This is a genomic window from Aromatoleum diolicum (assembly GCF_012910955.1).
GTDB classification, from domain to species: Bacteria; Pseudomonadota; Gammaproteobacteria; order Burkholderiales; family Rhodocyclaceae; genus Aromatoleum; species Aromatoleum diolicum.
Window position 1 is genome coordinate 1 of the sequence record NZ_WTVQ01000007.1, and the last position, 57,111, is coordinate 57,111.

Sequence of the window (57,111 nt, forward strand, 5' to 3'; positions counted from 1 at the left end):
GTGATGCCCCATGCGCGACCCCGCCGCCCGCCCGCCTGCCCCTGAAACCCGCGACCGCATCCTGGATGCGGCCGAAGCCTTGTTTGTCGAGCATGGCTTCGAGGCGACCTCGATGCGCATGATCACGGGCCGCGCGGAGGCGAATATCGCGGCGGTGAACTACCACTTCGGCACCAAGGACGCGCTGATCCAGGAAGTGTTCCGGCGCCGGCTTACCGAGTTGAACCGGCAGCGATTGGCCACGCTGGATCGCCTGGAAGTCGAAGCCGGCGGTGCACCGCTGAAGCCGAGCCGCATCGTCGAGGCCTTCTTTGGCACGGCGCTCGAGATGGCGGCGGATACCGAGCATGGCGGGCACACTTTCATGCGATTGCTCGGTCGAACTTATACCGAGCCAAGCGGCTTCGTGCGCCAGTTCCTCGCCGAGGAATACGCCGAGGCCGTGGAGCGCTTCCTTGCGGCGCTGTACCGCGCGCTGCCTGAGGTGCCGCGCGAGGAAATCCTGTGGCGCTTCCATTTCATGATGGGGGCGATGTCCTACGCGATTGCCGGTACCGACGCGCTGCAGTTGTTCGCCGGAAAGTTCGATGACGCGGTGCCGGAACGCCTGATGCCGCGCCTGATGTCCTTCCTGCTCGGCGGGTTGCGTGCGCCCTTGCCGGGCAACGGTGCCGATTCCGCCAACGGCGAGAGCGGCGTACCGGTGGCAATGGGAAAAGACCTGCAGCGCGTGCAGAAGCGGAAATAGTTTGAACACGACATTCGGCCCGGCCGACGACCGCGACGCAGAGCGTGGCGCAGCCGGTGTGTGGGCCTGATACAGATGATCGAGGAGACGACAATGATCTGGTGGTTTATCGCTTTGCTCCCTCCCTTGGCAATCGCGCTCGCCTACGGGCGAGCGCCCTTTTTTGCCTGGGCCGGGACGGGACTGGTGTGGCTGGCGGCGTTCGCCTGGCTGGCGGGTTGGTCGCCGGCCGTTGCGAATACGGTGCTCGTGGCGTATGCGGCGCTGGCGGGGCTGTTCCTGATGCGGCCGCTGCGCCGTGCACTGGTGACCGCGCCGGTGTTTCGCGCCTTCCGGGGGGCGCTTCCGTCGATGTCGCAGACCGAGAAGGATGCGCTCGAAGCCGGTACGGTATGGTGGGAGGGCGAGTTGTTCGGCGGCAAGCCGGACTGGTCGAAGCTGCTGAGTTATCCGTGGCCGACCCTGACCGCCGAGGAGCGCGCCTTTCTCGACCATGAAACCAGCGAGCTGTGCCGCCTGACGGATGACTGGAAGTCGACGCAGCGCCAGGATCTGTCGCCGGAAGTCTGGCAGTACATCAAGGACCGGGGCTTCCTCGGCATGATCATCCCGAAGGAGTATGGCGGGAAGGGCTTTTCCGCCTACGCACATTCGCAGGTCGTCACCAAGCTGTCGACGCGCTCGTCGGCGCCGGCGATTACCGTGATGGTGCCGAACTCGCTCGGGCCGGCCGAGTTGCTGCTGCATTACGGCACGCCGGAACAGAAGTCCCATTACCTGCCGCGGCTCGCGAAGGGCTTGGAGATCCCGGCTTTCGCGCTGACCAGTCCGTGGGCGGGCTCGGATGCGGCCTCGATTCCGGACGCGGGCGTCGTGTGCAAAGGGACCTGGCAGGGGCGCGAGGTGCTGGGCATGCGCGTGTCCTTCGACAAGCGCTACATCACGCTCGCGCCGGTGTGCACGGTGTTCGGGCTGGCGTTCCGCCTGTACGACCCGGACGGGCTGCTCGGCGCGAATCCGGACCTGGGCATCACCTGCGCACTGGTGCCGCACGATCATCCGGGTGTTGATATCGGCCGCCGCCATTTCCCGCTCAACGGCATCTGGATGAACGGGCCGGTGCGCGGGCGCGACGTGTTCATGCCGCTCGATTTCATCATCGGCGGGCCGGAAATGGCCGGGCAGGGCTGGCGCATGCTGATGCAGTGCCTCGCGGCGGGGCGCTCGATCTCGCTGCCGGGCTCGAACACCGGCATGCAGAAGATGATCGCGCGTGCGGTCGGTGCGTATGCGCGGGTGCGCTACCAGTTCAAGACCGCCATCGGCCGCTTCGAGGGCGTCGAGGAGGCACTGACGCGCATCGGCGCGAACACCTATCTGAGCGATGCGGCGCGGGTGATGACGGCCGGCGCGATCGACCTCGGCGAGAAGCCCTCGGTGGTGTCGGCGATCGTCAAGTACCACGTCACCGAGCGCGCGCGCCAGACGGTCAACGACGGCATGGACGTCGTCGGCGGCAAGGGCATCTGCCTCGGGCCGCAGAACATGCTCGGGCGCGCCTACCAGCAGATTCCGGTGGGCATCACCGTCGAGGGCGCGAACATCCTGACGCGCAGCCTGATCCTGTTCGGCCAGGGGGCGATCCGTTGTCATCCCTATGTGCTCGACGAGATGCACGCGGCGCAGGACAAGGATCTCGCGGCGTTCGACAAGGCTTTCTGGGGTCACATCGGCTACACCGTGTCGAACGCCGTGCGCGCGCTGGTGATGGGCATCACCGGCTCGCACTTCGTGACTATCCCGGACAACGTTGCGCCGGAAACGCGACGCTATTACCAGCAGCTGACGCGCTTTTCGACGGCGTTCGCCTTTCTTGCCGACATCTCGATGGGCACGATGGGCGGCGCGCTGAAGCGCAAGGAAAAGCTCTCGGCGCGCCTCGGCGACATCCTGTCGCTGATGTATCTGGCGTCGGCGACACTGCGCCGCTACGAGGCCGAAGGCCGCCAGGCGGCCGATGCGCCGCTGATGCACTGGGCGATCTGGGACTGCATGTTCAAGGCGCAGAACGCCTTCGAGGGCGTGATCGCGAACTTCCCGAACAAGCTGTTCGCGACCCTGCTGCGCCGCATCGTGGTGTTCCCGCTGGGGCGGCCCTACGTTGTGCCGTCGGACCAGCTCGGCCATGAAGTCGCAAGGCTGCTGATCGAGCCGTCAGCGACGCGTGACCGGCTGACCTCAGACGTGTATCTGCCGGACGACGTCGAGGAGCCCGCCGGGGCGCTGGAGGCGGCGCTGCTGGCGACCATCGCGGCCGAGCCGATCGAGGCGAAAGTGAAGCAGGCGCAGAAGCAGGGGCGTTTCGATCCGGGGCTGCTGGTCGGCGGCGGTGTCGATGCACTGTGGCAGCGCGCTTTTGAGGCCGGCGTCATCAGCGCCGAGGAATTCGCGGTGCTCGCGCGTCGTGGCGAGCTGCGCGACAAAGTCATCCGCGTCGACGACTTCCCCTACGACTTCGGCCTGCGCGAGGCACTCGCGGATGTCGACACGAACGATTCGCGCCCGCTGCGTGCGGTGGCTTGACGGGATCCGAGGAGCGCACAGGGCATGAGTGGCAGCATCTACATCATCGACGGCGCACGTACGCCCTTCCTGAAAGCGAAGAACGCGCCGGGGCCGTTCGCGGCGTCGGACCTCGCGACCGCAGCGGGCGCGGCGCTGCTGATGCGTCAGCGTTTTGCGCCGGACCAGCTGGATGAAGTCATCCTCGGTTGCGCCAGTCCGTCGCCGGACGAGGTCAATATCGGCCGCGTCGTCGCCCTGCGCATGGGCTGCGGGCACAAGGTGCCGGGCTGGACCGTGATGCGCAACTGCGCGTCGGGCATGCAGGCGCTCGATTCCGCGATCGCGAACATCCAGGCGGGGAGGTCGGACCTGGTGATGGCCGGCGGCGTCGATGCGCTGTCGCGTGCGCCGCTGCTGTTTTCCGATGCAATGGTGCGCTGGCTGTCGGGCTGGTACGCGGCGAAAACCGCCGGGCAAAAGTTCGCCGCGATCCGCCAGTTCCGGCCGACTTATCTCGCGCCGGTGATCGGCATCATGAAGGGGCTGACCGATCCGATTGTCGGCCAGCTGATGGGCCAGACGGCGGAAAATCTCGCGCATCGCTTCGATATCTCGCGCACGGACATGGACGCGTTCGCGGTGCAGAGCCACCGACGCGTGCTTGCGGCGCAGGAGCGCGGCCATTTCGACGAGATCGTGCCGCTGATCGATCGCGACGGTACGGTGTACAAGGACGACGACGGCGTGCGCCGCGATTCGTCGATCGAGAATCTGGCGAAGCTCAAGCCTTTCTTCGACCGCAAGTATGGTCGCGTGACGGCGGGCAACAGCTCGCAGATCACCGACGGCGCCGCCTGGCTGATCCTCGCCTCCGAGACCGCCGTCGCGCGCCATGGCCTGACGCCGCTCGGGCGCATCGTCGACAGCCAGTGGGCGGGGCTGGATCCGGCGCAGATGGGGCTGGGGCCGGTGCATGCGGCGACGCCGATCTTGCAACGCCACGGGCTGGGCGTGAACGACCTCGATGCGTGGGAGATCAACGAAGCCTTCGCGGCGCAGGTGATCGCCTGCCTGCGCGCGTGGGATGACGCCGATTACTGCCGCGACGAACTGGGACTGGGCGGCGCGCTCGGGCGCCTCGACGAAGCGCGTCTGAACATCGACGGCGGTGCGATCGCGCAGGGCCATCCGGTCGGGGCGAGCGGTGCGCGCATCGTGCTGCATCTGCTGAACGTGTTGCGCCGGGGCGGGCTCAAACGCGGTATCGCCAGCATCTGCATCGGCGGCGGCCAGGGCGGTGCGATGCTGGTGGAGGCGCTGCCATGAGCATCAATTACAGGCACCTCAGCCTGGTGCGCAAGCATGATCCGGACGGCATCGCGTGGCTGTATCTGGACCGCGCGCAGTCGACGACCAACACCCTGTCGCGCGATATGCTCGATGAGCTGGCGGGGGTGTTTGCGGCGCTCGAAGCGAATCCGCCGAAAGGGCTGGTCATCGCGTCGGCGAAGCCGGCCGGTTTCATTGCCGGCGCCGACATCGAGGAATTCACGCGCATCGACTCGCCGCAGGCGGCGCGCGATCTGGTCGAACGTGGCTGGGAGCTGTTCAACTGGCTCGCGCGGCTGAAATTCCCGACGCTGGCGCTGATTCGCGGCCATTGCATGGGCGGCGGGCTGGAGCTGGCGCTGGCGTGCCGCTACCGCATCGTCGTCGACGAGCCGGGCACGAAGCTCGCGCTGCCGGAAGTGATGCTGGGCATTGTTCCGGCGTGGGGCGGCATGATGCGCCTGCCGGCGCTGATCGGCCCGGCCGCAGCGCTGGATCTGATGCTCACCGGCAAGAGCGTCGACGCACGCCGTGCGAAGGCGTTGGGGCTTGCCGACGAGTGCGTGCCGCCGCGCGTCATGGAGAACGCCGCGCGCATGTTGGTCGGCTCCGGCCAGCGTCCGCGTGCGCTGCCCTTGATGCAGAAGCTGCTGAACGGGCCGCTGAAGGCAGTCGTCGCCGCCAGCGCCCGCAAGCAGGTGGCGGCGAAGGCGCGGCGCGAGCACTATCCTGCGCCCTACGCGATCCTCGAGATCTGGCAGAAGTTCGGCGGCAATGCGCTGGCGGTGCCGGCCGGGCACCCGGCCTCGCTGGAGGCGATCTTCCGCTCGCCGACGGCGAAGAACCTGGTGCGCGTGTTCTTCCTGCAGGAGCGGCTGAAAGGCTTCGGCAAAGGTGATGGCAAAAGCGGCGATTTCGCGCCGCGTCACGTACATGTCGTCGGCGCCGGGGTGATGGGCGGCGACATCGCGGCGCTGTGCGCATTGTCGGGCATGACGGTGACGCTGCAGGACCAGTCGGTCGAGCGCATCGCGCCGGCGATCGCACGGGCGGCGAAACTGTTCGAACGCAAGCTGAAGCACGATGCGCGGCAGGTGCGCTTCGCGCTCGACCGCCTGATCCCCGACCCGCAGGGGCATGGTGTGGCCGGCGCGGATCTGATCATCGAGGCAATCTTCGAGAACCTCGACGCCAAGCGGACCTTGTTCGCGGATCTGGAGCGCCGCGCAAGACCGGATGCCGTACTGGCGACGAACACCTCGAGCCTGCGCATCGAGGATATCGCCGGCGCCCTCGCCGAGCCGCGCAGGCTGGTCGGCATCCACTTTTTCAACCCGGTGGCGCTGATGCCGCTGGTGGAAGTGGTGCGCGGCGAGGTTTCGGACGCCGAGGCGCTGCGCCGTGCCGCGGCCTTCGTGCGGCGCATCGACAAGCTGCCGCTACCGGTGAAAAGTGCGCCGGGCTTCCTCGTCAATGCGGTGCTCGGTCCTTACATGCTCGAAGCCTTGCGTTGCGTCGATGAGGGCATTGCGCCGGAAACGGTGGATGCGGCGCTGGTCGCGTTCGGCATGCCGATGGGGCCGGTCGAACTGGTCGACACCGTCGGGCTCGACATCGCCGTCGCGGCAGGCAAGGCGCTCGCCGGCAGCGCTGCCCAGCCGCCGAAACGCTTGATGGAACTCGTTGCCGCGGGGCATCTTGGTCGCAAGACCGGACAGGGTTATTACCGCTGGGCCGACGGCAAGGCGCAGAAGGCTGCGGCGGCGGCTGTGCCGGCGGGGCTCGCGGATCGCATCGTCGCGCCGCTGCTGGCCGCGACGCGCCGCTGTGTCGAGCAGGGCGTAGTCGCCGATGCCGATCTCGCGGATGCTGGTGTGATATTCGGGACTGGTTTCGCGCCCTTCACGGGCGGGCCACTCAGTTATTCCCCTGATTCGGGTAAAACAATGACTGACGAGCTGTCGCGTCCGTCCGATGGTGCTATGGTTAATGCTGGATGAGCAAAATGAGGAACTGCCGATGAGCGATGCTTCCGAAGCGCCGGCGCAGCTGCCGGAACACAAGCAGCCCGCCCTGCGGGTCATGCCGATGCCCGGCGACCTTAACCCTTTCGGGGATGTATTCGGCGGCTGGATCATGGCGATGGTCGACATTGCCGGCGCGATTCCGGCGCATCGCCGCGCGCGCTGCCGCGTTGCGACGGTCGCGGTGAATTCCTTCGTCTTCAAGCAGCCGGTTTCGGTTGGCGACCTTGTAAGTTTTTATGCCGAAGTAGTGTCGGTCGGCCGCACTTCGATCACTGTGGACGTCGAGGTGTTCGCCGAGCGCGATCCCGAGAATCCCGTGGTCGTGAAAGTCACCGAGGCGACGCTGACTTACGTTGCGCTCGACGACAAGGGACGTAAACGGCCGGTTCCGGCCGCGTGAGGCGTATCTGAAGTAGTTCGCGGGTTCTTCGCGATGCCGGAGAGTTCGCGCAAATCCTGGCAAGCCGTGGTGGCGCTCCGGAGATGCTGCGCCCGGATTGCACAGACAATTCAAGAGGAGACGATGTACATGAAGAAAACGACGATTGCCCGCCTGCTTCCCGCGGCCCTGCTCGCATTGGGCGCCGGGACCGCGTCGGCCGCGGGCTTCCAGTTGCTCGAGCAGAACGCCAGCGGCATCGGCAATGCCTACGCCGGTTCGGCCGCGGTGGCGGAAAACGCCAGCACCATCTTTTTCAACCCTGCCGGCATGACGCAGCTGCAGGCGCGGGAGTTCTCGGTCGGGGTCTCCGCGGTACGGCCGAGTTTCGAGTTCAAGAACAAGGGCAGCGTCATCCTCAATGCCCCCCGGATCGCGACCACCGGCGGGGACGGCGACGACGCCGGCTCGTGGGCGGCGCTGCCGAACGGCTATCTGTCGTGGGCGCTGAACAAGGATTTGTATGTCGGTGTCGGCCTCGGCGCGCCCTTCGGCCTGATCACCGAGTATGACGATGACTGGGTCGGTCGCGCGCAATCGATCAAATTCGATCTGAAGACCTACAACATCAACCCGTCGATCGCGTATCGCGTGAATGACAAGCTCTCGATCGGCGCGGGTGTCAGCTGGCAGCGGCTCGAAGCCGAATACGAGCGGGTCGCCACGGTTCTGCCGACCGGGATCTCGCCGGTGCCGGGGTTGAGTTCCACGTTCGCGACGCTGGACGCCGATTCGGACGCGTGGGGCTGGAACGTTGGTGCATTGTTCACGCTGTCGCCGGCGATGAAGGTCGGCGTGTCCTACCGCTCGACGGTCGACCACACGCTCGAGGGCGATCTGAAAGTCGAAGGCCCGGCCGCGGGACTCGCGCCGACCCTGCAGTCGGTCAAGGCCGAGGCGGATGTCGAGTTGCCCGACACCTTCATCGTTAGCGTGACGCAAAAGCTCAACGACCGCTGGGAGATGCTCGGCGACCTGTCGTGGACGGGCTGGAGCAGCGTCGATCAGGTGCATATCGTGAGAACGTCCGGTCTCGCGGCGGGAACCGTCGCGCAGACGCTCGAGGCTGACTTCAAGGACACCTGGCGCGTCGCGCTCGGCGCGAACTACCAGCTGAACGATGCGTGGAAGCTCAAGTTCGGCATCGCCTGGGACCAGACGCCGGTGAAGGACAAGGAGCGTCGCCTCGTCGCGCTGCCGGATAACGACCGCACCTGGCTGAGCGTCGGCGGCCAGTGGAAACTCAGCAAGACCAACACCGTCGATCTCGGTGCCGCCTGGCTGTATATCCCGAAGACCAAGATCGACAACGACCAGAGCACGCTCGGCCGCGGCCGCGTGACCGGCGAGTACGATTCCAGCGTGTGGATCCTGGGCGCTCAGTACTCGATGGCGTTCTGACCGTCGCATCGCGCGTCGGGCGGCGGTGCGCATGCCGCCGCCCTTCTTTCCAGCAAACGCCGGCCTGATCCGCTAAAACGATAACGGGAGAGCGCCCGGGGTGGTGCTTGCTTCGGGTAAATGACAAATGGGTAATCCGGAAACCGGAGAAATGGCATGAGCAATTTCATCATCCGCAAGGTCGCGGTGCTCGGTGCGGGCGTGATGGGCGCGCAGATCGCTGCCCACTGCGCCAACGCCGACGTGCCGGTGCTGCTGTTCGATCTGCCGGCGAAGGAGGGCAAGCCGAACGCGATCATCGACAAGGCGCTCGCCGGGCTGAAAAAACTCGATCCGGCGCCGCTCGCGGCGAAGGACCGCGCGGGCTATATCGACGCGGCCAACTACGCCAGCGATCTCGACAAACTGCGCGACTGCGATCTGATCATCGAGGCGATCGCCGAGAAGATGGAGTGGAAGCTGGACCTGTATGCGAAGGTCGCGCCCTTCATCCGCGCCGATGCGGTGTTCGCGTCGAACACCTCGGGGCTGTCGATCAACCGCCTCGCCGAAGGCATGCCGGAACAGCTTCGCGGGCGCTTCTGCGGCATCCATTTCTTCAATCCGCCGCGCTACATGTCGCTGGTCGAACTGATCGCGACGCGTGACACCGAGCCGGCAATGCTCGACCAGCTGGAGAGCTGGCTGACGACGCGGCTGGGCAAGTCGATCGTGCGCGCAAAGGACACGCCGAACTTCGTTGCGAACCGTGTCGGCGTATTCTCGATCCTTGCGGTGATGCATCACACCGCACGTCTGGGCATGGGCTTCGACGAAGTCGATGGGCTGACCGGCCCGTTGATCGGCCGCCCCAAGAGCGCGACCTACCGCACCGCCGACGTCGTCGGTCTCGACACGCTGGCGCACGTGATCGGTACGATGCAGGCGACGCTGCCCGACGATTCGTGGCACGCGTACTTCAAGTCGCCCGACTGGTTGCAGGCGCTGATCGCGAAGGGTGCGTTGGGGCAGAAGACGCGCGCCGGCATCTACCGCAAGGAAGGCAAGCAGATCCAGGTACTGGACCTGAAGGCCCAGGACTACCGGCTGAGCGCGGGCGACGTGGTGTCGGAAGTCGAAAGCATTCTGAAGACGAAGGACCCGGTCGAGCGTTTCGCGCTGCTCGCCGCGAGCGAACTGCCCGAGGCGCAATTCCTGTGGTCGATCTTCCGCGACGTGTTCCATTACTGTGCGGTGCATCTGGGCGACATCGCCGACAACGCGCGCGACGTCGATCTGGCGATGCGCTGGGGCTTCGGCTGGGCGCAGGGGCCGTTCGAGACCTGGCAGGCGGCGGGCTGGGCGGACATCGCGAAGCTGATCAAGCTGGACATCGACCACGGCCGTGCGATGGCCAACGTGCCGCTGCCGGCGTGGGTCTTCGAGCGCGAGGGTGTGCATGAGGTGGCAGGTTCGTACTCCGCGACCGACACGGCGCTGAAGCCACGCTCGACGCTGGCGGTGTATCAGCGCCAGCTGTACCCGGAGCAGGTGCTGGGCGAATCCGCACCGGAGCGTGGCGAGACGCTATGGGAGAACGCGGGCGTGCGCCTGTGGACGCGCCCCGATCAGGATGCGCGCATCGGCATCCTGTCGTTCAAGTCGAAGCAGCACGCAATCGGCGGCGAGGTGGTGGACGGCTTGCTCGAAGCGCTCGCGCGTGCCGAGACGGACCTCGACGGCGTGGTGCTGTGGCATCCGGCGCCGTTCGCAGTCGGCGCGAACCTGCAGCAGGTGGCGGAGGCGTGCAAGGCCGGTCAGTTCGACATGCTCGAGCGCGGCGTCGCGACGTTCCAGCAGGCATCGATGCGCCTGAAGCACGCGCAGGTGCCGGTGGTCGCGGCCGTGCAGGGCCTGGCGCTGGGTGGCGGTTGCGAGTTTGCGATGCACTCGGCGCACCGTGTGCTGGCGCTGGAAAGCTACGTCGGCCTCGTCGAAGCGGGTGTCGGCCTGATTCCCGCCGGTGGCGGCAGCAAGGAGTTCGCGCTTCAGGCGCACATGCTGGCGCAGAAGACCGCCGGGGGCGACGTGTTCCCGTACATCCAGCAAAGCTTCCAGACGATCGCGATGGCGAACGTGTCGAAGAGCGCGCTGGAGGCGGTGCAGCTGGGTTTCGCGAAACCGACCGACGACGTGCTGTTCCATCCGCAGGAGTTGCTGTACGTGGCGATCCGCCGTGCGCGCGCACTGGCGGAAGCCGGCTATCGGCCGCCGCTGGTGCAGCGCGCGGTGACGGTCGCGGGGCGCAACGGCATCGCAACCTGCGAGCTGATGCTGGTGAACATGGCCGAAGGCGGCTTCATCTCGCCCTACGACTACAAGGTGGCGAAGGCCGCGGCGACAGCGCTGTGTGGCGGCGAGGTCGAGACGAATTCGCGGGTCAGCGAGCAGTGGATTCTCGACGTCGAGCGGGCGCAGTTCGTCGAACTGCTGAAGCAGGAGAAGACGCAGCAGCGCATCGCCCACACGCTGGAAACCGGCAAGCCGCTCAGGAACTGAGCGTTGCAACGAATCGGGGAATGGATATGAGCAGACAGATTCAGGAAGCCTACATCGTCGCCGCGACGCGCACGCCGGTCGCCAAGAGGAACGGGATGTTCCGCAGCGTGCGTCCGGACGACATGCTCGCGCACGTGCTGTCGGCGCTGGTGGGGAAGGTGCCGGGCCTGGACCAGGGGGAAATCGGCGATGTGATCGTCGGCTGCGCGATGCCCGAGGCCGAACAGGGCATGAACGTCGCGCGCATCGGCCTGCTGCTGGCAGGCCTGCCCGACACGGTGCCGGGGATCACGATCAACCGTTTCTGCTCGTCGGGGCTGCAGGCGGTTGCCGACGCGGCGGCGCGCATCCGGCTCGGCGAGGCGGACGTGATGATCGCCGCCGGTACCGAGTCGATGAGCGCGATGCCACAGATCATGGGCAATAAGGTGAGCCTCAATCCGGCGATTTTCGCCAAGCAGGAAAACGTCGGCATCGCCTTCGGTATGGGACTGACCGCCGAGAAGGTCGCGCAGCAGTGGAAGGTGAGCCGCGAGGACCAGGACGCATTCGCGCTGCAATCGAACCAGCGCGCCTGCGCGGCGATCGCAGCGGGGCATTTTCGTGACGAGATCAGCGCCTACACGGTGCGGGCGCATGTACCGGGCGAAGGTGGCGCGGTGCGCGTGGTCGAGCGCGTCGCCGACACCGACGAGGGGCCGCGCGCGGATGCGTCGCTCGAATCGCTGGGCAAGCTGAAGCCGGTGTTCGCGGCGCGCGGCTCGGTGACGGCGGGCAACAGTTCGCAGATGTCGGATGGCGCTGGCGCGGTGCTGCTGATGAGCGAGGCGGCGGTGAAACGCCACGGCGTGACGCCGATCGCGCGTTTCGTCAGCTACTCCGTCGCGGGCGTGCCACCGCAGGTCATGGGGATCGGGCCGGTGGAGGCGATTCCGCGGGCGCTGAAGGCGGGCGGCGTGGCCACGGCGGATGTCGGCTGGATCGAACTCAACGAGGCGTTCGCGGCGCAGGCGCTGGCGGTGATGCGGCAACTGGCGCTGGATCCGGCCAAGGTCAATCCGCTGGGCGGGGCGATCGCACTGGGCCATCCGCTCGGGGCCACCGGGGCGATCCGCGCGGCGACCTTGATGAGCGCGATGCAGCGCGAGCCGAAACTGCGCTACGGCATGATTTCGATGTGCATTGGCACCGGGATGGGGGCGGCGGGGGTGTTCGAGCGGGTGTGAGGCATGCGCCCGAAAATTCTCGACCGCATCCCGCCGCGTTTCCGCGCCGCGCTGCTGCGCATCGGCTTTAATCTGTATCCGTCCTACCGCGCGACCGGCGGGCGGGTGATTCACGTTTCGCGTGACCTCAGGACGATCCGCGTGATGCTGCGGCATTCCTGGCGCACCGTGAATCCGGCCGGCGCACTGTTCGGCGGGGCGCTGTACGCGGCTGCCGACCCGATGTTTGCGATGCTGCTGGCGTTGCAGCTGGGCGACGACGTGGTGGTGTGGGACAAATCCGGGCAGATCCGCTATCGGCGCCCGGGGCGCAGCCATCTCTTCGCGGATTTCCACGTCACGGACGAAGACGTCGAGGCGGTGCGCCGCGCGCTGCGGGAAGGTGGCGAAACCGAGCGCACGTTCTGCGTCGAGCTGAAGGATCGCCACGGCGAGACGCACGTCGAACTCGAGAAGACCGTCTACATCGCGACCAAGGCATACTACAAGGCCAAGATCGAACGCCGCGACGCTGCGCCCGGGAACGCAGCGCGCTAAACATCTCAGGGGATCCCCACTCATGGCCAATACCGTATTGCTCGAAGTCACCAACCGTGTCGCCACCCTCACGCTGAACCGTCCGGCGCAGCTCAATGCGCTGTCGATGGAGATGATGGAGGATCTGCTCGTCGCAGTGCGCAAACTGCGCGACCTGAAGGACGTCGACATCGTGGTGATCACTGGTGCAGGCGATCATTTCATGGCCGGGGGCGACCTGAAGGACTTCGCGACGCAGTTCCATCTGGGGCCGGAGGCGCGCAAGGTAACCTTCCGTGCGATCGTCGAAAAGCACGTCAATCCGGCCGTCGAGATATTGCAGTCGCTGCAACAGCCGGTGATCGCGAAGGTGCGCGGCGCGTGCGCCGGCTTCGGCATGTCGCTGATGCTGGGTTGTGACCTGGCGCTTTGCGCGGATAACGCGAAATTCACGACGGCATACTCGTCGATCGGCCTGCCGGCCGACGGCGGCATGAGCTACTTCCTGCCGCGCGTCGTCGGTAGCCGCAAGGCGATGGAGCTGCTGTTGCTGGCCGAGCGCTTCGACGCGGCCGAGGCGCTACGCCTGTGTCTCGTCAATCGTGTCGTTGCGGCCGCCGATCTCGACACCGAAACCGCCACGCTTGTGAGCCGTTTGCAGAACGGGCCGCGTCATGCCTACGGGGAGGTCAAGCGGCTGCTCGCGAGTTCGTCGGACGCCAGGATCGAATCGCAACTGCAGAGCGAGGCCGAGGCTTTTGCACGTTGTAGCGCGACCGGCGACTTTGTCGAAGGGATTACCGCTTTCCTCGAGAAGCGCAAGCCGGGTTTCCGCGGCGCGTAAGGCGCCGGCGGTGCATCCGCGCTCGGCATTTCTGGCCGCGCTGCTCAGCGCGGCTCGGCCGCCGGTGGTGGCGCCTCCGGCAGCGGGATGAATTCGGTTTCGCCGGGCACCGGCGCGAAGCGCCCCGTGCGCCAGTCCTCCTTCGCCTGCTCGATGCGTTCGCGCGAGCTGGCGACGAAGTTCCACCACACGAAGCGGGGCCCGTCGAGCGGTTCGCCGCCGAGCAGCATCAGACGTGTCTGCGCCGTCGCCGTCAACATTACCTCGGCACCGCGGCGGAAGACGATCAACTGGCCGGCAGGAAAGATCTCGCCGTCGATATTGACCGCGCCCTCGACGATGTACGCGGCACGCTCTTCATGTTCCGATGGCATCGACAGTTGCCGCTGTGGCCCGAGCGTGACATCGGCGTAGAACAGCGGTGAGCGGGTCGCGACCGGCGAGCACTCGCCATAGAGTTCGCCGGCGATCACGCGAACGGCGACGCCGGGTTCCGCGACAACCGGCAGTTCGGTGTCGCCGTGATGCACGAAAGCGGGCGCGGTTTCCTCGTCGCGTATCGGCAGCCCGACCCAGGCCTGCAGGCCGGACAGTTTGGGCCCCGACGGACGCAACTCGGGCGGTGTGCGTTCCGAATGGACGATGCCGCGCCCGGCGGTCATCCAGTTGAGTTCGCCGGCGCGGATCGGCTGCACGCTGCCGAGGCTGTCGCGGTGCAGGATCTCGCCGTCGAACAGGTAGGTGACCGTGGCGAGCCCGATGTGCGGATGCGGCCGGACGTCGAGGCCGGTGCCGGCGGCGAGCTGCACCGGACCCATCTGGTCGAGGAATACGAAGGGGCCGACCATGCGCCGCTGCGCCGACGGCAGGGCGCGCAGCACCTTGAAGCCGCCGCCCAGATCGCTGCTGCGCGGGATGACGACCGTTTCCACCTTGGCTGCTGGCGTCGTGTCATTGCTCATGAGTGCTCCTCTAGGGCGATGGAAATTGGATGTCCCGGTCCTTCGCGATTAGAGCAGCTTGCACGCCTCGTCGAAGTCGAGCCGCGGACTGCGCGGGAAAAGCTTCGCCGGGTCGCCGTAGCCGAGGTTGCACAGGAAGTTCGTCTTCACGTGGCTGTCGGGGAAGTATTCGAGGCAGAACTCGTCGCCCTCCGATTTGCGGCCGGCGGGGAAGAATTCGTGGTCGACTTTCGCCTGGTCGAAGCCCGACATCGGCCCGCAGTCGAGGCCGACGGCGCGCGCAGCGAGCATGAAATACGCGCCCTGCAGCGAGCTGTTGCGCCGCGCGGTGACCTCGGCGAGTTCCGGCGTGTCGGCGAACCAGGAACGCGCGTCGGCATGCGGAAACAGCTTCGGCAGCAGCTCGTAGAACTTGCCGTCGTAACCGATGACCGCGGTCACCGGGGCGTGCAGGGTCTTGTCGACGTTGCCCGGCGCCAGCGCCGGAATCAGCCGGTTCTTCGCCTCGGGCGTACGCAGGAACAGGATGCGCGCGGGGCAGCAGTTGGCGCTCGTCGGCCCCCATTTCATCAGTTCGTAGAGCTCGCGCAGGGTGGCGTCGTTGACCGGGGCGTCTAGCCAGGCGTTGTGCGTGCGCGCATTGCGGAACAGCAGGTCGCGTCCTTCTTCGTTAAGTACTGCGCTCATCGTTTTCTCCTTCGGGATTCGCCGCAGGGCGTGACGTGAGGATGTCGTACGGCGTGCATTCATCGTAGACCGCGCAACGGCGGATGAATACCGCGGACGACGGCGATGTATCCGTTCGTCACCCATTTGCAATTGCACACGGCGCCGATCCCGGTGCGGCATATTTGTATCAAATGCCGGTAATTCGGCATATCCATCGAAAGTCGGGATTCGGTGAATTATTTGCTTACCCGGATCGAATCCTTGATTTGTGCAATTTGGGCCTCTAAATATGAGGAATGCCGTTCATCGGCATTGGAGGTAGCCATGTTTCGGAGATATTTTGCATCCGTTTTGTTAGCGGTTATTTCAAATCTTGCAATTGCAGATGACGTGTTCAATATTTCGGCGACCGTCGGATCATTGACAAATTCGGCGGGTTTAACGACTGCCAGCGATACATTCGATTCGCTCACGCAAAGCGAACTGAATGCGTTAATTCCGACCTACACCGGGACGGAAATCGCCAGCGTCGATATCGATTTCCGTGGCTTGGCGCTCACCGTGGCTTACCCCATAACCGGGGCGCCCGATCTCGTTCTGAATATTCCGAGTCTAGGCATTTCGAGGACCTTCGTCGGCAGCACGCGGGAGGAAAGCCGACGGCTGCTGCGCGATTTCTTCAAGGACGGAAGTATGCTGGGGCGCATCATGCGGGAACTGGCGCAGGTGTCACCGGTGGATCCGATGGCCGGCAACCCGAATAGCCTGCAGGCACGCATGATCACGGGTGCTTTCGAGCGCAATTTCCGTCGCCAGGTGAGCCGGATCAAGGGCGAGCGCGACACGCGCAGCGCGCTGCGGAACGAACCGCTGCGCTTCGCCGCGAATCAGCAGCGCGACACGATGACGGATGGTGTGGCAGCGAGCGCACGGCGTTCGTCGAGTGTGGACGTGGGGGCGACCGTGAGCGCTTTCCGGCAGGAGGGGCTGGGCACCGCGAGCGTCGATGTGCCTTTAGGCTATGCCTTTCCGCCGGATCCGGGGCGTCCGTTCTCGCTCAACGCGGATCTTCAGGTGAGCGACACCGAAGGGGCTGCGAGCTATGGCGCGGACATAGGTGCGGCGTATCGTTTCGACCTCAATGAGCGCTGGTTCCTGGCGCCGTCCGCCAACTTGGGTATTGTCGCATCCGAGGACCTCGGTTCACTGGGAACGGTCGCGTCCGCCGCGCTGACCAGTGCCTATCTGCTCTACGACGGCGGCTATTCGTTGTGGATGGGCAATGCGATCAATTATTCGCGAACGCTGCACACCTCGATTGCCGGATATTCATTCGATTCGAAAATAGAGAATGTCGTATTCGTCAACGGCCTGTTGCTGTCGACGCCGCTCCCTGCGCTCGGGGCGAATTATTCGATCGAATATTCGCTGACCGATATCCGTTATACCGGGACCGAGCTTTATAATAATTATTATGACGAAATCGGCGTCGCGCTTGGTCGCGGCTGGAATTCGGGCGGCGTCGAAAATAATCTCAGAGTCGGGTTGAGTTACCTGACGTCGGAGAATTCGCGCGGCTTCACCCTGACTTTGGCCTATTCCTTCTGAAAATCGCGGGGTTTTGAATTTAGTACCGCCTTGGCGGCAGGCGCTGCGGCAGCAATATCAGCCGCTGTATCGTGCGAAGCTTCTGGCGGAATTCGGTGGCCATGCGTTCCTTTTCGAAGCGCGGGGGCTCACCCCCGCGCAGCGTATAGACATCATTTTCCTTGACCAGCACCGGGGTCCAGAGGCCGGATTTCGACGATAGGCGCACGCGTCCTTCGGTGACGCCGACGGCCGCGTCTTGGTCCTTTTCCAGCTTGACCCAGAATTCCGTGCCTTCGACGCCGGCCGTGACAAATTGGGTCTCGACGCTGAACAGGCCCTTGGCACGCACGATCAGCTCGCCGAAATAGGCGAAGATCGAACCGACCCTGACGCGGCTGCGGGGCAGGACGAAGACTTCGTGGCCTTCGGGAAAACGGATGATGGCGGTGGCGTTCGCGCCCGAGTCGAGTTCGTCTCCGGTTTCGAGGGCCATCGGCAATTGTGCGGCGATGACCCGTCCCTTGCGTGTGACGGTGAGGTTGCGCGGGATGTCTTCGGCGCGCATGTCGTGGTACCCGCCCTCGGGGCCGGAATCGGCCGTGACGACACCCGTCAGCAGCGGGCCGGTCTGGGCACAGCCGCCGGCGAGTGCGCTCAGCGCGACGATTGCGAAGCAGCGTGACAAACCACCGCTGATGCCGGATGGGACTGTTCGGGGGATCGTCATGCGGGTTCCTCGGCGGTGGCGGATATTGCACGCTCAGGCGGACGACTGCCCGGCGACATGAGCGCGGGAGTCGCGCGTTTCCAATAGACGCATCCGGCGCGCAATCTTGACCAGAGCGACGTACGCGATGAAGAAGGCGCTGATGTGGTAGGGCTGATTGAGCAGGATGTCGGCCTCGACATACAGCAGAAGGGAGGCCGCGAAGTAGAGCAGGGGCACTCCGACAAGGTAGACCCATCGCAGCGGGCGCGATTTCAGCACACCGGCCAGCCGCGCCGTGACGCCGAGTCCGCCCATGGCGATCATGATCAGGAATTGGTCGAATGGGTCGAGCGGATGGATGCGGGTGCCGTGCAGGATGGTGTTCAGCGTGTCTGCATGCACTTCGTAGCCGCCGCGCTCTTCGGTGGTGAGGCCGCGCAGCACCGCGATGCGGTCGTCACGCGCTTCGGACCCGACCAGCACGATGCGGTCCTTGAAGGCGTCCGGCGGGATCGCCGCGGGGTTCTGCACGAGTTCCTCGTAGCGGTGGCGACGGCGCGCGAGCTGATCGGGTGGGCGGAAATCGACGATCAGCTGTGCGACGGCGTCGCCCTTCTCAAGGATGGGGCAGGCCTTCTGGCCGCTCGTCAGGACTTCGTCGAGGGAGTACGCGATGCGCTTGAGGCCTGCCGGCGTGCGCAGCAGGATCGTGCCCGATCGCGTGTCGATTTCCTCGACGACCGAGTTCGGCTCCGCGGCCAGCAGGCCCAGCGCGATCACGTCCTGCTTGCCGCGGACCGCAAGCGGCACGACCGTCGCGTAGCCGAGCCGGGTGCCCGCACACAGCATGCCGGTGCCGGCGACGACGTCGGTGAGTTCGGCGATGCGGGAGGGGCTGCCGGTGCGCGTGCCGAACACGACCGCGGTGCCGTTCTGCTTCGCGGCGCGGATGGCCTCGACCAGCATCTCGTCATCAGGACCCGGTTCGCCGAGGAAGATGTCGAAGGCGATGACGCGGGCGCCTGCGCGGGACAGTGCATCGATCAGCTGCGCGTGTTCGCGTCGCCAGCTGCGGTCGAACGGCCGCCCGATCTTCCGTTCGGTCTCGGCGTCGATCGCGACGATCTCGAGGCGTTTGTCGACCGGGCTCTCTCGGAGCACGTTGCCGAGCGCCATCGTGTAGCTGGCCATCTTGGTGTCGAGCGTCAGGAAATCGAACAGCGCCGTCCACGCGGCGAAGAACATCGCGATTGCGACGCTGGGTGCGATCCACCATGCGAGGCGACGCAACTTCATCCGCACGACGAGATCGGTGATGATGTTCGCCAGGCCCCGCTTTTCGATCGCGGCGATCAGGTTAGCGAGATCGGCCTTGAGCCGTCGCCCGCTGATTTCCGGCGCGTTCAGGGACGGGAGCGCCGAGATGTCCGCGGGGAGCGCGGTCGCATGCGGCATCTGCGCGCCTTCCAGCAGGACGGGAATGACGCGCTTGCCCTGGCGTAAGGCGCTGGCGATCTCCAGCCGGACGTAGTCGTCGGGGTCGTCGAGGCGTCGGATGCCGTCCTTCTCCATCGTTGCCCAGCGTGGAGTGATCATTACCAGCAGGACGGTGCAGTCGGCGATCCGCTCTTCGATCTCCTTGCGGAAGTCATCGCCGTAACCGATCTTCTCGATGTCCATGAACACGCGGTCCGCGCCGAAATAGTCCGCGAGTTCGCGGTAGATCAGTTCGGTATGGACGGTCGCGTCGTCCCGACGATAGCTGAGAAAGATCCGAGTCACTTCGGCCATGTCCGCCTCGCGGGTTCCGCTCTTGTACGGCCCTGGCGGGTCATGTCACAGGGTTTTCAGATAGTCGACAAGCGCGTCCTTGTCGGCGTCCGGCAGCGTCGTGCCGAAGTCGTGCCCGCCATTGCCATTGCCGCGCAGACGGGTGTCATAGCGCGTACCGACGCGCTCGGCATCGGGGCCCGCGGTGACAAAACCACCTCTCTTCTGATCATAGACATCGTAGCCGCGCAGGAATTCGACCGGGCGCTGCGACGGCGGCTCCAACAGGTCGCGCAGTGTCGGCACCGAGCCGTTGTGCAGATAGGGCGCGCGCAACCAGATACCGTCGAGGAACTGGATGACGTAGCCGTCGAGCGTTTCCTCGACGAGGCCCTTGCGCTCGATGCCCATCTCGCGCACGACGCGGTTGGCGGCGATCGCAGCCTCCTTGTTCCAGCTGTCGAGCCGCCCGCGGTCGGTGCCGATCTCGGCCAGCGGCAGGCGCGTGCCGGTGCGCTCCGACATGTGGCAGGCGGCGCAATGCGCATCGAACACCGCCTTGCCGGCGGCGGCCTTGTCGGCGTCGATCGCGAAGGGGTACTTCGGCGCCGGCAGTGAGCCGAGGTACGCGTGCATCCAGTCGACGTGGCCGAGGAAGGCCTGGCGGTCCTTCGGCGGGGCGCCGAGTACGCCGAGCGCGGAGTCGATGATCACCGAGCGCGCGTCGTGGCTGTCGCCGGCGAGGTTCATGAAGTGCCCCTTCTCCGGCTTGTATTTGTTGAGGTTCCACAGCGACGGCATGTCGGTCGGGCCGAAGGTGTCGTCCATCGGCGCCTTGATGAGGAAGTACTTAGTGAGGTTCATCGAGTCGTCGCGGCCGCGCCCCCAGTCGGGAAAATCGGGCCGGTAGATCCAAGCGAACTGCGCCTCGCGTTCGAGCAGGCGCTTCTTCGTGAGCGGGATGATGAGGAAGCGCCACGCGAGGCGGTCGAGCCAGTCGAGTTCGGTGACCAGCGCGATCTCGCGCATCAGCACGTCGGCGTTGAAGCGCGGGTCTTTCGCGCAGTCGATCAGGTAGCGGAAGAAGGCTTCGAGGTTGAGCGTGTGGCCCGGCCCGGCGACGACGTAGGTGGGGTTCTCGTCGTGGCGGCTGCGGTAGCTCGCGGTGTGGCAGGCGGCGCAGGTGTTGGCGACACGTGGAAAGCCGATGGTCTTCTTGGTGAAGCCGATCGGCAGCTCCTGGCCCTGTTCCCAGGCGACGCCGAGCGCGGCGTAGCCGCCGGCGCCGGGAAGCTTCTCCGGAAAGAGGCGTGGCAGCACGTAGAAGATCCAATAGGGGATGCCGGCATCGTTCTCGGCGCCGATCGAGCCATACTTGAAACGCATTTCGGGCGTCGCGGTGACCCATGCGGGCTGCGGCTCCTCGCGCAGGAAGCGGTACCAGCCGACGTAGGCGAGGACGGCGCCGAGCACGAGCAGCAGGGTCAGCGCGAGCCAGAACCAGTGATGCTTCGGCCGCCCGGATAGCGGATCGGTGCTCATCTCTTTCTCCTTCGCGGATTGCATCGCGGGCCTCCGGTCAGAAGGTCTTGAGGAATTCGACCAACGCGGCCTTGTCCTCGTCCGGCAGTTCGGTGCCGTAGGCCTTGCCTTCGTGGCCGGCGTTGCCGTTGCCGGGTACTGCGGTGTCGTAGCGGAAATACTGGCGCGCACCTTCCTGGCACACCTCGCTGACGAAGCCGAGCTTCGCCTGGTCGATGAGGTCATACCCGCGGCAGAAGCGCGCCGGGCGCGTCGCGGCCGGCTCCAGGAGGTCGCGCACCGTCGGCACCGAGCCGTTGTGCAGGTAGGGTCCGCGCAGCCACAGGCCGTCGAGGGGCATGTTGGCGTAGCCGAAAGTCTTGCGGAAACCGGTGAAGCGCCACGGGTAGCCGGCATACACCGAGCCGAGGTTCTGCGCGAGCTCGGGCGTGAAGGAGTCGAGGCGGTGGCGGTCGGTGCCGATGTCTGCGAGCGGCGTGACGTGGCCGACGCGCGCGCCGCCGAAATCCTGCCCGCTGGCGCCGTGGCAGTCGGCGCAGTACTCGGCGTAGAGCGGCGCGCCGCGCGCGGCGAGCGCCTGGTCGATGTCGTACGGGTACTTCGGCGGCGTCGCGTCGAGCAGCCATTCCTCGAGGCGGCCGATCGCCACCAGGTCTATGGTCGGCGGCGTCGTGCCGGTGCCGAAGGCGGCGTTCTTGTTGCGCTCCTCGGCCTTGGTGTTGTTGCCGTCCCAGTGCAGTTGCATCGGCTGACCGTCGTCGCGCGTCTTGCGTTTGCGTTGTTCCCAGATCGACGGGAAGTCGGTGGTGCCGATGCGTTCTTCGGGCGACAGGCGCGCGGACGGGAAGTTGAACAGCGCCTTCGACGGGTTGAAGGTATCGACGCGCCCCGGGCCCCACGGCGGCTGCGACAGCGACCACGTGAAGCGCTCGCGCAGCATCAGCAGGCGCTCGCGCATCAGCGCGATGGCGACCGGATAGACGAGGTAGCGGTCGAGCGGCCCGAGCTTGCCCGCCTGTGCGTCGATCTCCGGGATGATGTAATCGGGGCTGAAGCGCGCATCGGCCGCACAGTTGAAGAAGAAGTTCTCGAAGCCCATCAGGTTCAACTGGTGGGCGGGCATGCCGAGGTACACGCGCGGCGCCGATTGCGGCGTGTCGCGCACGGTGCCGGCGTGGCACGCGGCGCAGTTGAGGAACACGCGGTCGAGGCCGAGGCTGCGGCGCATCGACACGCCGACCGGCAGCGTGCGCCCCGGTTCGTAGAGCATGCCCAGCGACGCGTAGCCTTCACCGGGCAGGTACTTCGCGCACACTTTCGGCAGCACCTGCCAGATCCAGAACGGAAAGCCCGACGCGCGCTCGCCGCCGGTGGAGCCGTACTTGAAGTGACGCTCGATGTCCGGGTAGGTGACCGGCTCGTCGGCGCTGAAACGCACGTACAACCCGACGGCGATCGTCACCGGCACCAGCAGCAGCGCGAGCAGCGTCGCGAAGGCCGGGCAGCACCAGCGCTTGCCCTGTGGCGGGGGCGGGGGGGGATTCGAGGACGAATGTGGAGCAGGCATGATCGCGACTCCTTAGCTCGGTGCCGGCAGGCAGGGAGCGAGGGCTTCGTAGTTGTCCGGCCGGGGCAGGACGCCGCCGCCGGCGAGTTCCGCCGCGTAGGCCCGCAGCGTCGCAAGTTCGGCGCTCGCCGGCCAGCGTTCCGGGTCGGCGCCGAGCGCGCGCAGGGCTTGTTGGGGCGGCATCGGCGTCTTCGGGCGCGCATCGGGTGGCAGCTGCCACATCGCGAGGCGGTAGCGGATGCGCGCGGCGCAATGGGTCAGGCGGGCGCGCACGGTCGCGTCGTCGCCGTGCAGGAAGTTCGGTGGCGAACTTGCGGGCGTCTGGTGACAGGGGGTGCAGTAGCGCTGGAACAGGCCGGCGGACGGGGCGGGCGGGAACTGTGGAGCGTCGCGCACGGGCGGCGCGACCGCAAGGGTGGACGACGCGCTCGCGGGAGCTTGGCCGAGTTGCGCGAGCAGGGCGGGCATCAGCCGATCGCGCCGAAATGGCACCGCAGCGAAGGGTCCGCCATCGGCGGCGGCGAGGGCTGCGATCGCGCGGCTGACGCGCGCGAAATCGGCGGGCTCCGCGACACGTCCGGCGAATGCGGCATCTAGCCGGGCGAGATCGCGCGCGCCGAGAAAATCGGCAAGGCCCGCGACCGTGTCGTTAATGCGCGCGTCGTCTGCTTGCCGCCAGATTTCCAGCGGCGCCCGCGGGGCGAGCGGCTCGAAGGGCGCCGGGATGTTCGCGAGCAGCACGCCACCGGCTTGTGCAGCGTCATCGGGTAGCGGATCACGGCTCGGGATGTTGGGGTCCGGCAAGGCGAGGCCGCCGGGCCAGCGGGCCTGCCACGCGGCGGCGAAGGCCGACCGGATCGCCTCGCGCCGCGTCGCGGCGTAGTCATGCCGGCCGGTGGCGCGGTAGTGCAGTGCGGCTTCGAACAGCGCCGCACGGCAGCGCACGCCGTGCTCGCCGTCACCACAGCCGATCTGCCACAGGGTTTGCCACAAGGCGAAGCGGGTCGCCCGCGCGGTGGCCGTATCGATTGCCGTGGGCAGATCGATGCCGCGCTGCACTGGCACGCCATCGAAGCTCGGTTGCCGGGCGAGCAGCCGTGCCGCGACTGCCGGATTGGCGTTGGTTTCCTGCCACAGCGGGCGCGAGAAGATCGGTGCGTGGTTCTGGTGGCAGGACAGGCACAGCGCGCGCCGCGCATACACGACACGCGGGCTTCCGCCGGCGCGGTAATCGAGCACCAGCTGGAATTCGAAGCGCGCCGCGGCCTCGTTGTAGCTGATCACTTCGATGATGTCGCTGTTGCCGACGTGGCCGAGGTACAGCCGGTCGCGCTGCAGCGGGCCATCACTGTCCGGCTCGCCGGCCATCGCCGCGACGATGCGCGGGTGGTGGAAGAAATCCGGTGCGGCGGCGAGGCGTTGCAGCGAGCGACCGATGGGGATCAGCACGCGCACGAGGCAACGCCCGTCCGGCAGGTCCGCGCAGCGTGCGTCGCCTTCGACTCGCTCGAGCAGCTGTTCGAACGGGTAGGGCAGCGCCGCCGCCCCGCCGAGCGCGGCGACGCGCTGGTCGAACAGCGAGGTGCCGAGCGGTGGCAGGTCGTCGCCATATGCGTCGGGCGCGACCAGCCAAGTCGCAGCCGGCGGGCGCGCGTAAGGGCTCGCCACCGCGTGGTCCGGCGTCGGCGCAAGCGCGGAGTTGGCCGCCGCTGGCGGCGACTTGCGCCAGTAATCCCAGCCCGCCAGGGCGAGCGCCGCGGCAAGCATCAGGGCACTGGCCCGGGTGATGGCGCGCATGGCTGGATGTCCGTCGGCGCACGCGCGGGGTGGCCTACTTCGCGGCGACCACGACCCGTTTCTGCGTGCCTCCCCAGCAGTCTTCCTGCACTGCGCCGGTCTTGTCGAACGCGGGGCCGTCGCGTTCGGCGATGTCCTTGTTGTACAGCACGAAGTTCAGCACGAACACGCGGTCCATGTAGGCGCGGCCGAGGTAGAGGCCCGGCCGGATCATGCGAATCTCGTCGCGCACCTTGAGCCCGCGCCGGCCGGCGAGGAAGTCCGGTTTCTCCAGGTAACCCGGCAATTCGTCGGTGAAGGCGTAGTCGATGATGATCGATTCGCGGCGCGAGTCGATCAGGCTCTGGCCGCAGTAGAGTTTCGCCGGGAACAGCAGCCACGCGTCCTTGCGCCCGACGGCGATCTTCTGCGGTTCGCCCTCGACGAGGCCGGCCTTGCGCAAGGTCTCGAGATCCTCGATGCGATTCCGCAGCACGCGTTCGTTGCGGTAGAACACCTTGCCTTTCCACAGCGCCTCGCCGACCTTGTCGACAGCGATGCCCTTCAGGTGCAGCACGAAACCGGCCAGCCCGCCGACGATCTCGCCGGCGCGCAGCTTGCCGCTCTCGCCCTCGGACAGGACGATGCTGCCGTCGAACGGGCCGTCCGGGATCGGGCCCGCGCTCAGGCGCGCGTAGATCTGGTCGAGCTGCTCCTGGTTCAGCAGCGCGAGGTTCTTGGGCGTGATCTTCGCGAGGTCGGCGGTGCCGAGAGGGTATTGATACTCGACCTGGGCGAAGTCCGGCTTGCCCGAATACTCCGTCGAATACGGCGCGAACGGGATTGCCGGCGGCTCCGTCTTGCCGCAGGCGGCGAGCACGGCGGTGACGAGCACGGCGCTCGCGGCGAGAAGGATGCTGCGGGTCATGGCGCGGTCTCCTTTCGCTTACAGGGTCGCGAGGAAGGCGATCAGCGCCTTCTTGTCGGCGTCCGACAGGTCCTCGCCGAAGCGGTGACCCCCGTTCTCGATCACGTCCGTGCAGTTGTTGTAATGCTGGCGCAGCAACTCGCGCTGGCCACGCAGCAGGCCGGCGAATTCGGCCGGCGACGCGAGGATGTCGTCGGCGAGCTTCTGCATCTGCGTCGTCGTGTCCTTGCCGAGCCGCGTCTCGAGCTTGGCGGGATCGCGCTTGGCGAGGAAGAGATCGACGACCAGATCCTTGTGCCGCAGGCTGGTCATCGAGTTCGCCGGAATGCCCGCCGGAACACGCACCTGTCCAGACCCGACAAGCGGCTTCTCGCTCGTGCCGTCCCAGTGGCGCGGGCCGAGGTCGAGCACCACGTCCTGGTCGGTGAGCGTCGCCTTCGGTTTCCGCGCCGCCGGGTACAGCAACTCGTGCATCGACGCGAGATACAGCCGGTAGCGCCCCTCGACGCTCGGATCGGTCTGGAAGCACTCGCTCTGCGTCGCGGCGATCTTGCCCTCGGCGTCGAGCTCGCGCGGCCGGAAGAAGTCGTTTGCGGCGTTCGCCGGCTTGCCGCACAGCTCCGGCCCGATCGCGTTGTTGTGCATGAAGGGCGCGTGGGTCCACAGGTTCAGCAGCGACACGTTGCGGTAGTAGCCGCGGCCGCCGTCGTTGGGCTCCTTGATATTGATGTCCGGCGCCCGCGCGCGCAGGGTCTCCGAGCCGTATTCCTGCCACACGTGGCCTGCCAAGTGGTTCGAGTGCAGTGCGCGGCAGCGGTTGGTGCCGACCTCGGCCGCGGGCGTTGCGACGTCGTTGCCCAGCCAGTCCGCGCGCAGGCCGTTGTCGGCCAGGGCGTAGAAATCGCGGTTCGCGAACGGCCCGCCGCTGCTTTCCGGGATGCTCGAATGGCAGCGCGCGCAGTTCGCCGCGAACACCGCCTTGCCGCGCGCCACGGCGCTGGCGCCGTGTTCCGTCTCGAGGTCCGCGATCAGCGCGTCGCGCGTGTACTCCGGCGCGGCCGCATCGGCGGCCTTGCGCACCGCATTGCGCGCGACGTGCAGGTCGGTCGCGTTCGACTCCGCGGACAGGAAGAACGCGAGGAGATCCGGCAGGCGGTCCTCGATCGCGCGGAAGTTCGGGCAGTCGCGCCGGCACTGGCCGATGTTGAACGGCGTCTGGCCGAAGCCGCGGCCCTGCGGATCGACCTGGCGCAGGTCGGTGAGGTGGTTCAGCCAGCACTGCTCGGAGCACGAGCCGATGTTGAAATACACGCGCTGGATCGCCTCGAGCGCGCCGATCGAATCCTCGCCGCCCTTCAGGATGTGATGCACGCCCGGCTTGCCGAGCGTCGTGTCGTCGCCGCGCACGCTCTTCTCCCAGCACTTGCCTTCGCGCCCTGGTTCGCACCAGCACTTCGTCTCGTCCTTCTCGGCGCCGCAGCTCGCGGACTTGCGCCACTTGGCGATTTCCTCGCCGGCGAAGATCGGCCGCTGCGCCACGTTGATCAGCGCGTTGATCGTGCCGGGATTGTTCACGCCGTCGTGCGGGATCGCCGAGGTGTCGGTGACGCCGGGCCGCGCATGCGCGAACATCTGCCATTCCAGACTGCTGTGCGGCATGCCCGAGCCGAGGATCTCCGACTTGCGGATGTACTGGTTGCCGACCAGTCCCTTGATGTTGGCCCACTGCGGATGCGCCGGGTCGGCCGGCGGATTGAGCGGATCGAAGGCGATGTGGCAGGAGCCGCAGCTCGTGCCGATCAGGAAGGGCGGCTCGACCGACGCGTCGGCGAGCTTGGTCGCGCGTTCGTCGGACGGCACTTTCGTCTGCTCGACCATGCGCTTGCCGAAGCCTCCCCACGTGCCGGGGCCACCGTTCACCTTCTTCCACTGCTCCGGATCGAAGCGCGGATTCGGGAACTTGCGGAATCCCAGCGCGCCGGTCGAGGTGCCGAAGCGCAGATCGCACGCGGAATGGCGCATGTCGCGGCCGTCCTTCGCATGCGGGTCGGCTACATCGAGCGCGGCATCCTTCAGGCCGCAAGCGGGGTCCACGTAGCCGGGCTTGCCGACGTACTTCAGCAGCACGTCGTCACCCGGACACCAGTCGAAACCGTAGGTCTCGTCGCGACTCTTGGCCGGGCAGTTCGCCTCGCCGGGTGCGCAGCAGGACGGATCATTGATCAGCCCCCACGCGCGGAAGCGGTCGTCGCGCTGGTCGCTGCGCAGCACGCGGAACCAGTCCGGCAGCACGCCGACGCGCTGCTGGAAGGTGTAGGTATGGAAGCGCTCGTTGCCTGCCGTCGCCTTGAACCAGATCAGGCGCCCGACACAGGCCGACTCCGACAGCCCTTCGCGCGCGCAGGCCTCGAAGTACGGCGCGTCCTGATCCACCGACGTGCTTTCGGGCACCGGCTTGTCCGGTGCGACGACAGCCGGCAACTGAGGTGGCGACGGCGGTGGAAGCTGGGCCGAGGCGGTTGCGACAAGCGGGGAGGGCGAGATGTCCGGATCGCGGTCAGCCGAAACGAACACCATGGCGAGCAGCGCGCCGACGGCGACGCCGGCGGTGACGAGCAGTTTCATGGTCCGCTCCTGTTGGGTTCCGGGCCGCCCGCTCAAATGACGGGGCTATGCCCGCGGCGCATATGCACTGCTGGTCGCGCGACGTCCTTCATGCGAGTCGCCGCCGCGATTTTCTTGTGGCGCTTAAGCTTCTATAGGCAAGCACAACCCGGAATGCAAATTCCGATACACGTTGTGAATTTGCCGGAGAGCCGTCAGGGAGGGGGCGCTGCGCCGATCAGCGCCTCAGGCGGTAGGCGAGCAGACCCAGCCACTCGTGGGTCGCGTACCAGCCGGCATAGGCGGAGGTGGCGCCCGGCAAGGCGCTCAAGACCTGATCGCTCGCATCGAGCCCGCCCAGCCAGGCCGTCGGGGCGGGGATCACCTGCAGGCCCTGCGCCTCGAATTCGGCCTGTGCTCGCGGCATGTGCACCGCGTGCGTCACCAGCAGAACACGTTGCACCCCGGCGGCACGCAGCGGAATCGCCGAAAACTGTGCATTCTGCCGCGTGTCGAGCGAAGCGTTTTCGACCCAGCGGACCGCAACGCCGAAGTCCTCCTCCAGCGCGACCTTCATCAGCTCGGCTTCCGCCTGTTCGCCGGTCGGCGCACCGCCGCTGACCAGCACCGGCAGGCCCGTGCCGCGCGCCAGTCGCGCACCGTAGCGCAGGCGTTCGAGGGCCAGGCGGTTCACCGTCTCGCCGCCGTATTCCGGAGCGTAGCGCCGCTTGCCCGCGCCGAGAATCACGATCGCCTGGGCCGCGCGGATCGCATCGGCGCCGGCGACCGGCGCCGTTTCGAGATCGCGCAGCACCCAGCCGACGCTGGACGGCGTTGCCAGCAACAGCGCCAGCAGCAGACCCAGCCAGGCTAGCGCGAGTCCGCTGCGCCGCCGGCGCTTCAACAGCAGCAGGCCGAACGCGATCAGCAGCAGCGGCGCAAGCGGCGGCAGCAGCACGATGGAGGTCAACTTTTTCAGCCAGAACAGTACGAGTGCGGAATCCAAAGCCATCTTCATTGTCGGGATCAAGGGGCGCCAGTATTATCCTCGACTATTCCATCGCCGCGGCCCGTCCGGGTTGCCTTCGCCATGCAAGACCATCGTTCCGGCAGCTCCGGTCACGGACTGCACTGTTCCCGCACTTTCCGCCACCCGGCGCCGCCGGCCTTGTCCGCGCGTGGCGTGCACGGGGCGAGCTAGACATGGGCTTGCGCGAAGTCATCCTGCTTGCCATTGCCGTGCTCGCGGTCTATGTCGGCTATCAGCTCTATCGGGTTTCGCGGGGCGGTGCCGACAAGGTCCCGACCACGCCTGCCACCGACGTGCCGGACAAGGCGTCCGCGCCGCTGTCCAGCACCGCAGTGTCGGCCGAGGACGCGGAGGGCGATGATGACGAGTTGTTTCTGTTCGAGCGGCCGAGCCCGCCACACAGCGAAACGCCGCCCGCTGGCGACGCTGCGTCGCGCCCCGAAAGCTTTCAGCTGGAGCTCGAAGTCCGCCAGCTGCGCCGCGATGTCGCCCAGCAGCAGACCGAACTCGCCGACCTGCGCCGCCTGCTCGATGAACTCGGCGCCACCGTGCGCTTGCAGAAGGAACAGGTCGATGCCAGCCTCGCGAGCCACGGGGCGTCGCCGGAATACAACGAGGCATTGGTATTCGCGAAGCGCGGGCTGGATGTCGAAGCGATCGCCGAACGTTGCGGCATAACCGTCGCCGAAGCTGCGCTCGTACAGTCGCTCGCGCGCAGCCAGGCCGGCGAATCCGGTAGCCAGCATGAGTGAACGCGTTCCGGCGCGCGACAATTCCGTTGATTCCAGTCCCGATAGCCTGCGCAAGGCCGCACTGCAGCGCGCTGGCTTCGCGACGATCGCATTGCTGCTGCTGCTGGCGGCGGCACTGTGGCTGCCCGATACCGACGAGGTGACGCAGCCGCCGTCCGTGCCGGTTGCGGTGAGCCCCCAGGACGACTCGCAGGCAGCCGTCGAGGCGAGCCCCCCCGCAACGCTGTCGCTACCCGCGTCAGACCCGGTCGCGCCTCAGGCGGAGGCCGCTGCGGCTCCGCCGGATCCGCCCATGCTCACGTGGGTGCCGGGCGGCACCGTGTCCTCCGTATCGCCTGCCACGGCGCAGCCCGCTCCGGCGACAACTGAACCGACTGAACCGGCGACGACGGCACAGGTGCCGGCACCGGACGTCCCCGGCAATCCGGCTACCGTGACATCGTCCATCGCGCCCGCGCCGGCCGCCGAACCGTCCGTGCCGAAGCTCCCCGCGAGCCCGCCGCCCGGCCCCGGTTACCTCGTGCAGCTCGGCGTCTTTCTCGACACCGAAAATGCCGAAGGCCTGCGCCGCGAACTGGCCCGCAAGGGCTATCCCGCGCATCTGCAGAGTCGTGTCGTGCTCGGCCCTTTTCCGGATCGTCAGGCGGCGCTGGCCGCACAGGAAAAAGTTCGCCGCGAACGCAAGCTCGATGGCATTATCCTGCAACCACGCAAGCCCTGACGGCAGACGCCGCAGCGTTCACATGACCATCACGCGTGCGTGCGGCGACACAAACTGAACCAGAGGAGAGACTCATGAAAATTGAAAGTCAGGTGTTTGGTACCGTTGAGGTCCCGGAAGACAAGGTCATCGATTTTCCCGCCGGCCTGCCTGGTTTCGAGCATTGCAAGCGTTTCGCCCTGGCGCACGAGGAAGGCTCGTCGGCATCGCTGTTTCTGATGCAGAGCGTGGAGGATTCCGACGCAGTGTTCTCGATCACCGCGCCGGACAGCCTTGGCGTCAATTACGAGTTCAGCCTGAGCGACGAGGAAGCCGAAATGCTCAAGCTGGCGAATCCGGCCGATGCGTTCGTTGCGGTCATCGTGCGCAAGGGCGACGGCGCAGACCCCGCCAGCGCGGGCCTGAGGGCGAACTTCATGGCGCCGCTGGTCATCAATGTGTCGGCCCGCCGTGGCCTGCAGAAAATCATCAACAAGCTCGGTTGCGACGTCACCTTGCGCGCCGAGGGCTGAATGCCCGGCTGAGCATCACGCTGTCCGGGGCAGCGCTCGCCGCCTGCCGCCGGGCAGGGATCCCGAGCCCCGGCGGCCCCGGCCGGTGTGCCAGTCGCCCCCTGCAATGAGGAAATCCGCAATGAGCCGCAGCATCATCTCCACCCCCAAAGCCCCTGCCGCCATCGGCACCTACTCGCAGGCCGTCAAGGTCGGCAACACCGTGTATTGCTCGGGCCAGATCGGACTCGACCCGGCCACCATGCAGATGGTCGAAGGTTTCGAAGCCCAGACCGTACGCGTGTTCGAGAACCTCAAGGCGGTTGCCGAAGCCGCTGGCGGTTCGCTCGCCGATGCAGTCAAGCTGACGATCTACCTGACCGATCTGGCGAATTTCGCCAAGGTCAATGAAGTGATGGCGCGCTACTTCGCCGAGCCCTTCCCGGCGCGTGCCGCGGTGGGCGTCAAGGAACTGCCCAAGGGCGGGGTGGTCGAGGCCGACGCCATCCTGTTGCTTGGCTGAGGCGCAAGGCTGGGCCGGCGTCGGCCCGCAACTCGCAGGCCGGCTGGCGAAGCTCGACATTCGCCGGCCGCAGGATCTCGTCCTGCACCTGCCGCTGCGCTACGAGGACGAAACCCGGCTGACCCCGATCGGCACCGCGCGTGCGGGGGCCGCCGTGCAGGTCGAAGGCGAGGTGGTCTCGTGCGAGGTCACGCTGCGCCCGCGGCGCCAGTTGGTGGCGCGGATTCAGGATGCCTCCGGCACGCTGGTGGCGCGCTGGCTCAACTTCTACCCTTCGCTGCAGAAGCAGCTCGAAACCGGGCGACGCGTGCGTCTGTTCGGCGAAGTGCGCGGCGGTTTCTTCGGCGACGAGATGGTGCACCCGCGCGTGCACCCGGTGGAGGCCGGTGAGCCCTTGCCGCAGGCGCTGACGCCCGTCTATCCGACCACTGCCGGGCTCGCGCAATCGGCCCTGCGCAAGCTCATCGGGCGAGCGCTGTACAGCGTGCCGCCGGATGAATTGCTGCCCGCGGCACTGCTTGGCGGGCTGGATCTGCCCAGCTTCGCCGACGCGCTGCGCACCCTGCACCAGCCGCCGCCGGACGTCGACCCGTACGCGCTGGAGGATCGCGAACATCCGGCCTGGCAGCGCATCAAGTTCGAGGAGCTGCTGGTCCAGCAACTGTCGCTGCGCCGCGCCTACAATGCCCGCCGCACGCGACACGCCCCGTCGCTGCGCGACCGCGGCGGGCTCACGGCGGCGCTACGGGCGCAACTGCCGTTCGCGCTTACCGGCGCACAGGCGCGCGCAGTCGCCGCCATCGCTCGCGACCTCGCCACGCCGCACCCGATGCAGCGCCTGCTGCAGGGCGACGTCGGCAGCGGCAAAACCATCGTCGCTGCATTGGCGATGCTGCAGGCGGCCGAAAATGGCTACCAGTCGGTGCTGATGGCACCGACCGAAATCCTCGCCGAACAGCACTGGAAGAAGCTTGCGTCGTGGCTCGAGCCGCTGGGCATCGGCATTGCGTGGTTGTCGGGCAGTCGCAAGAAGCGCGAACGCGAGGCTGAACTCGCACGGCTCGCGAGCGGCGAAGTGCTGCTCGCAGTCGGCACCCATGCGCTGATCGAGGATCCGGTCACGCTGCCGCGCCTGGGGCTCGCGATCGTCGACGAGCAGCACCGCTTCGGCGTCCGCCAGCGCCTCGCGCTGCGCGAGAAGGGCGCCAACGCGCTGCACCCGCACATGCTGATGATGTCGGCGACACCCATTCCGCGCACGCTGGCGATGAGCTACTACGCCGACCTCGACGTCACCGTGCTTGACGAGCTGCCGCCCGGCCGTACGCCCATCCTCACCAAACTCGTCACCGAGTCCCGTCGCGAACAGGTGGTAGCGCGCGTGCGCGATGCCTGCCTCGGCGGTGCCCAGGCCTACTGGGTGTGCCCGCTGATCGAGGAATCCGAGGCCCTGCAGCTCAAGACCGCGCAGGAGACCTTCGACACCCTCAGTGCGGCATTGCCGGAACTGAAGGTCGGGCTGGTGCACGGGCGCCTCAAGGCCGACGAGAAGTCCGCGACGATGGCGGCCTTCTCGGCCGGCGAACTGCAGTTGCTGGTCGCCACCACAGTCATCGAGGTCGGCGTCGACGTGCCCAACGCCAGCCTGATGGTGATCGAACATGCCGAGCGCTTCGGCCTCGCACAGCTGCACCAGTTGCGCGGCCGCGTCGGGCGCGGTACCGCCGAATCCGCATGCATCCTGATCTACGCCCACCCTTTGTCGGAGAACGGTCGTGCGCGGCTGAAGGTGATCTACGAGCACAGCGACGGCTTCGCGATCGCCCGCGAGGACCTGCGCATCCGTGGTCCCGGCGAATTCGTCGGCGCGCGCCAGAGCGGGCTGCCGCTGCTGCGTTACGCCGATCTCGAAGGCGACGCGGACCTGCTCGAACCGGCCCGCGCGCTCGCCGAACGTTTGCTGCGCGAGTCGCCCGACACGGCGACGCGCCTGATGGAACGCTGGCTCGGCGGGCGCGAGGGGCTGCTGCGCGCGTGAGTCGCAGGCCCGGCCCGACTTGGGTGTGCCGTGTCTTGCCGGTATGATGCCCGACGTTCCAAAGCTTCCGTCCCATGCGCACCCGTCCTCATCGCGAAACCTGGCTGAAGCGCCCGCCGCGCGCGACCACTCCGCCGCGGCTGCGCCCCTGGCTCACCGATCCCGCCTCACTCACCGCGCGCATCCGCATGCGCTGCGGAACGTTCTCGGTGCAGGTGCTGTGCCAGCGCCTTGCCGTTCCGCATCGCGACGAAGCCGCACTGCTTGGCCTGCGGCACGGCGAACTTGCGTGGCTGCGCGAAGTGCTGCTGATCGCCGATGCTTGCCCGGTGGTGTTCGCCCGCTCGATATTGCCGCGGCGCAACGTGCGTGGCGCGTGGAACCTGTTCCATGGCATCGGTGCCCGCCCGCTCGGCGCCGCGCTGTTCGCCGACCCGCGCATCAGCCGCTGCGCGCTGGCCTGTGCCTGTCTCGACCGTCGCGACGCGCGCTATCATCGTGCCGCGGCCGCCACCGCGCCGTTGCCCCTGCCGCCCGGCGTGTGGGCGCGGCGCTCGCTGTTCCGCCTGCGCGGCCGGGCGCTGCTGGTCAGCGAGACCTTCCTGCCCACGATTCTGGAGTTACCCGAATGATGTCTGCACCGCTCCCCCTGTCCGCGCGCCTGCCCATCTACCTGCGGCTGATGCGGCTCGACAAGCCCATCGGCATCCTGCTGCTGCTGTGGCCGACGCTGTGGGCGCTGTGGCTGGCAGCCGACGGAATTCCCCCGCTGCATCTGGTCGTGATCTTCACCGTCGGCACCGTGCTGATGCGCTCGGCCGGCTGTGTCATCAACGACTACGCGGATCGCGATTTCGACGGCCATGTCGAACGTACCAGGAATCGCCCCCTCGCGACGCGCGCGGTCAGTGTCCGCGAGGCGCTGCTGCTCGCCGCCGGGCTGTCGCTGATCTCCTTCGCGCTGATCCTGCCGCTCGCTCCGCTGGTGCTGTGGCTGTCGCTGCCGGCGCTGTTTCTTGCCGCAAGCTACCCGTTCATGAAGCGCTTTTTCGCGATTCCGCAGGCCTACCTCGGCATCGCGTTCGGCTTCGGCATTCCGATGGGCTTCGCCGCGGTGCAGGGCGCGGTGCCGGCGATCGCATGGTGGCTCCTCGTCGCCAACATCTTCTGGACGATCGCCTACGACACCGAGTACGCGATGGTCGACCGTCCCGACGACCTCAAGATCGGCATCAAGACCTCGGCGATCACCTTCGGCCGCTTCGACGTTGCAGCGGTGATGCTGTGCTATGCGCTCGCGTTCGCGCTGTTCGCTGCGGTCGGTGCCGCAGCGGGGCGGGGCGTGTGGTTCTTCAGCGGGCTAGTGGTCGCGTGCGGCATCGCCGGTTATCACTACACGCTGATCCGCGCGCGTGACCGGGCCCGCTGCTTCAAGGCCTTCCTGCACAACAACTGGATCGGTGCGACGATCTTCGTGGCGCTTGTCATCGACTACATTGCGTTTCCGGGGCTGTGAGCTAGGGTGAACCGACCGGAGCGAATGCGGTCGAAACAAGGCGCGGACCAGTCGCCGCGCATCACCCAAGGAGACCACAATGAAGAAAAGCGTAATCGCGGGTCTGTGCGCCATGGCGCTGTCCGCCAGCGCGTTCGCGATGCACTGTCCCGCAGACATGAAGAAAATCGACGAGGCGCTCGCCAAGAATCCCGCGCTCACCGCCGAGCAGATGATGGAAGTGAAGAAGCTGCGCGCGGACGGCGAAGCCTTGCACAAGGCCGGCAAACATCAGGAATCCGTCGACACCCTCGCCAAAGCCATGAAGATGCTCAACATCGGCATGTAAGCGGGTCATCCACAGCCAATCCGGGGCCGCCTTCGCGCGGCCCCGCGCTATTTCGGCACGGCGTTCCCTGTTTCCCGGCGTGGGCGCACGGCGCCCATCCGGCTTATCATGCTGCCCGGACAATCCAGGACGCCCCCATGCACTTCATGTACGCCCTCCAGGCCGCCTGGCAGAGCCGCAACAGCCTGCTCTGCGTCGGCCTCGACCCCGATCCCGCGCGCTTCCCCGCCCACCTGCAGGGACGCCCGGACGCCATCTTCGAATTCTGCAAGGGCATCGTCGACGCCACCGCCGATCTCGTCTGCTGCTTCAAGCCGCAGATCGCGTACTTCGCCGCGCAGCGCGCCGAAGACCAACTCGAAGCGCTGATCGACCACATCCACGACCGTCACCCGCACACGCCGGTGATCCTCGACGCCAAGCGCGGCGACATCGGCAGCACCGCGACGCAGTATGCGGTCGAAGCCTTCGAGCGCTTCCGCGCCGACGCGATTACCGTCAATCCCTACATGGGGCGCGACTCGGTCGAGCCCTATCTCGAATACGCCGACAAGGGCGTGATCCTGCTGTGCCGCACTTCGAATCCCGGCGGCAGCGACCTGCAGTTCCTCGAGGTCGGCGGTGGCGAGCGCCTGTTCGAGCGCGTCGCGCGCCTCGTTGCAAATGACTGGAACGCCAGTGGCAACTGCGGTCTCGTGGTCGGCGCAACTTTCCCCGCGGAGATCGCCCGTGTGCGTCAGATCGTCGGTGACATGCCGCTGCTGGTGCCCGGTATCGGCGCCCAGGGCGGCGACATCGCCGAGACCATGCAGGCAGGCGGCAACAGCGCCGGCACCGGGCTGATGATCAACTCCTCGCGCGCGATCCTGTACGCCGGCAGCGGCGAGGACTATGCCGCCGCGGCGCGTCGTGTCGCGCTCGAAACGCGCGACGCGATCAACGCCCACCGCTGAACCGCACCACCGGAAAGGACTGCATGCGTTATCACGACCTCCGCGACTTCATCGCCCAGCTCGAACAGCGCGGCGAACTCAAGCGCATCGGTGTTCCCGTCGACACCTACCTCGAAATGACCGAGATTGCCGACCGTGTGCTGCGTGCCGGCGGCCCGGCGCTGCTGTTCGAAAAGCCGGTGACGCGGGGCGTCCCGCAGAGCATTCCGGTGCTCGCGAACCTTTTCGGTACGCCGCAGCGCGTCGCACTCGGCATGGGCGAAGACCTGCCCGATGGTGACTGGCAGACGCCGCTGCGCGAAGTCGGCAAGCTGCTCGCCTTCCTCAAGGAGCCCGAGCCGCCGAAAGGCCTCAAGGACGCGTGGGAGAAGCTGCCGGTGTTCCGCCAGGTGCTCAACATGGCGCCGAAGGAAGTGCGCTCCGCCCCCTGCCAGGAAGTCGTCTGGGAAGGCACCGACGTCGACCTCGCGCGCCTGCCGATCCAGCACTGCTGGCCCGGTGACGTCGCGCCGCTGATCACCTGGGGCCTCGTCGTCACGCGCGGCCCCGGCAAGAAGCGCCAGAATCTCGGCATCTACCGCCAGCAGGTTCTCGGCCCCAACCGCGTTGTCATGCGCTGGCTCGCGCACCGCGGCGGCGCGCTCGATTTCCGCGACCATCAGCTCGCGCATCCCGGCGAGCCGTTCAAGGTCGCCGTGGTGCTCGGCTGCGACCCGGCGACGATCCTCGGCGCAGTCACGCCGGTGCCCGACTCGCTGTCCGAATACCAGTTCGCGGGGCTGCTGCGCGGCGCCAAGACCGAGCTGGTGCAGTGCCTCGGCTCCGACCTGCAGGTGCCGGCTTCCAGCGAAATCGTGCTCGAAGGCGTGATCCACCCCGACGACATCGCCCCGGAAGGCCCCTACGGCGACCACACTGGCTACTACAACGAGGTCTCCGAGTTCCCGGTATTCACGATCGAGCGCATCACGATGCGCAAGGATCCGATCTACCACTCCACCTACACCGGCAAGCCGCCGGACGAGCCGGCAATGCTGGGCGTCGCGCTCAATGAAGTGTTCGTGCCGCTGCTGCAGAAGCAGTATCCGGAGATCATCGACTTCTATCTGCCGCCCGAAGGTTGCTCCTATCGGCTCGCCGTCGTCAGCATTCGCAAGCAGTATCCGGGGCATGCAAAACGCGTGATGTTCGGTATCTGGAGTTTTCTGCGCCAGTTCATGTATACCAAATTCATCATCGTGGTCGATGACGACGTGAACATCCGCGACTGGAAGGAAGTGATCTGGGCGATGACGACGCGCGTGGATGCGACGCGCGACACGGTGCTGGTCGACAACACGCCGATCGACTACCTTGATTTTGCCAGCCCGGTCGCGAGCCTCGGCAGCAAGATGGGGCTCGACGCGACCAACAAGTGGCCGGGCGAGACGACGCGTGAATGGGGCCGGCCGATCGTCATGGATGCCGCGGTCAAGCAGCGCGTCGATACAATGTGGGCCGAGCTGGGTCTGTAGCGGGGCGCTTGCCGCGTGTCGCGTCCCGCATGAAATGCCACGATGGCAAAGGAGTTCCGCATGTCACAGATTTCGCCCGACAGCGCCCCGGTACGCACCGGAGATCTCGGAAACCTCGTCACGCTGACGCATCTGATCTACGCCTTGCACGCCTTCGCGGTGGTGACCGGCGTCGTCGGTTCGGCGACCATCATCGGCAGTTTCGTCGCCAGCCTGCCGTCCATCGTCGCCGTCGTGCTCAACTACCTGAAGCGCGGCGCGGTGCGCGGCACCTGGCTGGAAAGCCACTTCCGCTGGCAGATTCGTACCTTCTGGTTCGCGCTGCTGTGGATCGTGATTGCGCTCTTCCTCGTCCTGTCGTTCATCGGTATCCCGTTCGCGCTGGCACTGGTGGCCGGTGCCGGGCTGTGGGTCATCTACCGGGTCGCGCGCGGCTGGTGGAATCTGCTCGACCGCAGCGGCATGCCGATGCCGCCGCCACAGCCCTGACGCGGTTCAGGGCGCGGCGGCTGGCGTCGGATCAGCGATGCCCGCCCACACCCACTCCATCAGGGCATCCTGCGCGGCCTGGCTGCTGCCGGCCTCTACGTGATTCACCAGCATCACCACCGCATGGCGCCGCCCGTGGCGATCCAGCACATAGCCGGCAAACGCGCGCACGCCGTTGATCGAGCCGGTCTTGACGTGCGCGTAACCGCGCGCCGGGCTGTCGTACAGCCGACCGCGCGCGGTGCCATCCTGTCCGGCAATCGGCAGCGCCGCCATGAACTCGGGCATGAACGGACGTCGCCATGCGGCAATCAGGATCTCCCCCAGCGTGCGGGCGCTGACGCGCTCGATGCGCGACAGCCCCGAGCCGTTCTCGATCACCAGCCCGGCGGTCGTGATGCCGGCCGCGTCGAGCTGCGCCCGCGCGACTTCCGCGCCGCCCGCCACCATGTCGAGCCCGCCGGGTACGCTGCTGCCGAGGCTCGCGAGCAGCTGGCGCGCGATGACATTGCTCGACCACTTGTTCATCTCGCGCACCACGTCGGCGAGTGGCGGCGAGGTCTCGGTGAGCAGCGCCGCCGCGTCCGGCGGCGTGGTGCCGCTGCGCACGGCGCCCTCCACCCGGCCTCCGACATCTGCCCACAGGCTCGCGACCAGCGCCCTGCCGAACTGCTCCGGTGATAGCGGCGCCGTTGCCCAGTCGCGTTGGCCACAGCTCGCCGGCAGACTGCCGAACAGTACCAGGCGCGGTCCGCGCGGCCCCGCCTCCAGCGTCGCATCCAGATTGCCGTACCACACGCCGCAGGCCCCGGCCGCGGTGGTGATGCGGTTGTCGATCTCCAGCCCGCTCAGCGCCGGGCTCGCCGCGAGGCCGACGCGCTGGCCGGCCTCGCTGGCGGGGAGCAGGCGCAATTGCAGGGTGTTGAAGTGCATCAGCAGCCCGTAGGCGCCGCTGTTGTAGGGCCGCAGCGCGCGCCCGTCGAATGCCGCGGGATCATGCGGCGGCAGTTGCAGCGCCGAGCCATCCAGCACGATGTCGCCGCGGATCGTCGTGACGCCGAGCGTGCGCACCTGGCGCAGCAGCTTCCACAGCCGTTCGTAGCTCAGCATCGGGTCGGCCCCGCCGGTCAGGTACAGGCTGCCGTCGAGCACGCCGTCCGCCACGCGTCCGGTCGTCGCAAGCCGCGTGCTCCAGGTGTACGCCGGCCCCAAGCGATCGAGGGCTGCAAAGGCCGTGACGAGCTTCATCACCGAGGCCGGATTCATCGGTCGCCCGGCATTGAGCTGCAGCTGCGGCGCGTCGCTGTCAACCGCCTGCACCCACACCGATACGTCCGCGACCGGAATGTGTGCCGCGTCGAGTGCCTGTCTGACTGCGACGGGCAACTCCCCGCCGTGCGCATGGACCAGCCAGCCGCTCAGCAAGAAGGTCAGGAACAGACGGAGTGCAGTGCTTGCTGTCATCGGGTGTTCTTCAAACGCGTGCAGGATGGTTGCGTGCTGCAACAGGACGGGGCGGGCGCCGAATATTCTGGCGCGATACAATCACGCCCTTGCTCCCACCTTGCCGAGGCATTTTACGCCGCGCGGTGCGGAGGGATTTCCGGTAAAGAGGTGGATTAATGATTCTGGTCACAGGCGGCGCGGGCTTCATCGGCGCCAATTTCGTACTCGACTGGCTGCGCGAGACCGGCGAACCGGTCGTGACCCTCGATGCACTGACCTACGCGGGCAACCCCGAAAATCTCGCGTCATTGCAGGGTGATGCGCGCCATGTGTTTGTCCACGGCGACATCTGCGACCGCGCGCTGGTCGATCGCCTGCTGAGCGAACACCGGCCCCGCGCCGTCGTGCATTTCGCTGCCGAAAGCCACGTCGACCGCTCGATCCACGGCCCCGCGGCGTTCGTCCGCACGAATGTCGAGGGCACGTTCACGCTGCTCGAAGCCGCGCGCGACTACTGGACAATGCTGGCCAGCGACCCCAAGGCGGCTTTCCGCTTCCTGCATGTCTCCACGGACGAAGTGTACGGCTCCCTCGGTCCCAAGGATCCGCCCTTCGCCGAAACCAAGGCCTATGAGCCCAACAGCCCGTATTCGGCCAGCAAGGCGGCCTCCGACCACCTCGTGCGCGCGTGGCACCACACCTACGGCTTCCCGGCGCTGACGACCAACTGCTCGAACAACTACGGTCCCTACCAGTTTCCCGAAAAGCTCATCCCGCTGATGATCGCCAATGCCCTTGCAGGCAAGGCGTTGCCGATCTACGGCGACGGACGCAACGTGCGCGACTGGCTGTACGTCAGCGATCACTGCGCCGCGATCCGCGAGGTGCTCGCGCGCGGCCGCCTTGGCGAAACCTACAACGTCGGCGGCTGGAACGAGAAGCCCAACCTCGAGATCGTGCATACCGTGTGTGCGCTGCTTGACGAACTGCGCCCCGATCCCGCCGGCGCGCATGCACGCCTGATCACCTACGTCACCGACCGCCCCGGCCACGACCGCCGCTACGCGATCGACGCACGCAAGATCGAACGCGAACTCGGCTGGCGGCCCGCCGAAACCTTCGAAACCGGCATCCGCAAGACCGTCGCGTGGTACCTCGACAATCAGGACTGGGTGGCCCACGTGCAAAGCGGCAGCTACCGCGAATGGGTCGATCGCAACTACGCACAACGCTGACGGAGCAAACACGCAATGAACGCGCGCAAAGGCATCATCCTCGCCGGCGGTTCCGGCACCCGTCTGCATCCCGCGACCTTGGCGGTTTCCAAGCAGCTGCTGCCGGTGTACGACAAGCCGATGATCTACTACCCGCTCAGCACCCTGATGCTGGCGGGCATTCGCGACATCCTCGTGATCTCGACGCCGCAGGACACCCCCCGCTTCGAGCAACTTCTCGGCGACGGCAGCCGCTGGGGCGTGCAGCTGCAGTACGCCGTCCAGCCCAGCCCGGACGGTCTCGCGCAGGCCTTCCTCATCGGTGAGGACTTCCTCGCCGGCGGACCCTCGGCGCTGGTGCTCGGCGACAATCTCTTTTATGGTCACGACTTCTCCGGCGACCTCAAGGAGGCCACGCAGCGCGCCCATGGCGCGACCGTGTTCGCCTACCCGGTGAATGATCCCGAACGCTATGGTGTCGTCGAATTCGATGCCGAGGGCCGCGCCATCAGCCTCGAGGAAAAGCCGCTCCAGCCGAAGAGCCGATACGCGGTGACCGGTCTGTATTTCTACGACGAGCGTGTCGTCGACATCGCCCGTGCGCTCAAACCCAGCCCGCGCGGCGAACTTGAAATCACCGACGTCAATCGCCATTACCTCGACGCCGGCGCGCTCGACGTGCAGGTGATGGGGCGCGGCCACGCGTGGCTCGACACCGGCACCCACGAAAGCCTGCTCGAAGCGAGCCTGTTCATCCAGACCATCGAAAAGCGCCAGGGCCTCAAGATTGCCTGCCCCGAAGAAATCGCCTGGCGCGCAGGCTGGATCGATGCCGCGCACCTTGCCGATCTCGCCCGGCCGCTCGCCAAGAACGGCTACGGTCAGTATCTGTTGCGCCTGCTCGAAGAAAGGGTGTTCTGATGAAAGCCATCCCGACCACCATTCCCGACCTGCTGGTACTCGAACCGAAGGTCTTCGGCGACGCACGCGGTTTCTTCCTCGAAAGTTTCAACGCGCGTGCCTTTCGCGACGCCACCGGGCTCGACGAGCAATTCGTGCAGGACAACCACTCGCGCTCCGCGCAAGGCGTCCTGCGCGGCCTGCATTACCAGATCCGCCAGCCGCAGGGCAAACTCGTGCGCGTCGTGCGCGGCACGGTGTTCGACGTCGCCGTCGACCTGCGCCGCCGCTCGCCGACTTTCGGCCGCTGGGATGGCGTCGAACTGTCCGAGGACAATCACCGCCAGCTATGGATTCCGCCGGGTTTCGCACACGGCTTCGTCGTGCTGTCGGCGTCGGCCGATTTTCTCTACAAGACCACCGACTACTACGCGCCCGAACATGAACGCTGCCTGTCGTGGAACGACCCCGCTGTGGGTGTCGAATGGCCGCTGGACGGCGAGCCGCTGCTGTCGGCCAAGGACCTCCTGGGGAAATCGCTGACGGAATGCGAGGTGTTCGAATGAAATTGCTCGTGACCGGCGCGAATGGCCAGGTCGGCTGGGAGCTTGCGCGCAGCCTGATGCCGCTCGGCGACGTGATCGCGCTGGATCGCAGCCGCTGCGACCTGTCGCGGCCGGAAACGCTCGCCGGGCTCGTCGCCGAACTCGCGCCGGACGTCATCGTCAATGCCGCCGCCTACACCGCCGTCGACAAGGCCGAGGCGGAAGAAGCGCTCGCCACCACGATCAACGGCACCGCAGCGGGCGAACTCGCGCGCGCGGCGAAGGCCGTCGGGGCCTTGCTGATTCATTACTCCACCGATTACGTATTCGATGGCAGCAAGGCCTCGCCCTATACGGAAGACGATCCGGTCGCACCGATCAACGCCTACGGTCGCAGCAAACTCGCCGGCGAGATGGCGATCGGTGCGAGCGGGTGCGATCACCTGATCCTGCGCACCACCTGGGTGTTCGCCGCACGCGGCGGCAACTTCGTGCGCACGATGCTGCGCCTCGGTGCCGAGCGCGAACAGCTGCGTGTCGTCGCGGACCAGCACGGCGCCCCCACTTGGGCGAGAAACATTGCCGACGCCACTGCCCAGGTCATCGCCTGCGCGCAGCGCGAACGGCAGCAGGGGGGCTTCACCTCCGGCGTGTTCAACCTCGCGTCGAGCGGCCATACCACCTGGCACGGTTTCGCCGAAGCGATTTTCGACGCGGCGCGCGCACGGCTTCCCGCTGTCGGGCTCAAAGTCGCCAGGGTCGAGCCGATCCCGGCCGCCGCCTACCCCACGCCGGCGGCACGCCCGGCGAACTCCCGCCTGGCGCAGGAACGGCTACGGGCCCGCTTCGGTATCGTCATGCCGCGCTGGGACGAGGCACTGTGCCGCTGCCTCGACGAACTGTCTGGTCGCTGAGGCGAAGACGATGAGCGGATTCGAACATTTTGCCCGCGATGCCTGCCAACTCGAGCGCGAGATCCTCAAGCGCGGCATCCTGCTCGAGCTCGACTGGGACGACCGCGCCACGCTACGCGAACTCGCGCGCGAGGCACTGCAGGGCGGTGCCTCGCATACGCGCGCACTACTGGCCGATCCGGATCCGCGCCTGCGTGCGCGCGGCGATCTGTTTGCACTCGCCGTATTGATGCTGCGTGTCATGGAAGAGAGCGCCGACACCGGCGTGCATACCCACGGCGGGCCGGCGTGGAAATCCTTCGGCAGCGCCCTGATCGAAGAGGCGCATGCCAAAGGGAAGGGCGTGAATCCGGCCGCTCAGCTCAACGGCGACTCCAGCGCATAGAGGGACTCCACCGTCTCGCGCTGGCGAATCAGGTGGACGCGCTGGCCATCCACCATCACTTCGGCGGCACGCGGGCGCGTGTTGTAGTTGGAACTCATCGCCATGCCGTAGGCACCCGCCGACAGCAGCGCCACCAGATCGCCCGGCTCGACGGCCAGACTGCGATCGTGCGCGAGGAAATCGCCACTTTCGCAGATCGGCCCGACGATCTCGTAATTGCGCGCCGGAACGTCGCGCGGCTGCACCGCCACCACCTCGTGATAGGCGTCATACAGCGCCGGGCGCGCCAGATCGTTCATGGCCGCATCCACGATCGCGAAATTCTTTTCCTCACCCGGTTTCAGGTACTCGACGCGCGTCAGCAGCAGGCCTGCATTGCCGACCAGCGAACGGCCCGGCTCGAAACAGATCTCCTCGGTCCGCCCGTCGAGCAGCTTCAGCAAGGGCCCCAGATACTCGGTTACCGTCGGTGGCACTTCGTCGCGGTAACGGATGCCCAGCCCGCCGCCGAGGTCGATGTGATCCAGCGCAATGCCTTCGGCCGCGAGACGGTCCACCAGGTCGAGCACCTTCGTAGCGGCCTCCGCGATCGGCGCCGGATCGAGCAGCTGCGATCCGATATGGCACGCAATCCCGCTGACGCGCAGATGCGACAAGCTCGCCGCCCGGCGGTACAGCTCCAGCGCGGTGTCGAAGGCGACCCCGAACTTGTTGCTCTTCAGCCCGGTCGAGATGTAGGGATGGGTCTTCGGGTCCACGTCCGGATTCACGCGGAACGCGATCGGTGCAACCTTGCCGAGTTCGCTGGCCACCTCGTTCAGTCGGTCGATCTCGGCCGCCGATTCCACATTGAAGCAGCGGATGCCCGCCGCGAGCGCCTGGCGCATTTCGGCGCGGCTCTTGCCCACGCCCGAGAACACCACCTTGCCGGCGTCGCCACCGGCGGCCAGCACACGCGACAATTCACCCCCCGACACAATATCGAACCCCGCGCCCAACTGCGCGAACACCGACAGCACGCCGAGGCTCGAATTGGCCTTCACCGCGTAGCACACCAGCGCGCGGCGACCCGCGAGCGCCCGCTGATAGGCGGAAAATGCCTCGACCAGCGCGCGGCGCGAATACACATAGGTCGGCGTGCCGTAGGTCTCGGCGATCGCGGCAAGAGACACGTCCTCCAGCTGCAGGCCGTTGCAACCCTGGCTCAGGGTCGGGGTCGGAAAATCGGGGGTCATTTCGAGTCGCTCGGGGCGGAAGGGGCTTTGCTATGATCGACGCCTGTTGCCGGAGATGCCTTGGGCGGCGAAGCGGGAATCTCGGGCAGATACAGCGGCCCCTTGATGCCGCATCCGCTCAGGATCAGGGCGCCGCACAGCGCGGTGGCTCTCAGGATGGCTCGCATGGTGTCGTCGGCTGAAAAAACGGGAATGCTAACAGAAGGAGCGAACATGGAAGAGTCCGCATTCAATGCCCTGGCGGAAGCCGAACTGGTGCGCATCGAAGCTGCACTCGATGCCTGCGGCGCCGAACTCGACATCGAGAACAAGCCCGGCGGCGTGCTCGAAATCGAATTCGACAATGGCAGCAAGATGATCATCAACCGCCACACTGCGGCACGCGAGATCTGGGTCGCGGCCAAATCGGGAGGCTTTCATTTTCGCCCCGATAGCGGACGCTGGCTCGCCTCCCGTGACGGCGCCGAACTCTACGCCTTGCTGTCCTCACTCGTCAGCCAGCAGTCCGGTACGCCGGTTGAACTGATCCCCGGTTGAACGCCGGCGCCCGTCCGGGCGTTTGCGCCGCCTCAGCGCTTGATCGGCGTCGGACTGCGTTCGACGACCGGCGCCGGGATCGCCTGTGCCGCCGGACGGGCCTGCGGCAAAGCCTCCTCGGGCGCCTCGGCGGGAAGCGGCAGTTCGTCAAGCCCGACCGGTGCCATCATCGGCTCGGGCGGCAGGTTCTCACGATAAATGAATTCCTCGCGTCCGCTGTCGGGCGCGTGCGTCGCCAATAGCCCGTCCGGCCGCGGCGGGAATTTCTCCGGCAGGCTCTTGAGGGCGGTGCGCATGTAATTCACCCACATCGGCAGCGCCGCCGAGCCGCCGGTCTCGCCGCGCCCCAGGTTGCGCGGCTGGTCATGTCCCATCCAGCTCACCGCGACCAGGTCGGGGTGGAAGCCGGCGAACCACGCATCCACATAGTCGTTGGTGGTTCCGGTCTTGCCCGCCAGGTCGGGACGCTTCAGCGCCAGGGCCCGTGTGGCGGTACCGCGGCGGATCACGTCCTGCATCATCGAACCCATCAGCCACGCATTGCGCGGGTCGATCACGCGCGGGGCGCTCTCGCCGGCAACCGGCGGATCCACCTTGGCGACGACGCGGCCTTCACCGTCGATCATCTCCTTCACGACATACGGATCGATGCGGAAGCCGCCATTCGCAAACACCGCATAGCCCGTCGCCATCTGCCACGGCGTCACCATCCCGGCGCCCAGCGCCATGGTCAGGTAAGGCGGATGCTGGGCCGCGTCGAAGCCGAAACGGGTGATGTAATCCTGCGCGTACTCGGGCGTGATCGACCGCAGCAGGCGGATCGAGATCATGTTCTTGGAGCGCGCCAGCGCATTGCGCAGCGTCATCGGGCCTTCGAATTTGCCATCGTAGTTCTTCGGTTCCCAATCCTTGCTGCCGGTGATGCCTGCCGGGAAGAACAGCGGCGCATCCTCCTCGACGCTGCCCGGCGAGTAGCCGCGCTCAAGCGCCGCGGAGTAGATGAAGGGCTTGAAGCTCGAGCCGGGTTGGCGCTGCGCCTGCGTCACATGATTGAACTTGCTGCGGCTGAAGTCGAAGCCGCCAATCAGCGCCCGCACGGCGCCGGTGTTGGCGTCGAGCGCGACCAGTGCGGCCTCGACTTCCGGCAGTTGCGCGATCTCCCAGCCCTTGTCACCGTTGTTGCGGATGCGCACGATGGCACCGCGCCGGATGCGGCGTGCCTGCGGGGCGCGTTCATTGAGCATCGGCGCGGCAAAGCTGAGGCCACTGCCGGTAATGTTCAGCACTTCGCCATGGCGATACACGCGCACTGCCTTGGGCGTTGCGTCGATGACCAGGGCCCCCAGCAGATCGTCAAAGTCCGCAACCTCGGCCAGTAGCTCGTCGAGTCGCTCCTCGTCATCGAGCGCAACATCCTTCAGGTCGACAAAACCCTCCGGCCCGCGATATCCATGCCGCCGGTCATAATCCATCACTCCCTGCCGCACCGCCTTGTAGGCCGCAACCTGGTCCTCGCGCGTCACCGTGGTGATGATGCGGATACCGGACTGGTATGCCTCGTCGCCGAACTGTTCCACCGCGATCTGGCGCGCCATCTCGGCAACATAATCCCCACGCATCGGACTTGCCGCCGAGCGCCCCGAGGCGAGCACCAGGGGTTCGGTGCGCGCTGCCTCGTGCGTCTTTTCATCTATGAATCCCGCTTCGACCATGCGACGCAGCACATATTGCTGTCGTTGTATCGCGCGTCGCGGGTTGGCGATCGGGTTGTACGCCGAAGGCGCTTTCGGCAAGCCGGCCAGCATCGCCGCCTCGGCGATCGTCAAGTCCTTCATCGGCTTGTCGAAATAGGTCCGTGCCGCTGCCGAGAAACCGTAGGAGCGCTGCCCGAGATAGATCTGATTGATGTACAGCTCAAGAATCTGAGCCTTGCTCAGGCTCCGCTCGATCTTCAGTGCCAGCAGGATTTCATAAAGCTTGCGGTTGAACGTCTTCTCGCGCGTCAGGAAAAAATTGCGCGCGACCTGCATCGTGATCGTCGATGCACCCTGTCCGCGACCGCCCGAGACAACGTTCGCCAACGCCGCGCGTGCGATGCCAATGACATCGATTCCGGGGTGTTCGTAGAAGCGTTCGTCCTCGGCTGCAAGGATGGCCTGCGTGAGGGCTTGAGGGACCTCGTCGATCTTGACGACGAGGCGACGCTCCTCGCCAAACTCGCCCAGTAAATACCCATCCGACGTGTATACTCGCAGCGGAATCTTGGGCCGATAGTCGGTCAGGACATCGAGAGACGGTAGATTTGGCCAGGCCAGTGCGGACACCGCTGCCAAGGTAGCTGTGCCGAGGATGACCAGAGCGATCAGTCCGGCGAGGGGGTAAAAAACCCAGCGCATCGAGAGTCCAAAAAGGGTTCGGGGTGGCGATTATACGGTTGCGCGACCGGGGGGCTCCACCAGCGCTTGTCAAGGCTCCGCTTTACACTTGCAAGCCTTTGTTGCTAGCATCTCAGAAGCTTATTCAGTATCTGCGCCTAACATAAAGAAATTTAAGGGTTTTCTTTGTGATTGATTTCTCCCTGTTTCGTCCGAAGGCGCGCCAGCTGGTGGGGCTCGATATTTCATCTTCATCAGTGAAGATGGTCGAGCTATCAGAGGGCGAAAAGGGTGCGTACCGCATCGAACGGTACGCCATCGAGTCCCTGCCGCGCGATGCGGTGGTCGATGGCAATATAGCGAGTCTCGACGGCGTCAGCGAAGCCATCGTCCGCGCGCTGCGTCGCATGGGGGGCGGTATCAAGCAGGCGGCCGTTGCCTTGCCGGCGTCCGCCGTCATCACCAAGAAGATGATTCTCCCCGGTGGCCTCCGTGATCAGGAAATGGAGCTTCAGGTCGAGTCGGAGGCCAGTCAGTACATCCCTTTTGCGCTGGATGAAGTCAATCTTGACTTCCAGGTGGTCGGTCCCTCGCCGGGCAATCCCGACGAAGTCGAAGTGCTGATAGCCGCCTCGCGCAAGGAAAAGGTCGAGGATCGTGTCGCGGTGGTCGAGTCCGCCGGGCTCAAGGCCGTCGTGATGGACGTGGAGTCCTTTGCTGCAGAGGCAGCCTTCGAACTGGTCGCGCGGCAGCTTCCGGGCGATGGTGCGAACAAGATCGTCGCGGTCATCGACGTTGGCGCGAATGTCATGAATGTGAGTGTGCTGCGCAACGGTCAGCAGCTTTATGCGCGTGAGCAGGCTTTCGGCGGCAGCCAGCTGACTCAGGAAATCTCCCGCCAATACGGCATGAGCATGGAAGATGCCGAAGTGGCGAAGCGTGCCGGGGGCCTTCCCGAAGACTACGAGCGCGATCTGATGCGTCCATTCATGGACAGTCTCGCGCTCGAGGTCTCACGCGCGTTGCAGTTTTTCTTCACCTCGACGCAATACAACCAGGTCGACCACATCGTGCTGGCGGGTGGCTGTGCAGTGATGCCGGGCCTTTCGGATGTCGTCGGCGGCCGAACCCAGGTCGCGACGATCGTCGCCAATCCCTTTGCCGGTATGGCATTGTCCTCGCGCGTGCGACCCAAGAACCTGCTGGCCGATGCTCCGTCGCTGATGGTGGCCTGCGGTCTGGCGCTTCGGAGATTTGATTCATGATTCGAATCAATCTGTTGCCACATCGGGAGTTGAAGCGTCGTGAGCGGCGCAAGCAGTTCTATGCGTTTTCCGGTGTGATGGTCGTTGTCGGCCTGGTCATCGGTGTGATCGTCCATACCGTCATCGCCGGCTACGTCGAGCGGCAGGAGCGGCGCAACGCCTTCCTGAAGACCGAGATCACCAAGCTCGACGCCGAGATCGCGGAAATCAAGCGTCTGCGCGAGCAGATCGATGCCTTGCTGGCGCGCAAGCAGGTGATTGAATCCTTGCAGGCGACGCGGGCGCAATCCGTGCAATTGCTGAACGAGCTGGCCACCCGCGTGCCCGATGGCGTCTACCTGCGCTCGATAAAGCAGGCCGGCGCGAAGATTGCGCTGCTTGGATACTCCCAGTCCAATTCGCGCGTATCCAACCTGATGCGCAGTCTCGACGAGTCCGCCTTCCTTGAACAGCCTGGCCTGGTCGAGGTCAAGTCGGCCACGCTCAACAAGCGCCGGGTCAGCGACTTCGCTCTCAATATCAACATCGAGCGTCCCAAGGCCGAGGATGAGGGCAAGGGAGCGAAAAAATGAAACTGGGTAATCTCCAAAGTATCGATTTCGAGCGCCTGTCACAGGATTTCAAGGGGCTGGACCCCAATGATCCGGGCGCATGGCCGCTGGCACCCCGTGTCGCCGTGTTCGCCGCGCTGCTGGTAGCGGTCGTCGGCCTGGCCTGGTGGTTCGACTGGAGAGACCAGGCGATGCTGCTCGAGCAGCGCGAGGCGGAGGAGGTTCAGCTGCGTCAGGACTGGCTGACCAAGAAACGTCTGGCGGTGAATCTCGACGCCTACAAGCTGCAGCTCGAGGAAACCGACCGTCAGTTCGGCGCCTTGCTCAAGCAGCTCCCGAATCGCGCGGAGATGGACTCCCTGTTGTCCGACATCAACCAGGCCGGACTGGGGCGCGGACTGCAGTTCGAACTGTTCAAGCCGGGTGCCGACGTGGTCAAGGACTTTTATGCCGAGATGCCCATCGATGTGCGCATCGTCGGCGCCTACAACGATCTCGGGGCGTTTGCGGAGGATGTTGCCCGCATGCCGCGGATCGTGACGCTGAACAACGTGGCAATCGAAGGGCAGAAGGACGGGACGCTCAAGCTGGAGGCGAAGGCGATCACCTACCGTTATCTCGATGAAGAGGAACTTGCCCAGAAACGGCAGCAGGAGAAGGCCGCCAAGGCAGCAAAGGGAGGCAAGTGAAATAGCCATGAAACGCCTTCTGATACTACTTGCGGGCAGCCTCGCGCTCGTCGCGTGCTCGAGTGAGCAGGAAGATATCCAGAGCTGGATGCTCGAGCAGGAAAAGGGGATGACCGGCTCGATCAAGCCGCTTCCCGAGGTCAAGCCATTTCCGTTGGTGAAATACGATGTCGAAGGCGGGCTTGACCCCTTCGCTGCGAGCCGCATCGAGCCGGAAACCAAGGCCACGACCCGGGGAGGGCCAGATCTCGACCGCCGGCGCGAACCTCTCGAAGCGTTCCCGCTCGAGTCGTTGCAGCTCGTCGGTGTGCTGACACAGAACAAGAAAGTGCATGCACTGGTAAGGGCGGACAAGAATCTCTTCCAGGTCAGGGTGGGGAACTACGTCGGACAGAATTTCGGTCTGGTGACCGGGATTTCGGAAAGCGAAGTTACCCTCAAGGAACTCGTTGAAGATCTGAATGGCGACTGGGTCGAGCGCATCAGCAAGTTGCTCTTGCAGGAGCAGCAGGAGGCAGGAAAATGAAGCATAAAGGCATGATTGCGCTGCTTTTCGCGGCGATTACCCTGGTAGCCCCGGCGACAGCAGTTTTCGCCCAAAGTGCGGCCGCTGCGACCAAGGAAGCGGCGAACCGGATCGAGAACCTCGAGGTGTCCCAACAGGGCGGTTCGGTGTATCTGAAAATCACCCTCAAGGACCCGCTGTCCAGTCCGCCGGCGAGTTTCAGTGTTGCGAACCCCGCGCGGATCGCATTCGATTTTCCCGGCACTAGCAACGGCCTCGGGCGCACTCAGCAGGTCGTGGAGCAGGGCGATCTGCGCAGCGCCAACATCGTTCAGGTCGGCGACCGCACGCGCCTGGTGCTGAACATGAGCAAGTTGGCGCCCTTCGATACGCGTGTTGATGGGCGGGATGTCATCATTTCGCTTGCTCCCGCCGGCAGCGACGTGGCCGCCAACACGCAGGTATCGCAGGCACTGGCAAATTTCGCTGCGCCGAAGCGACCGGATGGTGCCGCGGAAACCAGCAGTGTTCGCGACATCAACTTCCGTCGCGGTAAGGATGGTGAAGGGCGCGTTGTCGTACAGCTTTCGAGTCCCGATACTGGTATCGATATCCGTCAGCAGGGCGGCAACGTCGTCGTCGAGTTTCTCAAGACTTCACTGCCCGAGCATCTGCGCCGTCGTTCGGACGTAACCGATTTCGCCACGCCGGTCACCTCGATGACGGCCCAGGCACAAGGGGACAACGTCCGCCTGGTGGTGACGCCGAATGGCAAGTGGGAGCACAACGCATACCAGAGCGACAACCAGTTCGTGCTCGAGGTCCGTCGTGTGGTGGAAGATCCGAACAAGCTTGTGCAGGGCGGTCGGGGGCAGTACAGCGGCGAAAAGCTCTCGCTGAATTTCCAGAATATCGACGTCCGTTCGGTGCTGCAGGTCATCGCCGATTTCACCAACTTCAATATCATTACCAGCGATTCGGTGCAGGGGAATCTGACGCTGCGCTTGAAGGACGTTCCGTGGGATCAGGCGCTGGACATCATCCTCCAGTCCAAGGGGCTCGACATGCGCAAGTCGGGTAACGTGATCTGGATCGCGCCGAGCGAAGAGCTGGCGACACGCGAGAAGCTGCAGCTCGAGTCCAAGGCGCAGATCGGGGACCTCGAGCCGCTGCAGACCGAGAGCTTCCAGGTCAATTACCACAATGCCAAGGAGATTTTCGAGTTTCTCAAGAGCAAGGATCAGACAGTGCTCTCGAAGCGTGGCAGCGTTGTCGTGGATGAGCGCTCGAACCGCCTGTTCGTTACCGACGTATCGACCCGGCTCGCGGCGGTCGCGCACCTGATCAAGGAAATCGACACCGTGCCGCGCCAGGTAATGATCGAGGCGAGGGTCGTCGAAGCGAACAAGGATTTCGCCCGCGAACTGGGGGTGCGGCTCGGTTATGGTGACCGTAAGGACAAGAATCTCGGCGATGGGGCAAAAATCGGCTTCGGTAGCTCGGAATTCGGAAGCCTGGATCCGCAAAGCGGGGCGATTTCGACCGATCCGGATGCTCCGATCAGTACGATCATTCGTCGGGTCGGTGAGTCGGCAACGAGTGGCAGCGGCTTCCTGCCGGCCACGCCGTTTGGTGCGCTCAACCTGACCTTGTTCAATCGTACGCTCACGCGCTTTCTGAATCTTGAACTTGCGGCGCTGGAGTCCGATGGGCGCGGCCGCGTCGTGTCGAGCCCGCGCATTCTCACCGCAAACCAGGTCGAGGCGACGATCAAGCAGGGGCAGGAGATTCCCTATGTCACGCCGTCGAGCGGCACGGAGCCGCCAACGGTCAGTTTCAAGGATGCGGTGCTGATGCTCAAGGTGCGGCCGCAGATTACGCCGGATGGCCGTGTACAGTTGAAGGTTGAAGTGAGCAAGGACAGGGCTGACTTCTCGCGTAGTATTCTCGGCAACCCGCCGATCGACAAAAAGAGTGTAACGACCGAGGTCATGGTCGAGAATGGCGGAACGGTGGTTATCGGTGGCGTGTTCGAAGAGGAGGAGTCGAGTAACGTGGACCGTGTGCCCCTGCTCGGCGAGATCCCCTACCTTGGAGCATTGTTCCGGACGACGACCACGACGAGCGCTCGTCGCGAGTTGCTGGTGTTCATCACGCCGCGAATCGTTTCCGATGCGCTGACCTTGAAGTGATCCACCAAAGCTTGAAGGGCTGCGGGTGTGTTGGGCGGGGTTAAGTAACGGATGCCGGTTTGGTGTTAGTGATTTTGATTGGCATGATGGGCGCCGGGAAAACCACGGTCGGACGTGAGTACGCCCGGCGTCATCGCATGCGCTTTGTCGATTGCGATCACGAGATCGAGGCGCGTACCGGCGTGAAGGTGCCGACCATCTTCGAGATTGAAGGTGAGGCCGGATTTCGTCGGCGCGAGACCCAGGTGATCGATGATTTGACGCGCGAGACGGACCTGGTGCTGGCGACCGGCGGCGGAGCGGTGCTCGATCCCGGGAACCGCGCCATGATGTCCGAACGCGGGATCGTCGTTTATCTTAATGTTCCCACGCAGGTCTTGTGGGAGCGTACGCGCCATGACCGCAATCGTCCGCTGTTGCAGGTGCCCAATCCGCGCGAGCGGATCGAAAATCTTTACCGCGAGCGGGATCCGCTTTACCGTGCGGTTGCGGACATCGTTGTCGACGGGGGGCGCGGCAATCCCGGTGGAATGGTGCGCCTGATCGAGAGGGCCATCGAAAATTGCAAGAAGTGAAATGCGCACACTGAATGTGGCACTGGGTGACCGGGCCTATCCGATCCATATCGGTCGTGGCTTGCTCGCGGCCCCCTCGCTGATCCTCCCGTTTCTCAGGACCCCGCGTGTCGTCATCGTTACCAACGATGTTGTCGGCCCGCTCTATCTTGAGGGGCTGCAGGTGGCCCTCACCGGACACGGCGTGCGGGTCGATGCGGTGGCGCTGCCGGATGGGGAGCGGCACAAGGACTGGCAGACACTCAACCTGATTTTCGACAAGCTGCTGGCTGAACGTTGCGAACGTTCGACGACGTTGATTGCACTCGGCGGCGGTGTTGTCGGCGACATGGCTGGCTTCGCGGCCGCGACCTATCAGCGCGGCATGCCATTCATCCAGATCCCGACGACTCTGTTGTCGCAGGTGGATTCTTCGGTTGGCGGCAAGACAGCCATCAATCACCCGCTTGGCAAGAACATGATCGGCGCGTTTTATCAGCCCAGGCTGGTGCTCGCGGATATTTCGACGCTCGACACCCTGCCGGATCGCGAGTTGAAAGCGGGGCTCGCCGAGGTGATCAAGTACGGCCTGATTCGCGACCCCGCACTCTTCGAGTGGCTGGAGTCGAATATCGAGCGCTTGCTCGCGCGCGATCCTGATGCGCTCACTTTTGCTGTAGAGCGTTCGTGCACCAACAAGGCCGAGGTGGTGGCGGCGGACGAGACGGAGCAGGGTGAGCGGGCCTTGCTCAATCTCGGCCACACGTTCGGTCACGCGATCGAAACGGGCATGGGCTACGGCAACTGGCTGCATGGCGAGGCGGTGGCCGCCGGGACGATGATGGCTGCGGAACTGTCGCGCCGCCTCGGCTGGATTTCGGCTGAAGACGTGGCGCGCATCGAGGTTTTGCATCGACGCGCCGGCCTGCCGGTACAGGGGCCGGTCCTGCCGGTCGCGACGTATCTCGATTTGATGGCTCATGACAAGAAAGTCGAGGCCGGGCGTTTGCGGCTGGTTCTGTTGCGCGCGATCGGTCGCGCCGTGATTCATGGCGATGCCCCGCCCGAGGCAATCGCGGCAGCGATTGAAGCGCGCTGCGAATGAACGTGCTTGCGCCCTATGCGGTGACGGAAATCAACTCCCGCGGGCGTCTGCACACCGAGCCCTCACCGGGCATTCGCAGCGAATTCCAGCGCGACCGGGACCGAATCGTTCACTCCACGGCATTTCGGCGCCTGGAGTACAAGACCCAGGTGTTCGTCAATCACGAGGGCGATCTGTTTCGCACGCGTCTGACACATAGCATCGAGGTGGCGCAGATCTCGCGCAGCGTTGCACGCGCACTCGGACTCAACGAGGACCTGGCTGAAGCGATTGCCCTGGCGCACGACCTGGGGCACACCCCGTTCGGTCATGCTGGGCAGGAGGCGCTCAATGCCTGCATGAAAACGTACGGCGGGTTCGAGCACAATCTGCAGTCACTGCGCACCGTGGATGTGCTCGAGGAGCATTACGCGGCCTTCGACGGGCTGAATCTGACCTACGAAACGCGCGAGGGCATCCTCAAGCATTGCTCGCGCGAACGTGCGCAGCACCTGGGCGAACTGGGGCGACGCTTTCTCGAGGGCGGGCAGCCCTCACTCGAGGCGCAGTTGTCCAATCTTGCCGACGAGATCGCATACAACAACCACGACATCGATGATGGCCTGCGCTCCGGCCTGATTTCGCTGGAGCAGCTGGATGGCGTCGCGGTGTTCCGCGATACGCGACGCGAGGTCGAGTCTGTGTGGCCCGGACTTGCAGGACGGCGGCTTATCCACGAAACGATCCGTCGCATGATCAATGAGATGGCGCTGGACCTGATCGCGACGACGCGCGCGAACATCGTTGCCGCAGGCATCGCAACGCTGGCCGATGTCCATCGCGCGCCGCGCCTTGTGGCGTATTCGGAGGCTCTGATGCCGCGCTTGCGGGAGCTGAAGGGCTTTCTCCGCGAAAACCTGTATTCGCATTACCAGGTGCTGCGCATGACGGACAAGGCGCGACGCATCATTCAGGATCTCTTCGGCGCGTTCATGAATGATCCGCGCCTGCTTCCGCCGCAGTACCAGGCGCGTGCGCGTGCCGATACGCCGCGTGCAATCGCCGACTACGTTGCCGGAATGACCGACCGCTACGCCATGAAGGAACATCGGCGTCTCTTCGCGGTTGGAGAAATCCATTGAGGCATCATAGGCTTACCGCAACGCAAAAAAATCTTGAATCACGCGTTTCGCGCGGGTATATTCTTAAGCCCGCCTGAAAGGTAAGCAGTGGCCGTGTGTTCGCGCACTGGCCGAACGGAGCCGGTGTGCGCGCGCACCCGGCTCTTTTTGACGCCTGCACAATTTTGGTGCGTTTTTGCACGCGGCGCCCCGTCGCCCGATCAACGCCGGCGTTTTCCGGCAAACGTGTTGTGTCGAGGAAGAACGAGATGGATCTCCCCCAGAAGCAGGGTCTGTATGACCCGACCAATGAACATGATGCCTGTGGTGTGGGTTTCATTGCCCATATCAAGGGCGTCAAGAGTCATGAAATCATTACCCAGGGGCTTGAGATTCTGAAGAATCTCGACCACAGGGGTGCTGTCGGTGCCGATGAGCTTCAGGGTGACGGCGCCGGCATCCTGATCCAGATTCCCGATGCGCTGTACCGCGACGAGATGGCGAAGCAGGGCGTCACGCTGCCGCCGGCGGGCGAGTACGGTGTCGGCATGGTGTTTCTGCCGAAGGAGCAGGCGTCCCGGCTGGCGTGCGAGGAAGAGATCGGTCGGGCGGTGCGTGCCGAAGGGCAGGTCGTACTGGGCTGGCGTGACGTGCCGGTGAACGGCGCGATGCCGATGTCGCCCACAGTGAAGAAGAAAGAGCCGGTGATGCGGCAGGTCTTCATCGGGCGCGGTCCGGAAATCATGGTGACCGATGCGCTGGAGCGCAAGCTGTACGTGATCCGCCGCCGCGCCGCCAATGCGATCAACGCATTGACGCTCAAGCACGGCAAGGAGTTCTACGTCGTCTCGATGTCGGCGCGCACGATCAACTACAAGGGCCTGCTGCTCGCGACCCAGGTGGGCGAGTACTACGTCGACCTCGCCGATCCGCGCGCGGTGTCGGCGCTCGCCCTGGTGCATCAGCGCTTCTCGACCAATACCTTCCCGAAGTGGAACCTCGCCCATCCGTTCCGCTACATCGCGCACAACGGCGAGATCAACACGCTACGCGGCAACTACAACTGGATGCGCGCGCGCGAAAAGGGCACGCATTCGCCGCTGCTCGGCGACGATCTGCAGAAGATCTGGCCGCTGATCTATCCCGGTCAGTCGGACTCGGCTTCGTTCGACAACGCGCTCGAACTGCTGGTGATGAGCGGCTACTCGCTCGCCCACGCGATGATGATGATGATCCCGGAGGCCTGGGAGTCGCACACGCTGATGGACGAGAAGCGTCGTGCTTTCTACGAGTACCACGCGGCGATGATGGAGCCGTGGGACGGTCCGGCAGCGGTGGCGTTCACCGATGGTCGCCAGATCGGCGCAACGCTGGACCGCAACGGTTTGCGTCCGGCGCGCTATCTTGTCACCGACGACGACCTCGTGGTGATGGCATCGGAATCGGGCGTGCTGCCGATTCCCGACAGCAAGATCGTGAAGAAATGGCGCCTGC

The 57,111-nt window shown here is 65.8% G+C and carries 51 protein-coding genes (1 of these 51 only partly in view); 37 read left to right on the forward strand and 14 right to left on the reverse strand.

Translation table 11 applies throughout. The features are described from left to right. Positions 1-10 precede the first annotated feature (10 nt). The 10 genes from GPA25_RS05710 (at position 11) to GPA25_RS05755 (ending at position 13,633) form a co-directional block, all read left to right on the forward strand. Positions 11-748 carry a TetR/AcrR family transcriptional regulator gene (locus GPA25_RS05710; protein ID WP_246265407.1) on the forward strand — a complete coding sequence of 246 codons (738 nt, stop codon included), beginning with the start codon at positions 11-13 and terminating at the stop codon, positions 746-748. 93 nt (positions 749-841) lie between these two features. Continuing rightward, complete coding sequence (locus GPA25_RS05715) at positions 842-3,331, forward strand: acyl-CoA dehydrogenase (protein WP_169259406.1); 2,490 nt, start codon at positions 842-844, stop codon at positions 3,329-3,331. Positions 3,332-3,355: 24 nt separating this feature from the next. Next, the gene (locus GPA25_RS05720) at positions 3,356-4,639 is read left to right on the forward strand and encodes an acetyl-CoA C-acetyltransferase (protein WP_169259407.1); all 1,284 of its coding nucleotides are present in this window, start codon (positions 3,356-3,358) and stop codon (positions 4,637-4,639) included. Next, positions 4,636-6,642, forward strand: a complete 2,007-nt coding sequence (locus GPA25_RS05725; RefSeq protein WP_169259408.1) for a 3-hydroxyacyl-CoA dehydrogenase NAD-binding domain-containing protein — start codon at positions 4,636-4,638, stop codon at positions 6,640-6,642. Before GPA25_RS05720 ends, GPA25_RS05725 begins: the two co-directional genes overlap by 4 nt. 19 nt (positions 6,643-6,661) lie before the next feature. Beyond that, on the forward strand, positions 6,662-7,069 hold the full coding sequence (locus GPA25_RS05730) for an acyl-CoA thioesterase (RefSeq protein WP_169259409.1): 408 nt from the start codon (positions 6,662-6,664) through the stop codon (positions 7,067-7,069). 129 nt (positions 7,070-7,198) lie between these two features. Then, entirely contained in the window at positions 7,199-8,509 is a 1,311-nt protein-coding gene (locus GPA25_RS05735; protein WP_169259410.1) for an OmpP1/FadL family transporter, read from the forward strand. A gap of 156 nt (positions 8,510-8,665) precedes the next feature. Then, positions 8,666-11,047, forward strand: a complete 2,382-nt coding sequence (locus GPA25_RS05740) for a 3-hydroxyacyl-CoA dehydrogenase/enoyl-CoA hydratase family protein (protein WP_169259411.1) — start codon at positions 8,666-8,668, stop codon at positions 11,045-11,047. A 26-nt stretch (positions 11,048-11,073) separates the two neighbouring features. After that, positions 11,074-12,273, forward strand: coding sequence for an acetyl-CoA C-acyltransferase (locus tag GPA25_RS05745; RefSeq protein WP_169259412.1), 1,200 nt, complete (start codon positions 11,074-11,076; stop codon positions 12,271-12,273). A gap of 3 nt (positions 12,274-12,276) precedes the next feature. Beyond that, complete coding sequence (locus tag GPA25_RS05750; protein ID WP_169259413.1) at positions 12,277-12,810, forward strand: DUF4442 domain-containing protein; 534 nt, start codon at positions 12,277-12,279, stop codon at positions 12,808-12,810. A 22-nt stretch (positions 12,811-12,832) separates the two neighbouring features. Further along, on the forward strand, positions 12,833-13,633 hold the full coding sequence (locus GPA25_RS05755; protein WP_169259414.1) for an enoyl-CoA hydratase/isomerase family protein: 801 nt from the start codon (positions 12,833-12,835) through the stop codon (positions 13,631-13,633). A 44-nt stretch (positions 13,634-13,677) separates the two neighbouring features. Here the strand turns inward: GPA25_RS05755 and GPA25_RS05760 are convergent, their stop codons facing one another. Both GPA25_RS05760 and GPA25_RS05765 read right to left on the reverse strand, forming a co-directional pair. Further along, positions 13,678-14,595, reverse strand: a complete 918-nt coding sequence (locus GPA25_RS05760) for a pirin family protein (RefSeq protein ID WP_169259415.1) — start codon at positions 14,593-14,595, stop codon at positions 13,678-13,680. A gap of 48 nt (positions 14,596-14,643) precedes the next feature. After that, positions 14,644-15,282 carry a malonic semialdehyde reductase gene (locus tag GPA25_RS05765; protein ID WP_169259416.1) on the reverse strand — a complete coding sequence of 213 codons (639 nt, stop codon included), beginning with the start codon at positions 15,280-15,282 and terminating at the stop codon, positions 14,644-14,646. Positions 15,283-15,495: 213 nt separating this feature from the next. Here GPA25_RS05765 and GPA25_RS05770 point away from each other — a divergent pair, with 213 nt between their 5' ends. Beyond that, positions 15,496-16,872 (forward strand): hypothetical protein, encoded by a 1,377-nt coding sequence (locus GPA25_RS05770; RefSeq protein ID WP_169259417.1) that lies wholly within the window; start codon positions 15,496-15,498, stop codon positions 16,870-16,872. Positions 16,873-16,891: 19 nt separating this feature from the next. Here GPA25_RS05770 and GPA25_RS05775 read toward each other — a convergent pair whose 3' ends face one another. The 8 genes from GPA25_RS05775 to GPA25_RS05810 form a co-directional block, all read right to left on the reverse strand. Further along, positions 16,892-17,581: a FecR domain-containing protein gene (locus GPA25_RS05775; RefSeq protein WP_169259418.1), complete on the reverse strand. Its 690-nt coding sequence runs from the start codon at positions 17,579-17,581 to the stop codon at positions 16,892-16,894. 33 nt (positions 17,582-17,614) lie between these two features. Further along, positions 17,615-19,354 carry a CHASE2 domain-containing protein gene (locus tag GPA25_RS05780; protein WP_169259419.1) on the reverse strand — a complete coding sequence of 580 codons (1,740 nt, stop codon included), beginning with the start codon at positions 19,352-19,354 and terminating at the stop codon, positions 17,615-17,617. 45 nt (positions 19,355-19,399) lie between these two features. After that, a complete protein-coding gene (locus GPA25_RS05785; RefSeq protein WP_246265408.1) occupies positions 19,400-20,875 on the reverse strand; it encodes a c-type cytochrome in 1,476 nt (491 codons plus the stop codon). Positions 20,876-20,912: 37 nt separating this feature from the next. Beyond that, a complete protein-coding gene (locus tag GPA25_RS05790) occupies positions 20,913-22,442 on the reverse strand; it encodes a c-type cytochrome (protein WP_211162971.1) in 1,530 nt (509 codons plus the stop codon). A 12-nt stretch (positions 22,443-22,454) separates the two neighbouring features. Beyond that, the gene (locus tag GPA25_RS05795; RefSeq protein ID WP_169259421.1) at positions 22,455-24,239 is read right to left on the reverse strand and encodes a hypothetical protein; all 1,785 of its coding nucleotides are present in this window, start codon (positions 24,237-24,239) and stop codon (positions 22,455-22,457) included. A 34-nt stretch (positions 24,240-24,273) separates the two neighbouring features. Further along, positions 24,274-25,146: a hypothetical protein gene (locus tag GPA25_RS05800; RefSeq protein WP_169259422.1), complete on the reverse strand. Its 873-nt coding sequence runs from the start codon at positions 25,144-25,146 to the stop codon at positions 24,274-24,276. Positions 25,147-25,164: 18 nt separating this feature from the next. After that, a complete protein-coding gene (locus GPA25_RS05805) occupies positions 25,165-27,771 on the reverse strand; it encodes a c-type cytochrome (protein ID WP_169259423.1) in 2,607 nt (868 codons plus the stop codon). Positions 27,772-27,988: 217 nt separating this feature from the next. Then, positions 27,989-28,762: a YdcF family protein gene (locus GPA25_RS05810; protein WP_169259424.1), complete on the reverse strand. Its 774-nt coding sequence runs from the start codon at positions 28,760-28,762 to the stop codon at positions 27,989-27,991. 191 nt (positions 28,763-28,953) lie between these two features. On the opposite strand from GPA25_RS05810, the gene GPA25_RS05815 reads away from it, so the two are divergent. The 11 genes from GPA25_RS05815 to GPA25_RS05865 all read left to right on the forward strand — a co-directional run bounded on the left by GPA25_RS05815 (position 28,954) and on the right by GPA25_RS05865 (position 38,105). Beyond that, the gene (locus GPA25_RS05815) at positions 28,954-29,532 is read left to right on the forward strand and encodes a DUF2802 domain-containing protein (protein WP_169259425.1); all 579 of its coding nucleotides are present in this window, start codon (positions 28,954-28,956) and stop codon (positions 29,530-29,532) included. After that, entirely contained in the window at positions 29,525-30,253 is a 729-nt protein-coding gene (locus GPA25_RS05820) for an SPOR domain-containing protein (protein WP_169259426.1), read from the forward strand. Before GPA25_RS05815 ends, GPA25_RS05820 begins: the two co-directional genes overlap by 8 nt. Positions 30,254-30,327: 74 nt before the next feature. Beyond that, positions 30,328-30,765 carry a flagellar assembly protein FliW gene (gene fliW, locus GPA25_RS05825; protein ID WP_169259427.1) on the forward strand — a complete coding sequence of 146 codons (438 nt, stop codon included), beginning with the start codon at positions 30,328-30,330 and terminating at the stop codon, positions 30,763-30,765. A gap of 121 nt (positions 30,766-30,886) precedes the next feature. Further along, the gene (locus tag GPA25_RS05830) at positions 30,887-31,267 is read left to right on the forward strand and encodes a RidA family protein (protein WP_169259428.1); all 381 of its coding nucleotides are present in this window, start codon (positions 30,887-30,889) and stop codon (positions 31,265-31,267) included. Further along, positions 31,260-33,305 (forward strand): ATP-dependent DNA helicase RecG, encoded by a 2,046-nt coding sequence (recG, locus tag GPA25_RS05835; protein ID WP_169259429.1) that lies wholly within the window; start codon positions 31,260-31,262, stop codon positions 33,303-33,305. The genes GPA25_RS05830 and recG overlap by 8 nt, the downstream gene beginning before the upstream one ends. Positions 33,306-33,379: 74 nt before the next feature. Next, positions 33,380-33,937, forward strand: a complete 558-nt coding sequence (locus tag GPA25_RS05840; protein ID WP_169259430.1) for a chorismate--pyruvate lyase family protein — start codon at positions 33,380-33,382, stop codon at positions 33,935-33,937. Continuing rightward, positions 33,937-34,821 carry a 4-hydroxybenzoate octaprenyltransferase gene (gene ubiA, locus GPA25_RS05845; RefSeq protein ID WP_169259534.1) on the forward strand — a complete coding sequence of 295 codons (885 nt, stop codon included), beginning with the start codon at positions 33,937-33,939 and terminating at the stop codon, positions 34,819-34,821. Before GPA25_RS05840 ends, ubiA begins: the two co-directional genes overlap by 1 nt. A gap of 79 nt (positions 34,822-34,900) precedes the next feature. After that, positions 34,901-35,149 (forward strand): hypothetical protein, encoded by a 249-nt coding sequence (locus GPA25_RS05850; protein WP_169259431.1) that lies wholly within the window; start codon positions 34,901-34,903, stop codon positions 35,147-35,149. A 137-nt stretch (positions 35,150-35,286) separates the two neighbouring features. Continuing rightward, entirely contained in the window at positions 35,287-36,102 is an 816-nt protein-coding gene (gene pyrF, locus GPA25_RS05855; RefSeq protein ID WP_169259432.1) for an orotidine-5'-phosphate decarboxylase, read from the forward strand. Positions 36,103-36,125: 23 nt separating this feature from the next. Then, positions 36,126-37,616, forward strand: a complete 1,491-nt coding sequence (gene ubiD, locus GPA25_RS05860; protein WP_169259433.1) for a 4-hydroxy-3-polyprenylbenzoate decarboxylase — start codon at positions 36,126-36,128, stop codon at positions 37,614-37,616. A gap of 60 nt (positions 37,617-37,676) precedes the next feature. After that, positions 37,677-38,105, forward strand: a complete 429-nt coding sequence (locus GPA25_RS05865) for a DUF4870 family protein (protein WP_169259434.1) — start codon at positions 37,677-37,679, stop codon at positions 38,103-38,105. A gap of 6 nt (positions 38,106-38,111) precedes the next feature. Here GPA25_RS05865 and dacB read toward each other — a convergent pair whose 3' ends face one another. Beyond that, complete coding sequence (dacB, locus tag GPA25_RS05870) at positions 38,112-39,569, reverse strand: D-alanyl-D-alanine carboxypeptidase/D-alanyl-D-alanine endopeptidase (RefSeq protein ID WP_169259435.1); 1,458 nt, start codon at positions 39,567-39,569, stop codon at positions 38,112-38,114. A gap of 158 nt (positions 39,570-39,727) precedes the next feature. On the opposite strand from dacB, the gene rfbB reads away from it, so the two are divergent. From rfbB to GPA25_RS05895, 5 genes are read left to right on the forward strand one after another with little or no spacing between them, the layout of a single operon-like run. Beyond that, positions 39,728-40,786, forward strand: a complete 1,059-nt coding sequence (rfbB, locus tag GPA25_RS05875; protein WP_169259436.1) for a dTDP-glucose 4,6-dehydratase — start codon at positions 39,728-39,730, stop codon at positions 40,784-40,786. 15 nt (positions 40,787-40,801) lie between these two features. After that, positions 40,802-41,686: a glucose-1-phosphate thymidylyltransferase RfbA gene (rfbA, locus tag GPA25_RS05880; RefSeq protein WP_169259437.1), complete on the forward strand. Its 885-nt coding sequence runs from the start codon at positions 40,802-40,804 to the stop codon at positions 41,684-41,686. Next, positions 41,686-42,231, forward strand: coding sequence for a dTDP-4-dehydrorhamnose 3,5-epimerase (rfbC, locus tag GPA25_RS05885; protein WP_169259438.1), 546 nt, complete (start codon positions 41,686-41,688; stop codon positions 42,229-42,231). The genes rfbA and rfbC overlap by 1 nt, the downstream gene beginning before the upstream one ends. Beyond that, the gene (gene rfbD / locus GPA25_RS05890) at positions 42,228-43,124 is read left to right on the forward strand and encodes a dTDP-4-dehydrorhamnose reductase (RefSeq protein WP_169259439.1); all 897 of its coding nucleotides are present in this window, start codon (positions 42,228-42,230) and stop codon (positions 43,122-43,124) included. Before rfbC ends, rfbD begins: the two co-directional genes overlap by 4 nt. Before the next feature lie 10 nt (positions 43,125-43,134). Next, entirely contained in the window at positions 43,135-43,509 is a 375-nt protein-coding gene (locus GPA25_RS05895) for a hypothetical protein (RefSeq protein ID WP_169259440.1), read from the forward strand. Here the strand turns inward: GPA25_RS05895 and lysA are convergent. Together lysA and lptM are read right to left on the reverse strand one after the other, a co-directional pair. Beyond that, positions 43,482-44,744 (reverse strand): diaminopimelate decarboxylase, encoded by a 1,263-nt coding sequence (lysA, locus tag GPA25_RS05900; RefSeq protein WP_169259441.1) that lies wholly within the window; start codon positions 44,742-44,744, stop codon positions 43,482-43,484. The genes GPA25_RS05895 and lysA overlap by 28 nt on opposite strands. Beyond that, the gene (gene lptM / locus GPA25_RS05905) at positions 44,741-44,959 is read right to left on the reverse strand and encodes an LPS translocon maturation chaperone LptM (protein WP_246265409.1); all 219 of its coding nucleotides are present in this window, start codon (positions 44,957-44,959) and stop codon (positions 44,741-44,743) included. The genes lysA and lptM overlap by 4 nt, the downstream gene beginning before the upstream one ends. Between lptM and cyaY the strand changes: the two genes are divergently transcribed. After that, complete coding sequence (gene cyaY / locus GPA25_RS05910) at positions 44,958-45,281, forward strand: iron donor protein CyaY (protein ID WP_169259442.1); 324 nt, start codon at positions 44,958-44,960, stop codon at positions 45,279-45,281. The genes lptM and cyaY overlap by 2 nt on opposite strands. A 32-nt stretch (positions 45,282-45,313) precedes the next feature. On the opposite strand, the gene GPA25_RS05915 is transcribed toward cyaY, so the two are convergent. Next, the gene (locus GPA25_RS05915) at positions 45,314-47,677 is read right to left on the reverse strand and encodes a penicillin-binding protein 1A (protein WP_169259443.1); all 2,364 of its coding nucleotides are present in this window, start codon (positions 47,675-47,677) and stop codon (positions 45,314-45,316) included. A 167-nt stretch (positions 47,678-47,844) separates the two neighbouring features. Between GPA25_RS05915 and GPA25_RS05920 the strand changes: the two genes are divergently transcribed. The 9 genes from GPA25_RS05920 to GPA25_RS05960 all read left to right on the forward strand — a co-directional run. After that, positions 47,845-48,921 carry a type IV pilus assembly protein PilM gene (locus GPA25_RS05920; RefSeq protein ID WP_169259444.1) on the forward strand — a complete coding sequence of 359 codons (1,077 nt, stop codon included), beginning with the start codon at positions 47,845-47,847 and terminating at the stop codon, positions 48,919-48,921. Continuing rightward, on the forward strand, positions 48,918-49,493 hold the full coding sequence (locus GPA25_RS05925) for a PilN domain-containing protein (protein WP_169259445.1): 576 nt from the start codon (positions 48,918-48,920) through the stop codon (positions 49,491-49,493). Before GPA25_RS05920 ends, GPA25_RS05925 begins: the two co-directional genes overlap by 4 nt. Next, entirely contained in the window at positions 49,490-50,161 is a 672-nt protein-coding gene (locus tag GPA25_RS05930) for a type IV pilus inner membrane component PilO (RefSeq protein WP_169259446.1), read from the forward strand. The genes GPA25_RS05925 and GPA25_RS05930 overlap by 4 nt, the downstream gene beginning before the upstream one ends. Before the next feature lie 7 nt (positions 50,162-50,168). Beyond that, complete coding sequence (locus tag GPA25_RS05935; protein ID WP_169259447.1) at positions 50,169-50,687, forward strand: pilus assembly protein PilP; 519 nt, start codon at positions 50,169-50,171, stop codon at positions 50,685-50,687. Continuing rightward, positions 50,684-52,858 (forward strand): type IV pilus secretin PilQ, encoded by a 2,175-nt coding sequence (locus GPA25_RS05940; protein WP_169259448.1) that lies wholly within the window; start codon positions 50,684-50,686, stop codon positions 52,856-52,858. Before GPA25_RS05935 ends, GPA25_RS05940 begins: the two co-directional genes overlap by 4 nt. A 59-nt stretch (positions 52,859-52,917) precedes the next feature. Continuing rightward, the gene (locus GPA25_RS05945; RefSeq protein ID WP_169259449.1) at positions 52,918-53,433 is read left to right on the forward strand and encodes a shikimate kinase; all 516 of its coding nucleotides are present in this window, start codon (positions 52,918-52,920) and stop codon (positions 53,431-53,433) included. Between the two features lies 1 nt (position 53,434). Then, positions 53,435-54,517, forward strand: coding sequence for a 3-dehydroquinate synthase (aroB, locus tag GPA25_RS05950; RefSeq protein ID WP_169259450.1), 1,083 nt, complete (start codon positions 53,435-53,437; stop codon positions 54,515-54,517). Further along, a complete protein-coding gene (locus GPA25_RS05955; RefSeq protein ID WP_169259451.1) occupies positions 54,514-55,638 on the forward strand; it encodes a deoxyguanosinetriphosphate triphosphohydrolase in 1,125 nt (374 codons plus the stop codon). Before aroB ends, GPA25_RS05955 begins: the two co-directional genes overlap by 4 nt. Positions 55,639-55,886: 248 nt before the next feature. Then, positions 55,887-57,111: the start of a glutamate synthase-related protein gene (locus GPA25_RS05960; RefSeq protein ID WP_169259452.1), read on the forward strand. The gene runs 3,449 nt beyond the window's last position; 1,225 of the gene's 4,674 nt are visible here — the first part of the coding sequence; the start codon lies at positions 55,887-55,889; its stop codon lies off the right edge, out of view.

Excerpts from the sequence above, each read along its gene's own strand:
- aroB (WP_169259450.1), top strand. The coding sequence starts at position 53,435 with ATGCGCACACTGAATGTGGCACTGGGTGACCGGGCCTATCCGATCCAT.
- cyaY (WP_169259442.1), top strand. The coding sequence starts at position 44,958 with ATGGAAGAGTCCGCATTCAATGCCCTGGCGGAAGCCGAACTGGTGCGC.
- GPA25_RS05810 (WP_169259424.1), bottom strand. The coding sequence starts at position 28,762 with ATGGCTTTGGATTCCGCACTCGTACTGTTCTGGCTGAAAAAGTTGACC.
- GPA25_RS05850 (WP_169259431.1), top strand. The coding sequence starts at position 34,901 with ATGAAGAAAAGCGTAATCGCGGGTCTGTGCGCCATGGCGCTGTCCGCC.
- lptM (WP_246265409.1), bottom strand. The coding sequence starts at position 44,959 with ATGTTCGCTCCTTCTGTTAGCATTCCCGTTTTTTCAGCCGACGACACC.
- rfbB (WP_169259436.1), top strand. The coding sequence starts at position 39,728 with ATGATTCTGGTCACAGGCGGCGCGGGCTTCATCGGCGCCAATTTCGTA.
- GPA25_RS05800 (WP_169259422.1), bottom strand. The coding sequence starts at position 25,146 with ATGACCCGCAGCATCCTTCTCGCCGCGAGCGCCGTGCTCGTCACCGCC.
- dacB (WP_169259435.1), bottom strand. The coding sequence starts at position 39,569 with ATGACAGCAAGCACTGCACTCCGTCTGTTCCTGACCTTCTTGCTGAGC.
- ubiA (WP_169259534.1), top strand. The coding sequence starts at position 33,937 with ATGTCTGCACCGCTCCCCCTGTCCGCGCGCCTGCCCATCTACCTGCGG.
- GPA25_RS05725 (WP_169259408.1), top strand. The coding sequence starts at position 4,636 with ATGAGCATCAATTACAGGCACCTCAGCCTGGTGCGCAAGCATGATCCG.
- ubiD (WP_169259433.1), top strand. The coding sequence starts at position 36,126 with ATGCGTTATCACGACCTCCGCGACTTCATCGCCCAGCTCGAACAGCGC.
- GPA25_RS05830 (WP_169259428.1), top strand. The coding sequence starts at position 30,887 with ATGAGCCGCAGCATCATCTCCACCCCCAAAGCCCCTGCCGCCATCGGC.
- GPA25_RS05840 (WP_169259430.1), top strand. The coding sequence starts at position 33,380 with ATGCGCACCCGTCCTCATCGCGAAACCTGGCTGAAGCGCCCGCCGCGC.
- GPA25_RS05955 (WP_169259451.1), top strand. The coding sequence starts at position 54,514 with ATGAACGTGCTTGCGCCCTATGCGGTGACGGAAATCAACTCCCGCGGG.
- GPA25_RS05755 (WP_169259414.1), top strand. The coding sequence starts at position 12,833 with ATGGCCAATACCGTATTGCTCGAAGTCACCAACCGTGTCGCCACCCTC.
- GPA25_RS05760 (WP_169259415.1), bottom strand. The coding sequence starts at position 14,595 with ATGAGCAATGACACGACGCCAGCAGCCAAGGTGGAAACGGTCGTCATC.
- rfbA (WP_169259437.1), top strand. The coding sequence starts at position 40,802 with ATGAACGCGCGCAAAGGCATCATCCTCGCCGGCGGTTCCGGCACCCGT.
- GPA25_RS05775 (WP_169259418.1), bottom strand. The coding sequence starts at position 17,581 with ATGACGATCCCCCGAACAGTCCCATCCGGCATCAGCGGTGGTTTGTCA.
- GPA25_RS05715 (WP_169259406.1), top strand. The coding sequence starts at position 842 with ATGATCTGGTGGTTTATCGCTTTGCTCCCTCCCTTGGCAATCGCGCTC.
- GPA25_RS05935 (WP_169259447.1), top strand. The coding sequence starts at position 50,169 with ATGAAACGCCTTCTGATACTACTTGCGGGCAGCCTCGCGCTCGTCGCG.
- GPA25_RS05930 (WP_169259446.1), top strand. The coding sequence starts at position 49,490 with ATGAAACTGGGTAATCTCCAAAGTATCGATTTCGAGCGCCTGTCACAG.
- GPA25_RS05865 (WP_169259434.1), top strand. The coding sequence starts at position 37,677 with ATGTCACAGATTTCGCCCGACAGCGCCCCGGTACGCACCGGAGATCTC.
- lysA (WP_169259441.1), bottom strand. The coding sequence starts at position 44,744 with ATGACCCCCGATTTTCCGACCCCGACCCTGAGCCAGGGTTGCAACGGC.
- GPA25_RS05735 (WP_169259410.1), top strand. The coding sequence starts at position 7,199 with ATGAAGAAAACGACGATTGCCCGCCTGCTTCCCGCGGCCCTGCTCGCA.
- GPA25_RS05765 (WP_169259416.1), bottom strand. The coding sequence starts at position 15,282 with ATGAGCGCAGTACTTAACGAAGAAGGACGCGACCTGCTGTTCCGCAAT.
- rfbD (WP_169259439.1), top strand. The coding sequence starts at position 42,228 with ATGAAATTGCTCGTGACCGGCGCGAATGGCCAGGTCGGCTGGGAGCTT.
- GPA25_RS05805 (WP_169259423.1), bottom strand. The coding sequence starts at position 27,771 with ATGAAACTGCTCGTCACCGCCGGCGTCGCCGTCGGCGCGCTGCTCGCC.
- fliW (WP_169259427.1), top strand. The coding sequence starts at position 30,328 with ATGAAAATTGAAAGTCAGGTGTTTGGTACCGTTGAGGTCCCGGAAGAC.
- GPA25_RS05780 (WP_169259419.1), bottom strand. The coding sequence starts at position 19,354 with ATGGCCGAAGTGACTCGGATCTTTCTCAGCTATCGTCGGGACGACGCG.
- pyrF (WP_169259432.1), top strand. The coding sequence starts at position 35,287 with ATGCACTTCATGTACGCCCTCCAGGCCGCCTGGCAGAGCCGCAACAGC.
- GPA25_RS05915 (WP_169259443.1), bottom strand. The coding sequence starts at position 47,677 with ATGCGCTGGGTTTTTTACCCCCTCGCCGGACTGATCGCTCTGGTCATC.
- GPA25_RS05820 (WP_169259426.1), top strand. The coding sequence starts at position 29,525 with ATGAGTGAACGCGTTCCGGCGCGCGACAATTCCGTTGATTCCAGTCCC.
- GPA25_RS05940 (WP_169259448.1), top strand. The coding sequence starts at position 50,684 with ATGAAGCATAAAGGCATGATTGCGCTGCTTTTCGCGGCGATTACCCTG.
- GPA25_RS05745 (WP_169259412.1), top strand. The coding sequence starts at position 11,074 with ATGAGCAGACAGATTCAGGAAGCCTACATCGTCGCCGCGACGCGCACG.
- GPA25_RS05895 (WP_169259440.1), top strand. The coding sequence starts at position 43,135 with ATGAGCGGATTCGAACATTTTGCCCGCGATGCCTGCCAACTCGAGCGC.
- GPA25_RS05785 (WP_246265408.1), bottom strand. The coding sequence starts at position 20,875 with ATGAGCACCGATCCGCTATCCGGGCGGCCGAAGCATCACTGGTTCTGG.
- GPA25_RS05750 (WP_169259413.1), top strand. The coding sequence starts at position 12,277 with ATGCGCCCGAAAATTCTCGACCGCATCCCGCCGCGTTTCCGCGCCGCG.
- GPA25_RS05925 (WP_169259445.1), top strand. The coding sequence starts at position 48,918 with ATGATTCGAATCAATCTGTTGCCACATCGGGAGTTGAAGCGTCGTGAG.
- GPA25_RS05790 (WP_211162971.1), bottom strand. The coding sequence starts at position 22,442 with ATGCCTGCTCCACATTCGTCCTCGAATCCCCCCCCGCCCCCGCCACAG.
- GPA25_RS05815 (WP_169259425.1), top strand. The coding sequence starts at position 28,954 with ATGGGCTTGCGCGAAGTCATCCTGCTTGCCATTGCCGTGCTCGCGGTC.
- GPA25_RS05720 (WP_169259407.1), top strand. The coding sequence starts at position 3,356 with ATGAGTGGCAGCATCTACATCATCGACGGCGCACGTACGCCCTTCCTG.
- GPA25_RS05730 (WP_169259409.1), top strand. The coding sequence starts at position 6,662 with ATGAGCGATGCTTCCGAAGCGCCGGCGCAGCTGCCGGAACACAAGCAG.
- rfbC (WP_169259438.1), top strand. The coding sequence starts at position 41,686 with ATGAAAGCCATCCCGACCACCATTCCCGACCTGCTGGTACTCGAACCG.
- GPA25_RS05740 (WP_169259411.1), top strand. The coding sequence starts at position 8,666 with ATGAGCAATTTCATCATCCGCAAGGTCGCGGTGCTCGGTGCGGGCGTG.
- GPA25_RS05710 (WP_246265407.1), top strand. The coding sequence starts at position 11 with ATGCGCGACCCCGCCGCCCGCCCGCCTGCCCCTGAAACCCGCGACCGC.
- GPA25_RS05795 (WP_169259421.1), bottom strand. The coding sequence starts at position 24,239 with ATGCGCGCCATCACCCGGGCCAGTGCCCTGATGCTTGCCGCGGCGCTC.